The organism is Lelliottia sp. GFLA7 (assembly GCF_056490165.1).
This window is the reverse complement of sequence record NZ_JBWLAQ010000008.1, coordinates 57,672-110,213: the sequence shown is the minus strand read 5'-3', so window position 1 is coordinate 110,213 and position 52,542 is coordinate 57,672. Positions and strand designations below refer to the sequence as shown.

Below are 52,542 nucleotides of genomic sequence, written 5' to 3'. Positions count from 1 at the left end.
TTCTTCTTCCAGATCCCAGCGATTATCTTTGAACACCTCAAGCGGTACAGCACCACCAAAACGGCGGAGTAATACTTCGCTTTTGATCGCGCAGATCAACTGCACACCATTTACCAAAGCTGGAAAACAGACGGCCTGTTTATCTTCATTCCAGACCTCTCTATCGGGGAAGTGAATTGCCTGATTCACGCCAGCAATTCCTGTTTTAGTATTTCAATAACAGGTTCCACTGCGGGTAATACACCATGCCAAAGTAGCACCGCATGCGCGGCTTGACCCACCAGCATTCCCAGTCCGTCCGACATATGTTTTGCACCCTGATCTTCACACCAGCTCAGGAAAGGTGTACTTCCTTTTTGATAGAACATGTCATAGAAGTAAACATGAGCTTTCACCAGAGAGGCTGGAATGGCTGGTACATCACCGGCAATACCGCTGGATGTGGCATTAATAATCAGGTCAAACTCATGTCCTTCCAAATCTTCCATCGCCACGGCACTGATACTCCCTGTGTGAGCAAAGAGTGTTGCAAGGTCTTTCGCCCGGGAATATGTTCGATTGGTAATTGTCACAGCGCAATCCAACGATAGAAGCGGAAGCAAAACTCCTCGGGATGCCCCGCCCGCTCCAATCAACAAAACCCGAGACCCTGGTTTAATGAAAGAGAGTCTTTCCAGATCGCTCAATAAACCAATGCCGTCGGTGTTATCACCAAGCAGACGCCCATCGTCCAACCGTTTAAGTGTATTCACCGCACCCGCGAGCGATGCACGTTCGGTCAACTCATCCGCTCGCTCAAAAGCGTCTTCTTTAAAAGGCACGGTAACATTTGCTCCCCTCGCCCCTTCGCAGAAAAAAGCATTGAGCGTAGCGAGGAAATCATCAACCGGCGCCAGGACACGATCATACGAATAGTCAATGTGCAGTTGCTGAGCAAATTGCTGATGAATGAATGGCGATTTACTGTGTGCAATTGGGTTACCAAATACAGCGTACTTCTCCATCATGTTACCCCTGGCGAAAACGCTCGCCGGTCAAAGCATCTCGGATTTCAGACGGATTCAGGCGTCCACCGGTTTCACCGACGACCACTGGAAAACCGTCACCAAACTGGGCCAGCACTTCTTGCGACGTGCGACAAGGCGGCAACCCTGTGAGGTTGGCACTGGTTGAAACGAGCGGCTTCCCAAAAGTCTCGCACAGTTCAACAACCAACGGATGATCTGTTACGCGAACAGCAAGTGAGTCAAAGCGCCCTGTCAACCAGCTCGGCGTAGAAGGCAGCGCCGGGAAAACAAAGGTTACCGGACCGGGCCAGGCGGAAAAAATAGTATTGCGCTGCTGCTCGGACAACATCGAGTCATCGATATAAGGTTTGAGCTGCTCGAAGTTTGCAGCAATCAAAATTAAGCCTTTTTCGACCGGACGCTGTTTGAGTTCTAGTAAACGAGTCACTGCCGTTTCGCTATCCGGATCGCATCCGACCCCAAACACGGCCTCAGTGGGATAAGCGATGACTTCTTCATTTTTTAGTACGTCCACCGCCTGCGCGATAGAGCCTAATGGATAATTATTATTCACAGGTTTAATCCGCCGAATCCGGCTTTCCACATTGTTTACTGGCGCAAAAGCGTTTGATGCCTTGTGCAGTTTTCTTCTCTATCAGGAGCGGATAATCGCAATGAGAGCATGTACCCGCAACTGGCTTAAAATTGATAACGAATTGGCATTCAGGATAGCGATCGCAGGAATGAAAAGTTTTACCGAAACGGGAGCGACGTTGGACTAACTGCCCTTGTTGACACTGTGGACAGGCTATCGCTGTTTCATCTGGCTTATCGATCTGTTCTGTATGTTCACATTCAGGGTAATGGCTACATCCGATAAACATGCCAAAACGTCCCTGGCGCAACGCGAGATTCGCGCCACATAATGGGCACGTTTGCCCTTCCAGAATTTTCACGATATGCCCGTCCGCCTGATTTTTCAGGGGACGGACATAGTCACATTCCGGATAGTGTGAACAACCGAGAAACGGACCGTGTTTCCCGGACCGAATGACAAGTTCAGCCCCACATTGTGGGCAGGGCTCTTGATTACGCACCGTAAACAGTGCTGATTTGGCCATAACAACTCTTGGAGCAATGTAATGAATTAATGAAGCATACCTTCATTCACTTCAAAGAGTAATTCTTCCATTTGCTGATAGGCGTTTTCACAACCAGGGATGTTGAAAAGAACCATCAGAATGACCCATTTAAGGTCTTCCAGTTCGAATTCTGCAGTATCCAGCGCCATGACGCGCTCTATCACCATTTCTCGCGTTTCGAGGTTTAGCACCTGGATTTGCTCCAGGAATAAAACGAATCCCCGGCAGCTGGCATCCAGCCTTTCACATTCTTCAGCCGTGTAGATACGCACGGACAAAGGATCGGAAGCAAGCTGCATTGGTTCGACAAGCCCTTCCTGATAATCAGCCAGTTTCTCTAGCCACAACAATGCGTTATAAATATCTTCCCGCTCAAATCCTGCATCGGTAAGATCCCGCGTCAGTCGGTCCTGGTCCACGCGCATTTCTGCTTCGTTATGGATGTAAGTCTCAAACAAATACATCAGTACGTCGAACATGGCATGCCCTCCTTAATCGGACATAGCCGCCGGGTACAGCTGCGATCCATCCTGCTAACTCCAGTTCCAGTAGCTGTGCTACCGTTACTGGCACAGATTGGCCGGCACGTTCAGCGACAACGTCAACAGGTGTTACCTCATCTCCTACGTTAGCCAGGAGCTCAGGAAATGGCAATGCTACCTCCTCCTGATCTGATGAATAAAGTGCCATTTCCGGTTCATTGGGTATCCAATTCAATCCATATCGCAAATTTTCGAGAATTTCCTCGGCACTTGTTACAGGCGTTGCCCCCTGCTTAATCAGCCAATGAGGGCCTTCACATCCTGGGTTGCCTATCGGCCCTGGCAACGCAAAAACTTCTCGCCCTTGCTCAAGGGCACATTTGGCGGTCACAAGCGATCCACTTCGCAACGCCGCCTCGACGACGAATACGCCGTGGCTCAAACCGCTGATAATGCGGTTACGCCGAGGGAAATTGCCGGGCCAGGGTGGCGTCGCGAGGGGAAACTCAGAAATAACCGCCCCTCCGGTTTCGATAATTTTGTCCGCAAGGGAAGCATGTCGTTTAGGGTAAATACCGGACAGGCCGTTACCCAGCACCGCGATAGTCTTACCCTGTCCAGAAAGCGCAGCCCGATGAGCAACTCCATCAATGCCACACGCCAACCCACTGGTAATTGTGAACCCGTTGCGCGCCAGATGTTCGCAGAATATGTTCCCCCACCTTTCCCCGTACCAGGAAGGGGAGCGGCTGCCGACGACGGCGAGTTGAAAGCTACTTAACACGTCGATACTGCCATTCACAAACAACGCGCCGGGATAGTCGGATAGGCTTCGCAAACGTGGCGGATAAAGAGGGCTGTCAGCTGGAATCAGATAATGCCCCGCTCGTTCTAGCCAGTTAAAAGAACGTTCGAGTTCGGCTTCTTTTACACACAAAAAATTGCGGGCCTGCTTCATCGTTAGGCCAACATTTTTCAACGTTGTTTCGTCAATACTTTCGCGCGTCGCCAGATTTTGTGCAGCACCCAGCATCGTGTCACCACATAAATCCCCGACGTTCATCAGACGTAACCATATCTCTGTGGAAGTCATCCTTTTCCCTGCCATAAGCAGCCTCAGCAATCTTTGCGATTGGTTAGGGATGCTGTCAATCAGCAGGGGATTTGTCTAGAATAGAGGTAATAATCTTTTCAACTCCTGAACACGACTCTGGAAATTTATGGCAGTTTTGCAAGTGTTACATATCCCGGACGAGCGCCTTCGCATCGTTGCTGAACCGGTAAAAGAAGTGAATGCAGAAATTCAGCGTATCGTTGATGATATGTTCGATACGATGTACGCAGAAGAAGGCATTGGTCTCGCGGCAACGCAGGTTGATATTCATAAACGCATCATCGTTATCGACGTATCTGAAAACCGCGAAGAGCGCCTGGTATTGATCAATCCAGAGCTGCTTGAGCAGAGCGGCGAAACCGGAATTGAGGAAGGCTGCCTGTCTATTCCAGAACAGCGCGCTCTGGTTCCTCGTGCCGAGAAGGTCAAAATCCGTGCGCTGGATCGCGACGGTAAGTCATTTGAACTGGAAGCGGACGATTTGCTCGCGATCTGTATTCAGCATGAGATGGACCACTTAGTCGGTAAGCTGTTTATCGATTATCTCTCTCCCCTGAAACAGCAGCGTATTCGTCAGAAGGTCGAGAAACTGGATCGTATGCGCACACGCGCATAACGTGCCCCTTCGGATACAAGGAATAACGTGTCTAAAAAGCTACGCATAATTTTCGCGGGAACACCTGACTTCGCAGCGCGTCACCTTGATGCGCTGTTATCTTCCGGCCATCAGATTGTTGGTGTGTTTACCCAGCCGGACCGCCCTGCTGGTCGTGGCAAAAAACTGATGCCTGGCCCAGTTAAAGTCCTCGCTGAAAAACATAACTTACCGGTATTTCAGCCTGTATCCTTGCGCCCTCAAGAAAATCAGCAGCTTGTCTCTGAACTTAATGCTGATGTCATGGTTGTGGTGGCATACGGATTAATTTTGCCAAAAGCCGTACTTGATATGCCACGTATCGGCTGCATTAATGTGCACGGTTCCCTGCTTCCTCGCTGGCGCGGCGCGGCGCCAATCCAGCGTTCATTGTGGGCGGGTGATAGCGAAACGGGTGTCACCATTATGCGGATGGATGTCGGGCTGGATACGGGAGACATGCTTTACAAACTGGCGTGCCCGATTACGGCAGAAGATACCAGCGCAACGTTGTATGACAAACTTGCGGACCTCGGCCCGCAAGGCCTCATCGAAACGTTGCAGCAACTCGCCGACGGTAAAGCGCAGCCTGAAGTTCAGGACGAAGCCTTCGTGACCTACGCAGAGAAACTCAGTAAAGAAGAAGCGCAACTCGACTGGTCGCTTTCTGCAGCACAGTTGGAACGTTGCATCCGCGCATTTAATCCCTGGCCAATGAGCTGGATGACCATTGACGAGCAGCCTGTAAAAATCTGGAAAGCTTCCGTTATCAATCGAGAAGCTAAAGCGGAACCAGGCACCATTATTGAAGCAACCCGAGAAGGTATTCAGGTTGCAACCGCAGACGGCATTCTCAATCTGGAATCGCTACAACCTGCTGGTAAAAAAGCCATGAGCGCGCAAGATCTGCTGAATTCTCGTCGCGAGTGGTTTACACCAGGCACACGTCTTGCCTGATTATATTTAATCTAAGGCCCGGTTTTCCGGGCATTTTTATTTTTGCGGTTATGAAAAAACAAAATCTTCGCAGCATGGCGGCAAGTGCCATCGAGAAAGTGGTCGAACAGGGTCAATCTCTGAGTAATATCCTGCCACCGCTTCAACAAAAAGTGTCCGATAAAGATAAAGCCCTGCTCCAGGAGCTGTGCTTTGGTGTGCTACGCACGCTCCCACAACAGGAATGGCTCATCAGTAAGCTGATGTCCAGGCCAATGACAGGCAAGCAGCGCACCATCCATTATTTAATTATGGTGGGTTTCTACCAGTTGCTTCATACCCGAATTCCGCCTCATGCTGCATTGGCCGAAACCGTTGAAGGGGCTGTTGTGATCAAGCGCCCGCAACTGAAGGGCTTGATTAACGGCGTGTTACGTCAATTCCAGCGTCAACAGGAAGAGCTGCTGGCGGAGTTTGCAGATTCTGATAAGCGTTTTCTACATCCTGAGTGGCTACTGAAGCGCCTGCAGAAAGCTTACCCATGCAAGTGGGAGGCAATAGTTGAGGCGAATAATCAACGTCCTCCTATGTGGCTGCGCGTAAATCGTAATCATCATACTCGCGATGAATGGCTGGCTTTGCTGGAAACAGCCGAGATGAACGGCTTTACACATGATGCCTATCCCGATGCAATACGCCTTGCCTCCCCAGCCCCAGTGCAAGCCCTGCCGGGATTCGAGCAAGGATGGGTGACAGTCCAGGACGCTTCAGCACAAGGTTGTATGACCTATCTTGAGCCGCAAAACGGCGATCGTATTCTTGATCTCTGTGCAGCACCTGGCGGTAAAACGACACATATTCTTGAAGTCGCTCCTAAAGCCAGCGTCATGGCTGTCGATGTTGATGAGCAACGACTTTCTCGCGTATACGACAACTTAAAACGCCTGGGAATGAAAGCAGAAGTCAAACAGGGTGACGGACGGACGCCTGCACAGTGGTGCGGGGATGAACAGTTTGATCGTATTTTGGTCGATGCCCCCTGCTCTGCGACCGGCGTTATTCGCCGACACCCAGACATCAAATGGCTACGCCGGGATCGTGATATTAACGAACTGGCGCAACTTCAAAGCGAAATCCTTGACGCCGTTTGGCCGCATCTTAAACCTGGCGGTACATTGGTTTACGCAACCTGCTCAGTCCTTCCAGAAGAAAATAGCCAACAGATTGCTGCATTCCTGAAACGTACATCTAATGCCACTCTGCGGACTACCGGTACTCTCGATAAACCTGGCGTACAAAACCTTCCTGGAGCAGAAGACGGTGATGGCTTCTTTTACGCTAAGCTAATCAAAGAGTGATATTTAAAACAGGTCGCAATCTATGAAGATTATCATTCTGGGTGCTGGGCAGGTCGGCGGAACGCTGGCGGAAAACCTTGTGGGTGAGAATAACGACATCACCATCGTCGACGTCAATGGAGACCGTCTTCGTGAGCTGCAGGATAAATTCGATCTGCGTGTAGTTCAGGGTCATGGCTCCCATCCTCGAGTACTCCGTGAGGCAGGAGCGGATGACGCTGACATGCTGGTTGCAGTCACCAGTTCTGATGAAACGAACATGATTGCCTGCCAGGTCGCTTTTTCGTTGTTCAATACCCCAAATCGTATTGCCCGTATACGATCCCCAGATTACGTCCGTGATGCAGATAAACTGTTCAACTCAGATGCGGTTCCGATCGATCATCTCATCGCTCCGGAACAGCTGGTTATCGACAGTATTTATCGACTGATAGAATATCCGGGTGCGCTGCAGGTTGTTAACTTCGCTGAGGGCAAAGTTAGCCTGGCGGTCGTTAAAGCCTATTATGGCGGGCCTCTGATTGGTAACGCATTGTCTACTATGCGCGAACACATGCCGCATATTGATACTCGCGTGGTAGCAATATTTCGTCATGACAGACCCATTCGCCCGCAGGGTTCAACCATCGTTGAGGCGGGTGATGAAGTGTTCTTTATTGCAGCATCTCAGCATATTCGCGCCGTAATGAGTGAACTCCAACGACTGGAAAAACCTTACAAGCGTATCATGCTGGTTGGGGGCGGTAATATTGGCGCAGGTCTTGCCCACCGGCTCGAGAAAGATTACAGCGTAAAATTGATCGAGCGCGATCAACAACGTGCCGCTGAATTAGCAGAGAAACTGCAAAATACGATCGTTTTTTATGGCGATGCTTCGGATCAAGAGTTACTGGCCGAAGAACATATCGATCAAGTTGATCTGTTTATTGCCGTCACTAATGATGATGAAGCGAACATTATGTCAGCGATGCTGGCTAAACGTATGGGCGCTAAAAAGGTGATGGTGCTCATTCAGCGCCGTGCCTACGTCGATCTTGTGCAGGGCAGTGTTATTGATATCGCCATCTCTCCGCAGCAGGCAACCATTTCCGCTTTGTTAAGCCATGTCCGTAAAGCTGATATTGTGGGTGTTTCCTCTCTTCGCCGTGGTGTAGCAGAAGCGATAGAAGCGGTCGCGCATGGGGATGAAACGACGTCTCGCGTTGTAGGTCGTGCTATCGATGAAATCAAGTTGCCGCCAGGCACAATTATCGGAGCCGTCGTTCGGGGTAATGACGTCATGATCGCTAATGATAATCTTCGTATCGAACAGGGTGATCATGTCATTATGTTCCTGACAGACAAAAAATTTATTAGCGACGTAGAACGTTTATTCCAGCCCAGTCCTTTCTTCCTGTAGCGATAAGAGGTGCTTTTCGAGAGCACCTTTTACATTAACCTTTTATTTTATAATGATTAACTTTAGTAGCGATTATTTATCCCCAATGGAAATTGGCTAATCATTTGTTAGACTTAACTTTATCTGTTGGCTTAAGGAGAAAGAAAATGAGTATTGTTAAAGAGTTTCGCGAATTTGCGATGCGTGGGAATGTAGTGGACCTCGCAGTGGGTGTGATTATTGGTGCAGCATTCGGCAAGATTGTTTCATCTTTGGTTGCCGACATCATTATGCCGCCGTTGGGTCTTTTAATTGGCGGGATTGATTTCAAACAGTTCGCTGTCACTCTGAGGGATGCGCAAGGCGATATTCCTGCAGTGGTGATGCACTACGGCGTGTTTATCCAAAACGTGTTCGATTTTGTCATTGTTGCATTTGCAATCTTCATGGCGATTAAACTGATCAACAGATTGAATCGCAAAAAAGAAGAACCGGCAGCGGTGCCTCCGGTCCCTTCCAAGGAAGAGGTTTTGTTGACTCAAATTCGCGATCTGTTAAAAGAACAGAACAACCGTATTTAATCGGGCGCGTAAAGTCAGAAGGCCAGCGGTAAAAAAGCGATTCACTTTCTTACCGCTGGCCTCCCAGTTACCCTTCTTAGCATGTTTCCCTTTTCGTAAGAAACTCCCTTTCCCCTTTTTGTTCTTTTCAACGCGTTGTCTAAATAAAGGATCGTGAAGTAATGCCTCTATGGCGTTATCTTTGATTTGCCCTTTCTTGTGCTGATAATGGCTCATTACATCTCCAGATTGTGTATAAAATCGGCGTGAGTGTAGATCCTCAGTTTTAAGAAATCAACAACCACGGTGTATTCCGCTAGCGCCTTGCTCCAGCGTTTCGAGAATAGAGCAGTAAACGCTGCTGTGCGAACTTCCGCAACACGCATCATTAAGACGCTGCAACGAACGCTGCATCACTTGCAACTCCTCGATTCGTAACTCGACTTCATTCAACCTGGCCTGCACGATGCTTTTAGATTCCTGACAAGTATGGTGTGTAGGATCGATGCGGATCGAAAGTAACTCACGGATCGAATCCAGTGTAAAACCAAGCTGTCTTCCATAACGGATAAACTTGAGTCGTTGAAGATCGGTTTCGGTATAAAGCCGGAACCCGCCTTCCGTACGAACTTTGTGTTCCATCATCTGCTGCTTTTCGTAATATCGAATGGTGTCTGGCGTAACGTCAGCCAATTTTGCGAGTTCACCGATGCGGTACATAGTCTGCCCTCATTAATTTTTCAACGGCCTAGATTGTCATCATACAAGAAAACACAGTTATGTGGACCTATTGCTGGTTATCTCAATCAGCGTCATGAAAACTCAGCGCAGCATGATGCCTCACTACAACAGTTAAAACTGTTGTCAGATAACTACCAAGATTGCAGAGGCTGCGAGTCAGTTTCTGCGCTTGAATTGACCAGAATAAACGAGCAGTACTACATAAAAGGAATTAAGAACGAAGGAAGATAAATATGACTGGGGATAGGTGGGGAACCTTTAAGATATAAAAAAACCCGCCGAAGCGGGTTTTTCTACGTTACTACAGATTACTCTGCAGTAGCTTCTGCTTTAGATTCAGAACGATCAACCAGCTCGATGTAAGCCATCGGAGCGTTGTCGCCTGCACGGAAGCCACACTTCAGAATACGAGTGTAACCACCGGCACGGCTCGCGAAACGCGGGCCCAATTCGTTAAACAGTTTTGCCACGATCTCGTTATCACGAGTGCGGGCGAATGCCAGACGACGATTTGCAACGCTGTCAGTCTTGGCAAGAGTAATCAGTGGCTCAACTACACGACGCAGCTCTTTCGCTTTAGGCAGGGTCGTCTTGATGATCTCATGACGAACCAGTGAACCTGCCATGTTGCGGAACATAGCCTGGCGATGGCTGCTGTTACGGTTCAGTTGACGACCACTCTTACGATGGCGCATGACCTTATCCTTCTCAGTAAAACCTTAACCTGTGATCCGGTTACTCGTCAGCAATGCTTGCTGGTGGCCAGTTTTCCAGGCGCATGCCCAGAGACAGACCACGGGAAGCCAGCACGTCTTTAATCTCAGTAAGAGATTTTTTACCCAGGTTCGGCGTTTTCAGCAACTCAACCTCGGTACGCTGTACCAGATCACCGATATAGTGGATAGCTTCTGCCTTAAGGCAGTTAGCAGAGCGGACAGTCAATTCCAGATCGTCAACAGGGCGCAGCAAGATCGGATCGAACTCTGGTTTCTCTTCTTTAACTTCTGGCTGACGAACATCACGTAGGTCAACAAAAGCTTCAAGTTGTTCTGCCAGAATGGTTGCCGCACGACGAATCGCCTCTTCAGGATCGATTGTGCCGTTGGTTTCCATTTCGATGACCAGCTTGTCCAGGTCGGTACGCTGTTCGACACGAGCTGCTTCAACATTGTAGGCGATACGCTCTACAGGGCTGTAACATGCATCAACGAGCAGACGGCCAATTGGGCGCTCATCTTCTTCCGAATGAATTCGGGCAGAAGCCGGCACATAACCACGACCGCGCTGAACTTTGATACGCATGCTAATCGCTGCGTTCTCATCGGTCAGGTGGCAGATCACGTGCTGCGGCTTGACGATTTCAACATCACCATCATGGGTGATATCGGCTGCAGTCACAGGGCCAATGCCAGATTTATTCAGAGTAAGGATAACTTCATCTTTCCCCTGAACTCTCACCGCCAGCCCTTTCAGGTTGAGCAGGATTTCAAGGATATCTTCCTGAACGCCTTCTTTGGTGCTGTACTCATGGAGTACACCATCAATCTCAACTTCGGTTACCGCACAACCCGGCATCGACGAGAGCAGAATACGGCGCAGTGCGTTACCCAGAGTATGGCCAAAGCCACGCTCTAAAGGCTCAAGGGTCACCTTGGCGTGCGTCGAACTCACTTGCTCGATATCTACCAGGCGCGGTTTTAGAAACTCTGTCACAGAACCCTGCATTGTGTCCTCTCTTTGGTACTAAGCTTTACTTGGAGTAAAGCTCAACGATCAGGTGTTCGTTAATGTCCGCAGACAGATCAGAACGTTCCGGCTGACGCTTGAACGTACCTTCCATCTTGCTAGCATCAACTTCCAGCCAGGTTGGCTTTTCACGCTGCTCAGCCAGCTCGAGAGCTGCTTTCACGCGAGATTGCTTTTTCGCTTTCTCACGAATGCAAACAACGTCATTCGCTTTAACCTGATAAGAAGCGATGTTAACAACACGACCGTTTACCATGATTGCTTTATGGCTAACCAGCTGACGAGATTCAGCACGAGTAGCACCGAAGCCCATACGGTAAACAACGTTGTCCAGACGACCTTCCAGCAGAGCCAACAGGTTTTCACCGGTATTGCCTTTAAGACGCGCTGCTTCTTTATAGTAGTTACGGAACTGACGCTCCAGCACACCGTAGGTACGGCGAACTTTCTGCTTTTCACGCAACTGCACACCATAGTCAGACAGACGCGGTTTACGCGCACCGTGCTGGCCAGGAGCTTGTTCAATTTTACACTTGGTATCGATCGCGCGAACGCCAGACTTAAGGAATAAGTCGGTGCCCTCACGACGGCTCAGCTTGAGCTTAGGACCCAAATATCTTGCCATTTTCTATCTCCAACAATCCTAGAAAACGTAAGCGTTATACGCGACGTTTTTTCGGCGGACGACAACCGTTATGAGGGATCGGAGTCACATCAGTAATATTAGTGATGCGGAAACCAGCGGCGTTCAGAGCACGAACAGTTGATTCGCGACCCGGACCCGGACCTTTGACCATAACTTCCAGATTCTTGATACCGTATTCTTTTACGGCTTCTGCACAACGCTCTGCTGCAACCTGGGCTGCGAACGGAGTCGATTTGCGAGAACCACGGAAACCGGAACCACCGGCTGTTGCCCAACCCAATGCGTTACCCTGACGATCAGTAATAGTAACGATGGTGTTGTTAAAAGAAGCATGGATATGAGCCACGCCGTCAGAGACTTGTTTTCTTACACGCTTACGTGCACGAACTGGTGCCTTTGCCATTATTCAATCACCCCGATTATTTCTTGATCGGTTTGCGCGGACCCTTACGGGTACGTGCGTTGGTCTTGGTGCGCTGGCCGCGAACCGGGAGACCACGACGATGACGCAAACCGCGATAGCAACCAAGGTCCATAAGGCGCTTGATGCTCATGCTAACTTCACGGCGCAGATCACCTTCAACGACAAATTTGGCAACTTCGTCACGCAGCGTGTCGATTTGTTCTTCAGACAGCTCACTGATCTTAACATCTTCAGCGATACCCGCTGCAGCCAAAATGGCTTTGGAACGGGTCTTGCCGACGCCATAGATCGAAGTTAATGCGATCACAGCATGTTTTTGATCAGGAATGTTAATGCCTGCTATACGGGCCACTATGCACTCCTACTATTTAATATGTACGTACCATGCTGAAAAGCCCGTTTTCAGGATACTCAAATGGATACGCACAGACATACAAAAGATTGGCTGGCTAATCTAGCCAGCTCAACCCAACTTTGCAAGAAAAATATGCGAAATAATCAGCCTTGACGCTGTTTATGTTTCGGCTCGGCACTGCAAATCACGCGAATAACACCTTCACGCTTAACGATTTTGCAGTTACGGCATAATTTCTTGACGGAAGCACGAACTTTCATTTTTACTCTCCGTAACTTCTCGGGCGACCAATTAACGGCCGTAGCCTTTCAGGTTCGCCTTCTTCAAGGCAGACTCATACTGACTTGACATCATAAGAGTTTGCACTTGAGCCATAAAGTCCATAATCACGACGACAACGATAAGCAGTGAAGTCCCACCGAAGTAGAACGGTACTTTCATCGCATCACGCATGAACTCCGGGATCAGGCAGATAAAGGTAATGTACAGTGCACCAACCAAGGTCAGGCGCGTCATTACTTTATCAATATACTTCGCCGTTTGCTCTCCCGGACGAATTCCTGGTACAAATGCACCGGACTTCTTCAGGTTATCTGCTGTCTCACGCGGATTGAAAACCAACGCCGTGTAAAAGAAACAGAAGAATATGATTGCAGACGCATAGAGTAACACATAAAGCGGTTGCCCAGGCTGCAAATACAGCGAAATTGTTGTCAGCCAGTTCCAACCGGTTCCGCCCCCAAACCATGACGCGATGGTCGCCGGGAACAGAATAATACTGGAAGCAAAGATTGCCGGGATTACACCCGCCATATTTACTTTCAGCGGTAAATGTGTGCTCTGTGCAGCATAGACACGACGTCCTTGTTGACGTTTAGCATAGTTCACCACAATGCGGCGTTGACCACGTTCAACGAAGACAACAAAGAAGGTCACTGCGAATACTAATACTGCAACCAATAGCAACAGGAGGAAGTGCAGTTCGCCTTGACGCGCTTGCTCAATTGTATGGGCAATGGCTGGCGGGAGTCCCGCAACGATACCAGCGAAGATAATGATCGAGATACCGTTGCCGATACCTCGTTCAGTAATCTGTTCGCCGAGCCACATCAGGAACATTGTTCCTGTGACCAGACTAACAACAGCGGTGAAATAGAATGCAAAGCCAGGGTTAATGACCAAGCCTTGCATACCAGGCATATTCGGTAAACCGGTAGCAATACCGATTGACTGGAATATTGCCAGCACCAGAGTGCCGTAACGGGTGTACTGGCTGATCTTACGACGACCAGACTCCCCTTCTTTCTTCAGCTCTGCGAGGGCCGGATGAACGACCGTTAACAGCTGTATGATAATCGATGCCGAAATATACGGCATGATACCCAGTGCAAAGATAGAAGCACGGCTGAGAGCACCACCAGAGAACATGTTAAACATTTCAATGATGGTGCCTCGCTGTTGCTCAAGCAGTTTGGCAAGTACAGCGGCATCGATACCAGGGATCGGAATAAAAGAGCCAATACGGAAAACGATTAGCGCACCAACAACAAACAAAAGTCTGCGTTTCAGTTCGCCAAATCCACCCTTGGCACTTTGAAAATCTAATCCCGGTTGCTTAGCCATCTGCTACTTATTCCTCAATTGTACCGCCAGCAGCTTCGATAGCAGCACGAGCGCCTTTAGAAACACGCAGACCACGTACAGTTACCGGAGTAGAAACTTCACCAGCCAGGATCACTTTCGCGAACTCAATCTGGATACCGATAATGTTTGCAGCTTTCAGCGTATTCAGGTCTACAACGCCGCCTTCAACTTTCGCCAGGTCAGACAGACGAATTTCGGCTGTGATCGCTGATTTGCGAGAAGTGAAACCGAATTTCGGCAGACGACGGTACAGTGGCATCTGGCCACCCTCGAAACCGCGACGTACGCCACCGCCAGAACGAGAGTTCTGACCTTTGTGACCACGACCACCGGTTTTACCGAGGCCAGAACCGATACCACGACCAAGGCGTTTACCCGCCTTTTTAGAGCCTTCGGCTGGAGACAGAGTATTTAAACGCATCTCTTACTCCTCAACTTTAACCATGAAGTAAACCGCGTTGACCATACCACGAACAGCGGGAGTATCCTCACGCTCAACGGTATGACCAATACGACGCAGACCCAGGCCAAGCAGCGTTGCCTTGTGTTTCGGCAGACGACCGATTGCACTGCGGGTTTGAGTGATTTTAATAGTCTTTGCCATGGTCAATTACCCCAGAATTTCTTCAACGGATTTACCACGCTTGGCAGCGACCATTTCTGGAGAATTCATATTTTCCAGGCCATCAATAGTTGCACGAACCACGTTAATCGGGTTGGTGGAACCATATGCTTTGGCCAGAACGTTATGAACTCCAGCGACTTCCAGGACGGCGCGCATTGCACCACCGGCAATAATACCGGTACCTTCAGAAGCCGGCTGCATGAAGACACGAGAACCCGTGTGAACACCTTTTACAGGGTGTTGCAGGGTGCCGTGGTTCAGCGCGACGTTAATCATATTGCGACGGGCTTTTTCCATCGCTTTCTGGATCGCTGCTGGAACTTCACGCGCTTTACCGTAACCAAAACCAACGCGACCATTACCATCACCAACAACAGTCAGAGCTGTGAAGGAGAAAATACGACCACCTTTTACGGTTTTAGATACGCGGTTAACCGCGATCAGCTTTTCCTGCAGTTCGCCAGCCTGTTTTTCGATGTGAGCCATCTTACACCTCTACCTTAGAACTGAAGGCCAGCTTCACGGGCAGCATCTGCCAGTGCCTGGACACGACCATGATATTGGAACCCGGAACGGTCAAAGGACACAACTTTGATGCCTTTTTCCAGAGCGCGTTCAGCAACAGCTTTACCAACAGCTGCGGCAGCGTCTTTGTTACCGGTGTACTTCAATTGTTCTGTAATAGCTTTTTCTACTGTAGAAGCAGCTACCAGAACTTCAGAACCGTTCGGTGCAATTACCTGTGCGTAAATATGACGCGGGGTACGATGTACCACCAGGCGAGTTGCACCCAGCTCTTTGAGCTTGCGGCGTGCGCGGGTCGCACGACGGATACGAGCAGATTTCTTATCCATAGTGTTACCTTACTTCTTCTTAGCCTCTTTGGTACGCACGACTTCGTCGGCGTAACGAACACCCTTGCCTTTATAAGGCTCAGGACGACGGTAGGCGCGCAGATCTGCTGCAACCTGGCCGATCAGCTGTTTATCCGCGCCTTTCAGCACGATTTCAGTCTGGGTCGGACATTCTGCAGTGATACCGGCCGGCAGCGGATGCTCAACAGGGTGTGAGAAGCCCAGAGACAGGCCTACTGCATTCCCTTTGATCGCTGCACGATAACCTACACCAACTAGTTGAAGCTTTTTAGTGAAGCCTTCGGTAACACCAACTACCATTGAGTTCAGCAGTGCACGCGCGGTGCCAGCCTGAGCCCATCCGTCTACGAAACCATCTCGCGGACCGAAGGTCAGAGCATTATCTGCATGTTTAACTTCAACAGCATTGTTGAGGGTACGAGTCAGCTCGCCATTTTTACCTTTGATCGTAATAACCTGACCGTCGATTTTTACATCAACGCCGGCAGGAATAACGACCGGTGCTTTAGCAACACGAGACATTGTTATCCTCCGATTAGGCTACGTAGCAGATAATTTCGCCACCAAGACCAGCTTGGCGCGCTGCACGATCAGTCATAACACCTTTAGAGGTAGAAACAACTGCGATACCCAGACCAGCCATAACTTTAGGCAGCTCATCTTTTTTCTTATAGATGCGCAGGCCTGGGCGGCTGACACGCTGAATGCTTTCTACAACAGCTTTACCCTGGAAATACTTAAGAGTAAGTTCCAGTTCCGGCTTGGTGTCGCCTTCAACTTTAAAATCTTCGATAAAACCTTCTTCCTTCAGCACATTGGCAATTGCCACTTTCAGCTTGGCGGAAGGCATGGTGACCGCAACTTTGTTCGCGGCCTGACCGTTACGGATACGGGTCAGCATATCCGCGATCGGATCTTGCATGCTCATCTGTCTTTACTCCCGTGATTCAATTGGTGACAATTACCAGCTAGCCTTTTTCAGACCCGGGATTTCACCGCGCATAGCGGCTTCACGGACCTTAATACGGCTCAACCCGAACTTCCGCAGGAAAGCGTGCGGACGACCAGTTTGACGACAGCGGTTACGCTGACGAGACGGGCTGGAATCACGCGGCAGAGACTGCAGCTTCAGAACTGCATTCCAACGGTCTTCGTCGGAAGCGTTCACATCAGAGATGATCGCTTTCAGTTCAGCGCGTTTAGCGAAGAATTTATCAGCTAAAGCTACGCGCTTTACTTCGCGTGCTTTCATTGATTGCTTAGCCATTCAGTAACCCTACCTTACTTGCGGAACGGGAAGTCAAAGGCAGCCAGCAGAGCACGGCCTTCTTCATCAGAGTTCGCAGTAGTGGTAATGGTAATATCCAAACCACGCACGCGGTCGACTTTATCGTAGTCGATCTCTGGGAAGATGATCTGCTCACGGACACCCATGCTGTAGTTACCACGACCATCAAATGACTTAGCGGACAAGCCACGGAAGTCACGGATACGTGGTACAGCAATAGAGATCAGGCGCTCAAGGAACTCCCACATGCGTTCGCCACGCAGAGTTACTTTACAGCCGATCGGATAGCCCTGACGGATTTTGAAGCCTGCAACAGATTTGCGTGCTTTGGTGATCAACGGCTTTTGACCGGAGATTGCTGTCAAATCAGCTGCTGCGTTATCCAGCAGTTTCTTATCAGCGATCGCTTCACCAACACCCATGTTCAGGGTGATCTTCTCGACCCGAGGGACTTGCATGACAGAATTGTAGTTAAACTCAGTCATGAGTTTGCTAACTACTTCGTCTTTGTAGTAATCATGCAGTTTCGCCATCGTACTACTCCAAATTACTTGATAGTTTCGCTATTAGATTTGAAGAAACGGACTTTTTTACCGTCTTCGAATCTAAAGCCTACACGGTCAGCCTTGCCAGTTACCGTGTTGAAGAGCGCAACGTTAGAAACCTGAATTGCAGCTTCTTTTTCAACGATGCCACCTGGTTGGTTCAGGGCCGGAACCGGCTTCTGATGTTTCTTAACCAGATTGATACCTTCAACAATGATCTTGCCGGAAGACAGAACATTTTTTACTTTACCGCGTTTACCTTTATCTTTACCGGTTAACACGATAACTTCGTCATCACGACGGATTTTCGCTGCCATGATTCGCTCCTTAGAGTACTTCTGGTGCCAGAGAGATAATTTTCATGAACTTTTCAGTACGAAGTTCACGAGTTACCGGCCCAAAGATACGCGTGCCGATAGGCTGCTCGCTGTTATTGTTTAAAATAACGCATGCATTACCATCGAAGCGAATGACAGAACCGTCAGGGCGACGAACACCCTTCCTGGTGCGCACCACTACCGCTTTCAGCACATCACCTTTTTTGACCTTACCACGTGGAATTGCTTCCTTGATGGTGATCTTGATGATGTCGCCTACGCCTGCGTAGCGACGGTGCGAGCCACCCAGAACCTTGATACACATTACGCGACGTGCACCGGAGTTGTCGGCGACGGTCAGCATAGTCTGTTCTTGGATCATTTCAGTGCTCCGCTAATGTCAACTACTACCTGAGACCCATAAAATCAGAGTCGTCGAAAAGCCCCATATTGAGGGCGCGGCATTATAACACCGGTTCTACAATATGGGTAGAAAAAATAAACGGCTCATTGCTGAGCCGTTTATTCGTATTGAGAAGGCTAGTCTATTACAGAACTGCTTTCTCTACAACGCGAACCAGCGTCCAGGACTTAGTCTTGGACAGCGGACGGCATTCGTGGATTTCTACCACGTCACCGATACCGCATTCATTGTTCTCGTCATGTACGTGCAGTTTGGTCGTACGCTTGATGAATTTACCGTAGATCGGGTGTTTCACAATACGTTCGATAGCTACAACGATGGATTTCTCCATTTTGTCACTAACAACACGACCTTGCAGAGTACGGATTTTATCGGTCATTACGCACCCGCCTTCTGAGTCAGTAAAGTCTTAACGCGTGCAACATTGCGACGCACTTGCTTCAGCAGGTGAGTCTGTTGCAGCTGGCCACTTGCAGCCTGCATACGCAGGTTAAACTGCTCACGCAGCAGGTTCAGCAGCTCAGCGTTCAGCTCTTCAACGCTTTTTTCACGCAGCTCATTTGCTTTCATTACATCACCGTCTTAGTTACAAAGGTGGTTTTAATCGGCAGTTTCGCTGCTGCCAGTCCGAATGCTTCACGGGCCAGCTCTTCCGGTACACCGTCCATTTCATACAGGACTTTGCCCGGCTGAATCAAGGCAACCCAATACTCCACGTTACCTTTACCTTTACCCATACGAACTTCCAGCGGCTTCTCGGTAATTGGTTTGTCCGGGAATACACGGATCCAGATTTTACCTTGACGCTTAACTGCACGGGTCATTGCACGACGTGCTGCTTCGATCTGACGTGCAGTCAGACGACCACGGCCAACAGCTTTCAGACCGAAAGTGCCGAAGCTAACATCCGTACCCTGCGCCAGACCACGGTTGCGGCCTTTGTGCACTTTACGGAATTTTGTACGCTTTGGTTGTAACATCAGCGACGCTCCTTATTTACGGCCTTTACGCTGCTGCTTTTTAGGTTGAGCAGCCGGTTTTTCCGGTTGTTCAACAGCAGCCATGCCACCCAGGATCTCACCTTTGAAGATCCATACCTTAACACCGATTACACCGTAAGTGGTGTGCGCTTCAGAGGTGTTGTAGTCGATGTCAGCGCGCAGAGTATGCAACGGTACGCGACCTTCGCGGTACCATTCGGTACGTGCGATTTCCGCGCCGCCGAGACGGCCGCTAACTTCAACTTTAATGCCTTTAGCGCCCAGACGCATTGCGTTCTGTACTGCACGCTTCATAGCACGACGGAACATAACGCGACGTTCCAGCTGTGAAGTGATGCTGTCAGCAACCAATTTAGCGTCCAGTTCAGGCTTACGAACTTCAGCGATATTGATCTGTGCAGGAACGCCAGCGATATCCGCAACGACCTTGCGCAGTTTTTCTACGTCTTCGCCTTTCTTACCGATAACGATACCCGGGCGAGCAGTGTGAATAGTCACACGAATGCTTTTAGCCGGACGCTCGATAACGATACGAGATACAGACGCTTTAGCCAGTTCCTTAGTAAGGTACTGACGTACTTTAAAATCGCTGTCTAGGTTGTCAGCGAATTCTTTGGTGTTCGCAAACCAGGTTGAATTCCATGGTTTTACAATACCCAGGCGAATACCATTAGGATGTACTTTCTGACCCATTGCTAGTCTCCAGAGTCTCAGCGATCGGACACAACCACAGTAATGTGGCTGGTGCGCTTCAGGATGCGATCTGCACGACCTTTCGCACGCGGCATAATGCGCTTCATGCTTGGGCCTTCATCTACGAAAATTTTCGCAACTTTCAGATCGTCAATGTCAGCGCCATCGTTGTGTTCAGCGTTAGCAATGGCAGATTCCAGTACTTTCTTGACGAATACCGCAGCTTTCTTGTTGGTATAAGTCAGGATGTCCAGGGCCTGCGACACTTTCTTACCGCGAATCAGGTCAGCAACAAGGCGAACCTTCTGAGCAGAAGAACGAGCATGGCGATGTTGAGCTAAAGTTTCCATCTCTTCCTCCTACCTTATTTCTTCTTCGCTTTTTTATCAGCAGCATGGCCGCGATAAGTACGAGTCGGTGCGAATTCACCCAGTTTATGACCGACCATTTCGTCGGAAACAAAGACTGGAACGTGCTGACGACCATTATGGACAGCGATGGTCAAACCGATCATGTTAGGAAAGATCGTTGAACGACGGGACCAAGTGCGCAGGGGCTTCTTGTCTCCGCTTTCCACCGCTTTCTCTACCTTCTTCAGCAAGTGCAGGTCAATAAAAGGACCTTTCTTGAGAGAACGTGGCATGGCTTATCCTCTAAAATTATTTGCTACGGCGACGCACGATAAATTTATCAGTACGCTTGTTGCTGCGGGTCTTCTTACCTTTGGTCTGAACGCCCCATGGTGTTACAGGGTGCTTACCAAAGTTACGACCTTCACCACCACCATGTGGGTGGTCGACTGGGTTCATCGCAGTACCGCGAACGGTAGGGCGAATACCACGCCAGCGTGCAGCACCTGCTTTACCCAGAACGCGCAGCATATGCTCAGCATTGCCAACTTCGCCCAGAGTAGCGCGGCAGTCAGCTTCGACTTTACGCATTTCACCAGAACGCAGACGCAAGGTGACATAAGCACCATCACGAGCAACGATCTGAACGTAAGTACCAGCGGAACGTGCCAGCTGACCGCCTTTACCTGGTTTCATTTCTACGTTATGAACGGTAGAACCAACCGGGATATTGCGCATCGGCAAGGTGTTGCCTGCTTTGATTGCAGCATCAACGCCAGATTGAATCTGGTCGCCAGCTTTCAGGCCTTTAGGGGCCAGGATGTAACGGCGTTCGCCATCTTTGTACAGAACCAGCGCGATATTCGCGGAACGGTTCGGATCGTACTCAAGACGTTCAACAGTAGCTGGGATACCGTCTTTGTTGCGTTTGAAGTCAACAATACGATAAGCCTGCTTATGACCACCACCGATGTGACGAGTAGTGATGCGGCCATTGTTGTTACGACCACCGGATTTGCTGTTTTTTTCAACCAGCGGAGCAAAAGGTTTGCCCTTGTGCAGCTCAGGGTTGACCACTTTAACTACGTGGCGACGACCCGGAGATGTCGGTTTACATTTAACAACTGCCATTGTATTACTCCTCCGACTTACTCAGCGCCGCCAACGAAGTCCAGATTCTGGCCTTCCTTCAGGGTGACGTAAGCTTTTTTCCAGTCGCTACGACGACCGATACGCTGTCCGTGACGTTTAACTTTCCCTTTAACAACGAGGGTGTTAACGACTTCGACTTCGACTTCAAACAGTTTCTGCACAGCAGCTTTGATTTCTGCTTTGGTCGCGTCTTTAGCAACTTTGAGAACGATGGTATTGGTTTTTTCCATCGCAGCAGACGCTTTTTCAGAAACGTGCGGTGCACGAAGCACCTTCAGCAGACGTTCTTCACGAATCATGCCAGCATCTCCTCAACTTGCTTAACAGCATCAGCAGTCATTACGACTTTGTCGAAGGCGATCAGGCTAACCGGGTCGATACCAGTTGCATCGCGTACGTCAACCTTGTGCAGGTTGCGCGCAGCTAAGAACAGGTTCTCGTCCAGCTCACCGGTGATGATCAGCACATCTTCCAGAGCCATGTCTTTCAGTTTCTGTGCCAGCAGCTTAGTTTTAGGCGCTTCTACAGAGAACGTTTCGACAACGATCAGACGATCCTGACGTACCAGTTCGGACAGAATGCTTTTCAGCGCGCCGCGGTACATCTTTTTGTTTACTTTTTGACTGTGGTCCTGTGGGCGAGCAGCGAAGGTTACGCCACCGGAACGCCAGATCGGGCTCTTAATAGAACCTGAACGCGCACGGCCGGTACCTTTCTGGCGCCACGGCTTTTTACCGGAACCAGTTACTTCAGCACGAGTCTTCTGAGCACGAGTACCCTGACGAGCACCAGCTGCATAAGCAACAACAACCTGGTGAACCAGCGCTTCGTTGAAATCACGACCGAAGGTAGTTTCGGAAACAGTCAGCGCGCTCTGCGCGTCTTTCAATACTAATTCCATTGCTATCTCCTCACGCCTTCACAGCTGGTTTAACGATCAGGTTGCTACCGGTTGCACCCGGAACAGCACCCTTAACCAGCAGCAGGTTGCGCTCAGCGTCAACACGCACTACATCCAGGCTCTGGACAGTTACGCGTTCGTTGCCCATCTGACCTGCCATCTTCTTGCCTTTGAACACTTTGCCCGGAGTCTGGTTCTGACCGATAGAACCCGGAACGCGGTGAGACAAGGAGTTACCGTGCGTGGCATCCTGAGTACGGAAGTTCCAGCGCTTAACGGTACCAGCAAAACCTTTACCTTTAGAGGTACCGGTTACGTCAACTTTTTTAACTTCAGCAAACAGCTCAACGCTAATGTCCTGACCTACGGTGAACTCTTCGCCTTCAGCAAGACGGAATTCCCACAGACCACGGCCAGCTTCAACGCCAGCTTTAGCGAAGTGACCAGCTTCCGGCTTAGTTACACGACTTGCTTTTTTAGAGCCAGTGGTAACCTGAACTGCACGGTAGCCATCGTTAGCCAGGTCTTTAACCTGAGTAACGCGGTTTGCTTCAACTTCGATAACGGTTACTGGGATAGATACGCCATCTTCAGTGAAGATGCGGGTCATTCCCACTTTTTTACCGACTAAACCAATCATTGTTTCAACCTCTCAATCGCTCGATGACCTGATTAACCCAGGCTGATCTGCACGTCTACACCGGCAGCCAGGTCCAGACGCATCAGAGCATCAACGGTTTTTTCAGTTGGCTCAACGATGTCAACCAGACGCTTGTGAGTGCGAATTTCATACTGATCACGCGCGTCTTTGTTGACGTGCGGAGATATCAGAATGGTAAAGCGCTCTTTGCGGGTCGGCAGCGGGATCGGACCACGGACTTGCGCACCAGTGCGCTTAGCAGTCTCGACGATTTCCGCGGTTGATTGATCGATTAGACGATGATCAAACGCTTTAAGGCGGATACGGATTCTTTGGTTCTGCATGAGACCAGAGCTCCAATTATTTTATAAGCGAAAATGATTACTACCCATACCCATTACGATTGATGGGTGAGTGTAACCGTTCTTACGTAGCCCCCCAATTGGGGACATTGTTAGGCAACAAAAAACTGTTACCCAGGTTCATATTGAACCAGCTGTCAATTACGACAAGCCCGCGCATTATACGTAAAATACGACATAACGCAAGTGCAGTTTAGAAAACAACCTTACAGCCATAATTTGCGAGGCGGGTCGAAATCCCCAAGTACCGCTCAGATGTTTCACTGATTCGTTGGAATGCTCTACGCAACGGCTGGTTTTACTGTTTGTTCATAAGTACGCGAAGAAAGAGGATATCGCAGCGATTACTTTAGAGGTTTCAATCATGTTTGCTGCGTTTCCCTTTCTAGTTATCTATGCAACGTTGACCTACTTTCTCATTCGCGAGGACATACGTTTCGGTCTGTTACCGGACAAATACGTCTGCCCGCTACTCTGGTCAGGTCTTCTGTTTCATCTCATCAATGATCGTGTATTTCTGACCAGTGCTGTCGGGGGGGCCATAGTGGGTTACATTGGCTTTGCGTGTTTATATTGGGGTTTTTATCTGATGTATAAACGCGAGGGACTTGGATATGGGGATGTAAAGTATCTTGCTGCCTTAGGGGCGTGGCACGGCTGGTATGTTTTACCTGCTTTGACACTTGTTGCCGCGCTGCTTGGCGCGACCTATGTCGTGATCATGGTTCTTTTGAAACCTGGGATGCAGATACACAAAAACCCGCTACCGTTTGGACCTTTCATGGCGGCAGCAGGTTTATTAACGGGTTGGCAAAGTTTAATCACCCTTCCACTTTGATCTGTGATTGAAGGTAATTTTGCAAACCAATTTTTCCAATCAGATCCAGCTCGGTCTCCAACCAGTCAATATGGCCCTCTTCGTCTGCCAGGATCTTAATCATCATATCGCGGCTAACATAGTCATGGACGCTATCAGCATAAGCGATAGCTTCCCGGAGATCTTTTGCACCCTCAAGTTCAAGCGTTAGATCCGAACGAAGCATCTCTTCAACGTCTTCACCGATGCCAAGTTTGCCGAGATCCTGCAGGTTAGGAATGCCTTCAAGAAAGAGAATACGCTCGATGTATTGATCAGCGTGTTTCATTTCGTCGATGGATTCATGATATTCAACATCGTTGAGGCGCGTCAGTCCCCAGTTCTTGAACATTCTTGCATGAAGAAAATACTGGTTGATCGCGACAAGCTCATTTCCCAATAATTTATTGAGATAGCTTATGATTTTAACATCACCTTTCATTATATAGTCCCTCCGCTTCCACTTATTGAAGCGTAGATGGGGCTACAGGGATGTCAAAAAAAAGATAGAGCCTTAGGCGATCTCTTTGTATTCCGGGATCTGCGTCAATTCGTCCTGCATAATCTCACGCGCCGCGCGTACACACTTACCGCATTGATTTCCTACCGGAACAAATTTACGAAGCTGTTGGAAAGACTGAGGATGAAACTGTCGAACGGCTTGACGTATTTTTTTGTCACTCACGCCATTACACAAACAAACGTACATAGAAACTCCCGTTCAATTTATGCACAAAGTGTAAGTGAGAATAATTATGATTACAATAGCACATGCGTCAGGACAGGCGTTATGAGGAGGCAAAAAATGCGAAAAAATGTGACAAGCCATAAACGAAAGATAGCAAAAAGGGCATCTATTGATGCCCTTTAAATACGCATTGCTTAAATTTTATCAGCGATTAGCTGATAACTTTAGCTACAACGCCAGCGCCTACAGTACGGCCGCCTTCACGGATTGCGAAACGCAGACCGTCATCCATCGCGATTGGGTGGATCAGGGTAACAACCATCTGAATGTTGTCGCCAGGCATTACCATCTCTACGCCTTCTGGCAGTTCGATGGTGCCGGTCACGTCAGTTGTACGGAAGTAGAACTGTGGACGGTAGCCTTTGAAGAACGGAGTATGACGGCCGCCTTCATCTTTGGACAGAATATAAACTTCAGATTCGAATTTGGTGTGCGGCTTGATTGAGCCTGGCTTAGCCAGTACCTGACCACGTTCGATTTCTTCACGTTTGATACCACGCAGCAGAACACCAACGTTCTCACCAGCACGGCCTTCGTCCAGCAGTTTGCGGAACATTTCAACGCCAGTACAGGTAGACTTAGCAGTCTCTTTGATACCAACGATTTCAACTTCTTCGCCAACTTTGACGATACCGCGCTCTACACGACCGGTTACAACAGTACCACGGCCGGAGATGGAGAATACGTCTTCGATTGGCAGCAGGAATGGCTTGTCGATAGCACGTTCTGGTTCCGGGATGTAAGAATCCAGGTAGCCAGCCAGTTCAACGATTTTAGCTTCCCACTCTGCTTCGCCTTCCAGCGCTTTCAGAGCAGAACCACGGATGATTGGAGTATCATCACCTGGGAAATCGTACTGAGACAGAAGTTCACGCACTTCCATTTCGACCAGTTCCAGCAGCTCTTCGTCATCAACCATGTCGCATTTGTTCAGGAACACGATGATGTACGGAACGCCTACCTGACGACCCAGCAGGATGTGCTCACGCGTCTGTGGCATAGGGCCATCAGTTGCAGCAACAACCAGGATCGCGCCATCCATCTGAGCAGCACCGGTGATCATGTTTTTAACATAGTCGGCGTGGCCCGGGCAGTCTACGTGTGCGTAGTGGCGGGACGGGGTGTCATATTCAACGTGGGAAGTGTTGATGGTGATACCACGAGCTTTTTCTTCTGGTGCGTTATCGATCTGATCGAATGCACGAGCAGAACCACCGTAGGTTTTCGCCAGAACGGTAGTGATTGCAGCAGTCAGCGTTGTTTTACCATGGTCAACGTGGCCGATAGTACCGACGTTAACGTGCGGTTTTGTACGTTCAAATTTTTCTTTAGACACGGCTATATTCCTTACTATAGTGCCCCCTCACCGAGAGGGCACGGGATTTTGGTTTTTAACCTATGGCTTATTTGCCACGGGCTTCGATTACGGCCTGAGCAACGTTGTTCGGCGCGTCATCATACTTCAGGAACTCCATGGAGTAAGAAGCACGACCTTTAGTCAGTGAGCGCAGCTGAGTTGCGTATCCGAACATTTCAGACAACGGTACTTCAGCATGAATCTGAACGCCAGTAGCGTTAGATTCCTGACCTTTCAGCTGGCCACGACGACGGCTAAGGTCACCGATAACGTCACCAGTGTTCTCTTCTGGAGTTTCTACTTCAACCTTCATGATTGGTTCAAGCAGAACTGGTTTCGCTTTCTTAAAGCCATCTTTGAAGGCAATAGAAGCGGCCAGTTTAAACGCCAGCTCGGAGGAGTCAACGTCGTGGTAAGAACCGAAGTGCAGACGCACGCCGAGATCTACTACTGGGTAACCCGCCAGAGGACCAGACTTCAGCTGTTCCTGAATACCTTTATCAACGGCAGGGATGTATTCACCAGGAATCACACCACCTTTGATGTCGTTGATGAACTCATAACCTTTCGGATTAGAGCCCGGCTCCAGTGGGTACATGTCGATAACAACATGACCAAACTGACCACGACCACCAGACTGCTTAGCGTGTTTACCTTCAACATCGGTAACTTTCGCACGAATCGCTTCGCGGTAAGCAACCTGAGGTTTACCCACGTTAGCTTCAACGTTGAATTCACGCTTCATACGGTCAACGATGATGTCGAGGTGCAGTTCACCCATACCAGCGATGATAGTCTGGTTAGATTCTTCATCAGTCCATACGCGGAATGATGGATCTTCTTTAGCCAGACGACCCAGAGCCAGACCCATTTTTTCCTGGTCAGCTTTGGTTTTCGGTTCTACAGCGATAGAAATTACCGGTTCAGGGAATTCCATACGCTCCAGAATGATCACGTGGTCCGGATCACAGATGGTGTCACCCGTGGTCACGTCTTTCAGGCCGATTGCCGCAGCAATGTCACCTGCACGAACTTCTTTGATCTCTTCACGCTTGTTAGCATGCATCTGAACGATACGACCAAAGCGCTCACGTGCCGATTTCACTGGGTTGTATACGGTATCACCAGAGTTAACCACGCCAGAGTACACGCGGAAGAACGTCAGGTTACCCACGAATGGGTCGGTAGCGATTTTGAATGCCAGTGCAGCAAACGGCTCATCATCAGTAGCATGACGTTCAGCCGGAGTGTCTTTACCGTCGTCCAACATACCGTTAATTGCAGGTACGTCAGTTGGTGCTGGCAGGTAATCAATTACCGCATCCAGCATTGCCTGAACGCCTTTGTTCTTGAACGCAGAACCGCAAGTCACGAGAATGATCTCGTTGCTCAGTACGCGTGCACGCAGCGCAGTTTTGATCTCTTCTTCGGTCAGCTCTTCACCGCCCAAATATTTATCCATCAGCTCATCAGAAGCTTCTGCTGCTGATTCAACCAGGTTCTGGCGCCATTCGTTTGCCAGCTCAACCATGTCAGCAGGGATGTCTTCGTATTCGAAGGTCACGCCCTGATCGGCATCGTTCCAGTTGATGGCTTTCATTTTCACCAGGTCAACAACACCGGTGAAACCTTCTTCAGCACCAATTGCCAACTGAAGCGGAACAGCTGTCGCGCCCAGACGGGATTTGATCTGACCAACAACTTTCAGGAAGTTTGCACCCATGCGGTCCATTTTGTTAACGAACGCAATGCGTGGAACTTTGTATTTGTTTGCCTGACGCCATACGGTTTCAGACTGTGGCTGAACACCACCAACTGCGCAGTAAACCATTACCGCACCATCGAGAACACGCATAGAACGTTCAACTTCGATTGTGAAGTCAACGTGGCCTGGGGTGTCGATGATATTTACGCGATGCGGTTCGTACTGCTTAGCCATACCTGACCAGAATGCAGTAGTCGCTGCGGAGGTGATAGTAATACCACGCTCCTGCTCCTGTTCCATCCAGTCCATGGTAGCTGCGCCGTCATGAACTTCACCGATTTTATGGTTTACACCGGTGTAGAACAGAATACGTTCGGTAGTAGTGGTTTTACCGGCGTCGATGTGCGCACTGATACCGATGTTACGGTAGCGTGCGATGGGTGTTGTACGAGCCATTTGATTCCTCGTTTATTTCTTTAGGCGTTCAATTAAGTAACCCAGAGCGGACAGCTTCTGAGAAGAAGTGTCCGCCTGGTGACTATGACTCCGAAGGGATTACCAACGGTAGTGTGCGAACGCCTTGTTGGCTTCTGCCATACGGTGAACGTCTTCACGTTTCTTAACTGCAGTACCTTTGTTGTCTGCAGCGTCAGAAAGTTCGTTCGCCAGACGCAGAGCCATGGATTTATCACCGCGTTTACGAGCAGCTTCAACGATCCAACGCATTGCCAGAGCATTACGACGAACCGGACGAACTTCAACTGGAACCTGATAAGTAGAACCACCAACGCGGCGAGACTTAACTTCTACAGTCGGGCGCACGTTGTCGAGAGCGACTTCGAAAGCTTCCAGTGCATTTTTGTCAGAGCGTTGAGCCAGGGTCTCAAGCGCGCTGTATACGATTGCTTCTGCAGTAGATTTTTTACCATCTACCATCAGGATATTTACAAATTTTGCCAGCAGTTCTGATCCGAACTTAGGATCTGGAAGAATTTTACGCTGACCAATGACGCGACGACGTGGCATGGGAATACTCCGTTGTTAATTCAGGATTGTCCAAAACTCAAAGAGTTTATTTTGACATTAAGTTAAAACAGTTTGGCCTTACTTAACGGAGAACCATTAAGCCTTAGGACGTTTCACGCCATACTTGGAACGAGCCTGCTTACGGTCTTTAACGCCGGAACAGTCAAGTGCACCACGAACGGTGTGATAACGAACACCCGGAAGGTCTTTTACACGACCGCCACGGATCAGGATCACGGAGTGTTCCTGTAGGTTGTGACCTTCACCACCGATGTAGGAGGTCACTTCAAAACCGTTGGTCAAACGCACACGGCATACTTTACGCAGTGCGGAGTTTGGTTTCTTAGGAGTGGTGGTATATACACGGGTACATACACCACGTTTCTGCGGGCAGGCTTCCAGCGCAGGCACGTTGCTTTTTGCAACTTTGCGAGCGCGTGGTTTGCGTACCAGCTGGTTAACTGTTGCCATTAAATAGCTCCTGGTTTTAGCTTTTGCTTCGTAAACACGTAATAAATCGACCTCATACAATATGAGGACGCGAAATTCTAGGGCTACGCCGAAAAGGTGTCAAGAAATATACAGTGATCTCGGATCACCAACTCATTTGAGTCGAGTGCTTAATCGCTAGTTTGACGAAGTCAGTATAGCCAACAACGTCAATTTTGGTGGAAATTTGACCAGCAAGACCGCGGGCATCTATGTCATCTTTCAGCGCTATGACCTTAATGGGGGCATTATTGAGGATTTCAATGAAGCGCCCGCCGTCAATGGCGGCAAGAACGCCATCCTGGATCAGCAACAATTCATCGCCGTCGCCCAGCATTCTCAGCAACCCTTCGATATCAGCATGCCATGGTGAATGGCTCAGAGTGTGAAGCATGACGACCTCAGAATGTCAGAACGACATGATAATGGGAGAGTTTTTCACGTAGAGCGGCCGGTGAAAGCACTTCCGCATCCAGGACCAACGCGACATTGTCGTCAATCCCCCGCTCTTTTAGCGATGCAGCGCACACCCAAAAAGTGTCGATGTCATAAAGCGGCAGAACTTTAAACGTTGAAATATAATCTCGCGCCAGAATCCGTTGCGGCTGTTGTCCGGTCAAAATCTGAAAAACGCCGTCGCCGACGAAGAAAACGCCAATATCTTCTGTCAGGGCAGAGGTCGCCAGAAGCGCATCAAGCCCTTCCCTACCCGCTGAGCTGCCATGGGGAGCAGAGGTAAAAACAAACGCAACACGGTTCATCAGAATTGCACCATCCGATCGCACGTCAGCGCCGCCTGCGCCAATGCACCCAAGCCGCTGAGCGTAAACCCAGGCTGCAAATTGGCGCCCGAAAGCCCCAAACGCTTAGCCTCTATTTCATCCACTACACCACGACGCAGCGCCGCAGCCACACAGATATGCAGCTCGACGCCCTGTGCTTCGTTCAGCGCCTGCCAGCCACGCACCAGATCATATTCATCAGAAGCAGGAGACGTAAACTGGTTGGCGTTGTAGATGCCCTCACGATAGAAAAACACGCTACTCAGTTCATGCCCTTCAGCTAACACCGCCTGCGCAAACTGCAGCGCGCTGCTGGCCTGCTGCGTGCCGTAAGCCGGCCCCGTCACCATTAAGGCAAAACGCATTACTTCTCTTGCCCCAAAAAATCACCGCTTTTGAACTGGCGAATGTAGAGATAAACCGTGTGCTTGGAAATATTCAGTCGGTCGGCAACCTGGTTAATCGCATCTTTAATATCGAAAATGCCTTTCTCATAGAGGTTCAGCACGATTTGGCGATTCTTGGCGTTGTTCGATACGTTGCGATCGGCATTCACCTCTTCAATGGTGAATTCCAGAGTCTGTGTGACAAGGTCTTCCACAGAGGACGCAAAGTTAACGGATGAGTTCACTTCCGGTGTTTCAGGTGGAATAAACGTGCTCATGATTTGTGAGAACGGCACATCAAGGTTCATGTTGATGCACAGCAATCCAATCACCCGGTGATCGCGATTACGGATGGCGATGGTCTCTGACTTCATCAGTACGCCACTTTTGGCACGGGTGAAATAACATTTGGAGACGCTGCTATCGGCGCCGGTCATGTCGTGGAGCATACGCAGTGCAAGGTCGGTAATTGGCGATCCAATTTTGCGGCCAGTATGCTCACCATTGGCAATACGGATGGCGGAACATTTCAGATCTTGCAGGGAGTGCAATACGATTTCGCAGTGAGAGCCAATGAGCATCGCTAACCCGTCCACTACCGCTTCGTAGGATTTCAGAATATCGAAGTCAGTCTGATCGAAAGGACGTTGATCCAGCAAATCAAGTTCACTGGTTTCGTTGGTTAAAAGCGACCTGGACATGAAAAAAACACTCCTTTTCAGGAGCCTGTCGTTAGGTTGTCAGGGCAGGCTCATATTTACACGGACAACTAAATTAATACAGCGTAGGCAACGCTTTCCAGTGTTTATTATATCTGGCCTGCAATAAAAAAACCGCCGCCTTGAAGGCGGCGGTTTTCAGCGTTTTACTTCTTCGCTGCGTCTGCAGCTTTATCATCTTCTGCAGCGGCAGGTTTAGCCTCTGCCTTTGGCGCTGGTTTGATGTCCAGCAGCTCTACATCGAAGACCAGCGTGGAGTTAGCCGGGATACCCGGAACGCCGGTTTTGCCGTAAGCCAGATCCGGTGGAATAACCAGCTGGATTTTGCCGCCTTTCTTGATGTTTTTCAGGCCTTCAGTCCAGCCTGGGATAACACCGTCAAGGCGGAAGGACAGTGGCTCACCGCGAGTGTAGGAGTTATCAAACTCTTTACCGTCGATCAGTGTACCTTTGTAGTTCACTACAACGGTGTCGCTGTCTTTTGGTGCATCGCCCGTACCGGCTTTCTCGACTTTATAAAGCAGACCGGTAGAAGAGGTTTTCACACCTTTTTCTTTAGCAAAAGTATCGCGGTAGGCTTTGCCCTTCGCTTCGTTGTCTTTTGCGTCTTTTTCCATCTTGCCCTGAGCAGCACCCTTCACGCGAGCTTCGAAAGCTTGCAGAGTCTGTTCGATTTCCTGGTCAGACAGTTTACTCTTATCTGCAAATGCATCCTGAACACCGGCGATCAGCTGATCTTTATCCAGTTTGATGCCCAGTTTTTCCTGCTCTTTGAGAGAGTTTTCCATGTAACGACCCAGAGAAGCGCCCAGCGCATAGGCTGATTTCTGGTCGTCATTTTTGAACGCAGCTTTGCTGTCTGCGCTTGCAGCAGGTTTCGCAGCCGTATCAGCAGCGAAAGACAGCGGCGCATTCAGTGCGACAGCCATAGTGGTCGCCAGCAGCGTTACTTTAAACAGTGATTTCATCCATTTCTCCAGGACCAGGGCCTCTCACCCCAGCGTTAAACGTAAATGAGAAGCGTACTATAGAACGTTGCGGAGGAAATCTATAGACAGACTCCCCCTATTATCGTCTCTTTTAAGACTATTTTTGTTTAAATTAGTTTCGTGCCAAAGGGATGGATACTGCACATCGGGGCAAAGTGAGATAAAATTTATCGCCGCGAACGCCCGATGGCGTCTGAACATACAACGAGGTCAATCATGCAAGATACAACTCTGGAAGTGCGGCTGGCCGAGCTGGAAAGCCGTCTTGCTTTTCAGGAAGTCACCATCGACGAACTCAACCAGACCGTGACGGCTCATGAACTGGAAATGGCGAAACTTCGCGATCTGCTGCGTTTGCTGACGGAGAAAGTGAAAGCGACACAATCGTCACACATGGCTTCACCGTCCGAAGAGACCCCACCGCCGCATTATTAAGGCACAAAGTGGAGGCGTAAAAAAAGCGGGAATATTTCCCGCTTTTTTGTGCGTGCGATACAGCTAATACCAAGGTATTAGTGGCAGCCGCAACCGCCATTACCGCCACAACCGCCTTTACCGTGCTCATGACCGTGATCGTGGTCATGATCGTGGCCGTGACCACCGCAGCAACCGTCATGGTCGTGATCGTGGTCGTGACCGTTAGCACCGTGAACGTGGCCATGAGCCAGTTCTTCTTCGGTCGCTTCACGGATCGCAATCACTTCAACGTTGAATTTCAGGTTTTGGCCAGCCAGCATGTGGTTACCGTCAACCACAACGTGCTCGTCTTCAACTTCGGTGATTTCAACCGGTACTGGACCCTGGTCAGTTTCAGCTAGGAAACGCATGCCAACCTGCAGCTCGTCAACGCCCATGAACACGTCTTTAGGAACGCGCTGAACCAGGTTGTCATCATACTGACCGTAAGCGTCGTTCGCGCCTACAGCAACGTCAAATTTATCGCCAACATCGTGACCTTCCAGCGCGCTTTCCAGGCCGGAAATGAGGGAGCCGTGACCATGCAGGTAGTCCAGCGGCGCACTCACCGGAGACTCATCAACCAACACACCGTCTTCTGTACGTACCTGATAGGCCAGGCTGACCACCAGGTCTTTTGCTACTTTCATGATATCTCCTGAGCGTGGGAAAATTGCTGGCGCAGATTGTAACGGAAATCTGCACCCGTGTACCCTTTAGCTTAAAAAAACTGAGGGCATATCGCTAGTCCGGATGAAAAATACCGATCACTTGCTCTTCTTTGCGAACGTGCTCGCGCGCTTCTTTATCCGCCTCACGCATCTGGTGACCACACTTAACACACTCAACAATATCAATATTATTTTCACGCCACATCGCCAGCGAATCTTGCGCCTGACAGGACGGGCATTTTGCACCTGCAATAAAACGTTTACGAATTGCCATACTTTTGCCCCTATTCAAATTCATCCCAGCCGTCGAACTGCCGCCGCTCTTGCTGCATCTCCCGCTGGAAAATCTCTTCAAGTTCGCGCCGCGCTTCCCGTACGCGAGATATCTGCGCCGTGTCCGAATGCACGGGCATTAACTCGCGCAGCATACGCATATCGAGACGACGAAAATGCATTTGTGCCCGTTGCGCCTGATGTGGATGCATACCCAGCGAAACCAGCGCTTTGCGCCCTAACTCCAGCGCACTGGAGAACGTCTCGCGTGAAAAATTCGTCACGCCCGCCTGCAACAATTCATGGGCCTCAACGCGTCCCCGCGCTCGTGCCAGAATATGCAAATGCGGGAAATGCTGCTGGCAAAGCTCCACCAGCTTCATTGTATCTTCAGGCTCGTTACAGGTGATGATGATAGATTCCGCCGCCTCCGCGCCCGCAGAACGCAACAACTCAAGCTGCGTGGCATCGCCGTAATAGACTTTATAGCCATATTTGCGCATCAGATTCACCGCGCTGATATCACGCTCAAGCACCGTAATACGCATCTTGTTCGCCATCAGCAGACGACCAATAACCTGTCCAAAACGGCCAAAGCCCACCACGATCACCTGCGGTTTATCGTCCTCGACCCACGGCGCTTCGTCCTCATCGTCAGGTTGATTGAAGCGGCGCGATAGCATTTTATCGATAAGCTTCATGAGCAGCGGCGTGGTCATCATCGACAGCGTCACCGTGACAAGCAGCAGCGCCATTTGATCATCCTGAAATAAACGCTGGGACGCGGCGGTAGAGAAAAGCACAAAAGCAAACTCGCCGCCCTGGCTCAACACACCGGCAAACTGCATTCGCTCTGAACTGCGCAGGCCGTAGATTCGCGCCAACGTGTAAAGCACACCCGTTTTCACGGCCACCAGCACCGCAACGCTGACCACTACCCACAGCAAATGGGTATAAAGCACCCCCAGATTCAGCGCCATACCTACGGAGATAAAGAACAGCCCGAGCAGCAACCCTTTGAAAGGATCGATCGCAATCTCCAACTCGTGGCGGTATTCACTTTCGGCCAGAAGAATGCCGGCGATAAAGGTCCCAAGCGCCATCGACAGCCCCAGCGCATCCATAAATAACGCCGAACCTAACACCAGCAGCAGCGTCGCCGCGGTAAACACTTCGCGCACGCCGGAGGCGGCAATAAAGCGGAACACCGGGCGCAGCAGATAACGTCCGCCAATCAGCATTCCCACAAAAGCCAGCACCTTCATGCCGACTTTCATCCAGTCAAAATGATCGTCACCCGAACCGGCGAGCAACGGCACCAGGGCTAATGCCGGAATCACCGCGAGATCCTGGAACAGCAGCACAGAGAATCCCAGTTGTCCCGATTCGTTGCGATTCATCCCTTTATCGCGCATCAGCTGCAACGCCATTGCCGTCGACGACATGGCAAGGCCAATCCCGCCGATCACCGCCGCCTGCCATTTGAACTGAGTCAGCATCAGCAATCCACCGAGAATCACCGCGCTAAACAACACCTGCGCCGCGCCCACGCCGAAAATCGAACGCCGCAATTGCCACAGCTTCGCGGGATTCAGCTCCAGCCCGATGATGAACATCAGGAAAACCACGCCAAGTTCCGAGAAGTGCAGGATCTCGTCCACGTCGCTAATGAATCCAAGGCCCCACGGCCCGATAGCGATACCCGCGAGCAAATAGCCCAGCACCGCGCCTATGCCAAGCCGCGCGGCCAACGGCACCGCCACCACGGCGGCGAACAAAAACAGCACCCCGGCTAATAACAGATCGGTACCTTCCATCAGTGGCCTCCCGTCGGAATCGGGGAAGCCAGCCATTCACCGTAGGCTTTGGCGTTACTTGCCAGCGCCTGGGGTTGCTGGCGGCGCGCCCAATAAACAATCATCGGGCTCATCCATTGCATACGACACATCGCCGCCGTCAGCTCAAAAGGGCGCAAAATATCGCTCATGGGATAGCGGTTCAGGCTGTCGTGGCGGTAAGCACTTTCTGGTTCACCGGTCGTAATGACACTCCGCCAGTACTTTCCCGCCAGTTGGTTCCCCCCTGGCCCACTGGAAAATCCTCGGCTCAGCACCCGGTCCAGCCACTCTTTTAGCAACGCGGGGCAACTGTAGGTGTAAAGCGGATGCTGGAACACAATCACGTCATGCTGACGCAACAGTTCCTGCTCGCGCGGAATATCGATAAAAAAATCGGGATAGTGCGCGTAAAGGTCGTGCACCGTCACATTGCTCAGCTGTTGAGCCGGTTTAAGCAAAACCCGGTTTGCGACCGAGTCCTGGGATTCCGGATGGGCATACAACAGCAGCACTTTTGCTGTCTGAGACATCATTCCCCTCCCGGGTCGTCATCATTGCCATTTTCGGCTACCATGGCACACCCGCGCCATGCGCGGCATTATTCATTCAGTCTGGCCCCTCACGCGTCATTGTTGAATACACAGCCTGATGGGACAGATTTTTAACCTGATTATAATGACAACCTAACATAGTCGGAATACACGGCGCTCTATGATTGTTTTCTCCTCCTTACAAATTCGTCGCGGCGTACGCGTCCTGCTGGACAACGCTACTGCCACCATTAATCCTGGCCAAAAAGTCGGCCTGGTGGGCAAAAACGGCTGCGGCAAATCCACTCTGCTTTCGCTTCTGAAAAACGAAATGAGCGCCGATGCGGGCAGCTTCACCTATCCTGGCAACTGGCAACTGGCCTGGGTTAACCAGGAAACGCCTGCCCTGAGCGTCCCGGCGCTTGAGTACGTAATCGACGGCGACCGCGAATACCGCAAGCTGGAAGCCGAGCTGAACGCCGCCAACGAGCGTAACGATGGCCACGCCATCGCCACCGTTCACGGCAAGCTGGACGCCATCGACGCATGGACCATCCGCTCTCGCGCCTCCAGCCTGCTGCACGGCCTGGGTTTTAGCAACGAACAGCTCGAACGCCCCGTGAGTGACTTCTCCGGTGGCTGGCGTATGCGCCTGAACCTGGCGCAGGCGCTGGTGTGTCGCTCTGATTTACTGCTGCTCGATGAGCCGACTAACCACCTCGATCTCGATGCGGTTATCTGGCTGGAAAAATGGCTGAAAAGCTATCAGGGCACGCTGATTCTGATCTCCCACGACCGTGATTTTCTGGATCCGGTGGTGGATAAAATCATTCACATCGAACAAGAGTCGATGTTCGAATACACCGGCAACTACAGCTCTTTCGAGCGCCAGCGCGCCACTCGCCTGTCACAGCAACAGTCGATGTACGAAAGCCAGCAGCAGCGCGTGGCGCATCTGCAAAGCTTTGTTGACCGTTTCAAAGCCAAAGCCTCCAAAGCCAAGCAGGCTCAGAGCCGCATTAAAATGCTTGAGCGCATGGAGATGATCGCCCCTGCGCACGTCGACAACCCGTTCCACTTCAGCTTCCGCGCGCCCGAGAGCCTGCCGAATCCGCTGTTGAAAATGGAAAAGGTCAGCGCAGGTTACGGCGATCGCATTATTCTGGATTCCATCAAGCTCAACCTGGTGCCGGGTTCACGTATCGGTCTGCTGGGGCGTAACGGCGCGGGTAAATCCACGCTGATTAAACTGCTGGCGGGCGAACTCAATCCGGTGAGCGGCGATATCGGCCTGGCAAAAGGCATTAAGCTTGGCTACTTCGCCCAGCATCAGCTGGAATTTTTACGCGCAGATGAATCACCGATTCAGCACATGGCGCGCCTTGCCCCGCAGGAAATGGAACAAAAGCTGCGTGATTATCTCGGCGGCTTTGGCTTCCAGGGCGATAAAGTCACCGAAATCACCGAGCGTTTCTCCGGCGGCGAAAAAGCCCGTCTGGTGCTGGCGCTGATCGTCTGGCAACGCCCGAATCTGCTGCTGCTCGATGAGCCAACCAACCACCTGGATCTCGACATGCGTCAGGCGCTGACCGAAGCGCTCATCGAGTTTGAAGGCGCGCTGGTCGTCGTTTCGCACGATCGCCACCTGATCCGCTCCACCACTGACGATCTGTACCTGGTGCACGACGGCAAAGTCGAGCCGTTCGATGGCGATCTGGAAGATTATCAGCAGTGGCTGACCGACGTGCAGAAGCAAGAAAATCAGCCGTCTGACGATGCGAAAGACAACGCCAACAGCGCCCAGTCGCGCAAAGATCAGAAGCGTCGCGAAGCGGAGCTGCGCACCCAAACGCAGCCACTGCGTAAAGAGATCGCGCGTCTGGAAAAAGAGCTGGAAAAACTGCACGCAAAACTGGCGACCGTCGAAGAGAAACTGGGCGACAGCGGATTGTACGATCAGAGCCGCAAAGCGGAACTGACCGAATGTTTGCAAATTCAGGCAAAAGCCAAATCCGGTCTTGAGGATTGCGAAATGGCGTGGCTGGATGCGCAGGAACAGCTAGAAGCCATGCTGCAAAGCGACTAACGCACGACCCGGAGGGTTATGAGTATCGACATCACCAGCGAAATCACTTTTCGCAAGCTCAGCATATTCATGACCTTTATGGAAAAGGGCAACATCGCGCGCACCGCAGAAACGCTCGGCCTCAGCGGGGTCAGCGTTCACCGTGCGCTGCACACGCTGGAAGAGAACGTGCGCTGCCCGCTGTTCACGCATAAAGGGCGCAATCTGATTGCGCTGCCCTCCGCATGGACGCTGCTGGAGTATTGCCAGGAAGTGATGCAGGTAATGGATCGCGGCCTGGACGAAGCGCGTAAAATCGCCGGTATCGGCCAGGGACGTTTGCGCGTCGGCACGCTCTATTCGCTGACAATGGAAACCGTTCCGCGCCTGATTATGGGCATGAAGCTACGCCGTCCGGATCTGGAAATGGATCTGACGATGGGCTCTAACGAAATGCTGCTGCATCTGCTGGAAGAAGGCTCGCTGGACGCGATTCTGATCTCCCTCTCCGAAAGTGATATCGACCGCAACAGCCTCGAAGTTTTACCCTTGTTCCACGACGATATCTTCCTTGCCGCGCCCGCGTCAGCAAAGCTGATCGGCAACGGTCTGGCCGATTTGCGCGACTACAAAGATCAGAAGTTTGTCTCGCTGGCGGAAGGCTTTGCGACGTACGCAGGCTTTCAGGAGGCGTTCCACATCGCCGGTTTCGAGCCGGAGATCGTGACGCGGGTTAACGACATTTTCTCGATGTTAAGTCTGGTGCAGGCGGGTGTTGGCTTTACGCTGATGCCGGGCAGAATGAAAAAGGTGTACGAAAATTCCGTGCAACTGCTCAAGCTGGCGCAGCCGTATCAAATGCAGCAATTGATCGCCATTGTCTTCGCGCGTAACCGCGAGCAAGACCCGAGCCTGCGAGCGCTGGCCGCGGAAGGCCGAATGTACGCCCGCAGCCGGGAGCAAAACGCTACGCTCTAAGGCGTTGCGCCAGATGGACCGCCACATCAATGCCGCTGCGTTCCAGCGAAATCGACTCCCCTTCCCACGCGGCCTGGCGCGTCAGACAGGTCAATACGCCGCCGGGCGGCATCTCAATCGCCAGTCGTGCCTCGCGTTCGTTGGCGGAAATCACCGCCTCCTGCCAGCGCACCGTCCGCGCCATGTTCATCGCGAGATCGTCGGCAATCTTTTCCGGCGTCCACTGCACGCGTCCGGTACTGCCGCTGAGATACGCGCAGCGTGGACGAGAAAGCGTGACATGACTAAACGCCTCCACCAGCTTTTGCGCAGGGGTATCCAGCAGTTCGCAATGTGACGGCACACTCACGGCGAGCCGGTGCGCTTTACTCGCCCCTCTCTCCAGGGCGCGTTTCGCCACCTGCGCCATGGCGTCGTCAGAACCGGCAATCACAATCTGTGTTTCGGCATTGAGATTCGCGATATAGGTTCCGCTCCCCTCAATAAGATTTTCCACCTGCGTTAGCGTCAGCCCCATAATCGCCGTCAGGCCATAGCCGTGCGGATACGCCTGTTCCATCAGATCGCCGCGCAATGCCACCAGTTTGAGCGCATCGCTAAACGCCAGCGCGCCGGCAATCACCGCCGCCGGGTACGCGCCGATGGACAAACCGCTGACGATATCGGGTGAAACACCACGACGCTGTAATTCACGCGCCCACGCCACGCCGGCGATAAGCAGCGCGAGCTGAACCGCACGGGTGTGCTGCAAGGCGTCGGGTGAATCCAGTGAATCGACTTCTGCACCCAGCACTTCTCGTGCCTGCGCCATCTCCGTTCCCGGCAGGTTCTGCAACATGCCAGGATGCTGCGTCCCCTGCCCCGGAAAGGTAAACAGAATTTTCATCATTCCTCCCTGTGCCATGGGTCGGCAATCAGGCGCGGCCCACGACGTGTTTTCAGCAACGCTTTACCGTCGCGCAGCCATTCGTTCAGCGCAAAGCCACCAAGCGGCGTTTCTACCTGCGTATCGGCGCGACAAAGGGCGCTGCTGAGCTGAGACTGCCAGCGTTCGAAAGCCGCCGCTGACAAGGGCTGCGGCGCACGGATCAGCAGATCGAGATCGCTGTCGGCGTGGATAACCGGAATGCCGGTCGCCAGCGCATAACCCGTGCTTCCGGTGATGCCCCACGTCCACGGCCACGCCTGCTGAGCCAGTTGAAGCGCTACCTGAACCGGCGGCTGAGTAATAAAAGGTGAGCGCAGCAGATCGCCCTGAGCGCTGAGATCTTCCGGAGATACCACGCGTGACACGCACGCAGCGTTCACCCATCCCGCCGCGCGCTGGTCGCGTTTTAAACCACGCACGCCGACAGGAATTCGTCCTGCATCATCAACATCACGCCGCACCACCACAGGCAAACCGGTATGCCACACGCTATCCACCCAGGATTCGGTGATACCTTCCAGCGCGTCACGCGCGGTAAGCCAGATAAGATCGTGCGGGCGTAATGTTGCGGTCATGATTACATTCCTGAAGTCAGTGAGATAAACAGCGGCAACGACAGGATACACAGGACCGAGCTTAACAGCAGCACCGCTTCTGCATCAGGGGACTGCACGCCAAAGCGGTTGCCGAAGACCACGCCAAAGAAACCGGCAGACAGCGCAATCATCAGGATTGCGGTGATCGCCACGGAACCGTGCAGACCGAAAATCAGCACGATACCCCACGCAATCGCTGGCTGAATCAGCAGCTTGGTGATGGTGGCGCTAATCACCATGGTGTTGATCTGCAATTTACGCGCAGACAGGATAACGCCCGTCAGGAACAGCGCGGCAGCCGTTGCCGCCAGGCCCAGCGGTTTAATCGCGGCCAGCACCAGCTCCGGCATTTTGATGCCAATCGCAGACAAAATCACACCCAGCAGCGGCCCCATCACAATCGGTTTTTTGATTGAACGCCACATCAGCACGGGCAGCATCGACAGCGTTGAACCGGTATTCGCGCCTTCGGCACGCGCTTTTTCACGCTCCAGAATCAGCAGGCAGAACGGCGTCATCAGCACGGATCCGCAGGCGATGGAGACCGCCACGGAGAGCGATGTCGCAGACCCTTCGCCCAGCACGCTGCCCAGAATCGGCAGGCCCAGCGCAGCGTAGTTTGGCAACGCAACGGTCAGCGTCAGCACCGCGGCATCCTGCGGCGATTTTTTAAAGACTTTGGTGGCGAGGAAATAGATGCCCACATAGGTCACCCACATCGCCAGCGTCAGCACCAGAATCAGCGGCGACTGCGCCACAATACCGGTCCACGGCGTTTGTACCGTCGCACTGAACAGCGCGGCGGGCAGAGCAAAATCCATGACGAAAATATTGAGCAGGGAAACATTTTTGTTATCAACCATCTTTGCCTTACCGGCCCAGAATCCCAGCAGCATGATGATGAAAATCGGTGCAAGAGCATGAACAATTACGTAAGTCATAAATCACCTGTAGTAAAAAAGTTTTAGCACTGGCGCGATGATTATTATTTTCAGAATGCACGCTCCCGCACGGGCGCAATCGCTACGCCCGCGGGGAAATGCCTCTGGCAGGTCTCTTTTTTCTACTTACCAGCTTGCTCGCATGCGTTCACGAACGAGAGCAGAGCTGCGGCGATTGTCAGCACCCAAACGGCTTTTTAGCGTGGTGTCCTGACGTGCGTCGTTGATGGCCTGTTGCAGGGTGGATGTCACCTGTGCCACATCGTTTTCCGATGGCGCATCGGGGTTGCTGATATCCAGTAAGTTTTCGAGCAGCCCCAACGTGGCGTAATTACTGATGTCGTACGCCATTGGCGGAATGGTGGCCGCCAGTTTTTCCAGCGCCTCGACGGTACGCAGGGTGATCCGCGCGGCGGACTCTTTGCCCATCGCATGAATCAGCACGCCTTTGTCGTTGAAGGCAATCAGACGGTTAGCCTGATAGCCGTGCGCCAGAAACGCGCCCGACATCGCTTTGCCGACGATCAGCCCAATCACCGGATGACCGGCCAGACGCGCGTTGGCATACGCCGCAGCCGCACCGGCCAGCGCCTGGTGAATCCCGAACGCCTCTTCACGACGGCCATACGCCTGGCTTGGCACATCAATCACCGCCACAATCGGGCGCTTCACGGCTTTATCCGCATCGGCGGCCACGGTTTCACTCACCACTTTCGCCAGCGTCCAGCCTTCCATCAGGCCCACTTCGCCCAGCGCAGCGCGCGGAAAGTGGTTATTGGCATCCGGTACTACGGCAATAAAACGTACCGCTTCGCCGTTTATTTCACAGTCTGCCGCCTGCACGGACGGGCACAGGCCTTCAAGACGTTTTGCCTCGGGGGCCAGGGTTTGCAGCCATAATTCGCCACGGCTTGTTGAATGAGTCATCATTTCACCTCCCGGGCAAAAAGCGCGGTGATCTGTTCGGTATCCGCCTGTTTGCGGGTGTCAAAATTCGACAGACGCGCCAGATAGTCGTCGTAGTTATCGGTGCGATGTTTCGCCGGAACGCCTTTCGCAATCGCGTCGTTCATCGCCTGTTTCACCGCGTTCACGCCGTCGCCCACCAGCGCATCCACCAGACCACTCTGGTAGCGAATTTCGCCGCCGGTCATGCTCCAGATAAACGGACGATCGCGAGAGTCGTACTCTTCAATCCCCGCTTCCTGCTCGATAACCTGCGGGCCATTCAGGCCGAGACGCGCTTCACGGGTCACGATCAGGTAGCTGCACAGCGCCGCCGCGATAGACATCCCACCGAAGCAGCCGACGGTCCCGGCGACAATGCCCACAACCGGCGTGTAGCGACGCAAATCGACGATCGCGGCGTGGATATCAGCAATCGCCGCCAGACCGAGATTGGCTTCCTGCAAACGCACGCCACCGGTTTCGAGGCTTAATACCGCCTGCGTCGGAATGCCGTTGCGGTTATCTTCCGCCGCCAGCTCCAGCGCCGCCGCCATTTTGGCACCGGACACTTCGCCCATGCTGCCGCCCTGGAACGCGCCCTCAATCGCCACAACCACGGCCGGTTTGCCGTTGATAGTGCCTTTCGCCACCACCATGCCGTCATCCGCCTGCGGGACGATGCCCTGCGCGGCCAGCCACGGAGAGGTGATGCCTTCAAACGGGTCCAACAGTTCGCGGTAGCTGCCGTCGTCCAGCAGGGCATGCGCACGCTGACGCGCTTTTAATTCGATAAAACTGCGATCGTCACGCATAGCTCACCTCCTCAAAAACCTGTTCGATACGGATGCGCGCCACGCCAGGTGTGGCACCAAAATCGTGGATCGTCAGCGTCCCGGCAGGCAAGCTGCTCACAGTTTGCAGACGGTTGAACAGCGCTTCCCAGCGGCTACGGCTGTTATCGACAGACGTGGTGATTTCGATGGTTAACGTCTGGCTCGGGTCGGCGGTGAATAACACCTCCATGTCACCGGAGCCGACAACCCCTGCCAGCGCCCTGCCGCTCACTACGCGGCTGGCTGGCACGGTCAATGTGATTTTTTCCATAACATCCTCTTAATGCTGTGAATAAGGCGACTCTATGCGATCAAGAAACAGCGTCGCGGCAAGCAGATCGGCCGCACCTCCGGGCGATGCGTTGAGCGCCAGCATGTGGCGATCTAACGCTGCCAGCGCGCGCTGTCCGTCAGGTTGCGCCGTACCGCCTGCGCTCAGCACCGCACGCGCACCGTCTTGCATGGCGTCCAGCCCTTCCATTCCGGCACGAGACAACACGCAGGTATCGGTGAGGGTGGTCATGATCGCCATCAGCGCATCAAGCCGGCTGTGCGTTTCGCTGCTGCCGTTGAGTCGGCTGAGCCGAAGCTGCGGCAATGCCCGCTGAATAATGTGCGGAAACGCCTGCTGCGCCTCTTCGCGCGCGCCCGGAACACGGTAACGATGCGTGGCGCGAAGACCTTTGCTGAAGACTTTCGGTGCGGCGTCATCAGGCAGTTTCGCCAGTTCAGCGGCGGTTGCTGCGACGGTCTGCGGTTTGGCATCGCCGCCAAGCATGGCGACCGCACTGACCAGCAGACCCAGCGCCCAAATCGCCCCGCGATGGGTGTTGACGCCGTTTGTCGCCGCCATCATCTGCTGTTCGCCTTCGCGTCCCAGCCGCCCTATAGTTTGTCGAAGCGAAATATCTGCCGGGCGCTGCCAGCTTTGCAGCGCCAGCGCCTGGAACGTCGGCGTTAAACTTTGCGCAGAGCGCTCCATCAGAGCGAGCGTGAGATCGTGGTGCGCGCCGTTCCCCCGACTGTCCACCAGACCGGGTTTCGGGCTTAATCGTGCTTCGTCAATCAGACACTGCGTGGCGGTTCGCGCCAGCCATTCGGCACCGCCTTCAACCTGAATCTGGGGCAGAAGTTTCATTACCAGCTCCGGAATTTCGCAGGTGGGTTGTAAAGACCGCCGGACCATTCGACCAGATCCGACACGCTACCGGCCGCCAGCAGGGAACGCGTGGCGTCAGTGCGGCGAATGCCCATGTCTTCCGGGTATACCACTTTGCCGCTTTGACGCAGCGCCGCGACGCGTTTGGCGTCAACGCCCAGGCCGATATCAGTGATCCCGGCGACCGCCGCAACCATTGCCCGACGTTCTTCCAGACTTTCGGCGCGATACAGGTAAGCGATCCCCTCTTCCGTCAGGACGTGGGTGACGTCATCGCCATAAATCATCACCGGCGCGAGCGGCATTCCGGAGGATTTCGCCACTTCGATGGCATCGAGTTTTTCGACGAAGGTCGGTTTTACACCCGCCTGGAATGTTTCGACCATCTGCACCACCAGCTTTTTACCGCGCTGCATTGGGTCAGGTTCGGTTTTCATGTTCAGCCAGGCAGGCGTCGCATGACGACGACCGTGCGGATCGTGGCCCATGTTTGGCGCACCGCCAAAGCCAGAGAGACGACCGCGCGTCACCGTTGAGGAGTTGGCATCGCCATCCACCTGCAACGTGGAGCCGATAAACATATCGACCGCGTACTGGCCTGCCAGCTGGCAGAACGCGCGGTTAGATCGCATCGAGCCGTCGGCCCCTGTAAAGAACACGTCAGGGCGCGCGCGGATGTACTCTTCCATGCCCAGCTCGCCGCCGAAGCAGTGCACGCTTTCGACCCAGCCACTCTCAATCGCCGGGATCAGCGTCGGATGCGGGTTCAGTGTCCAGTGCTTACAGATTTTGCCTTTCAGACCGAGCTGTTCGCCGTAGGTGGGCAGCAGGAGTTCAATCGCGGCGGTGTTAAACCCGATCCCGTGGTTCAGGGACTGGACCTGATGTTCTGCGTAGATGCCTTTAATCGCCATCATCGCCATCAGAATATGTTCTTGCTTGATCAGGCGCGGGTCGCGGGTGAACAGCGGTTCGATAAAGAACGGTCTGTCCGCCACCACCACGTAGTCAATCCAGGAACCGGGGATATCCACACGCGGCAGGTCACATTCGTCGTCGACCAGCTCGTTGACCTGCGCAATGACGATACCGTCATGGAACGCAGCGGCTTCAACCAGCGCGGGCGTGTCTTCGGTGCTTGCGCCGGTGTACAGATTGCCTTTTCGGTCGGCTTTGAAACCGGCAATCAGCGCCACGTTTGGCGAGAGATCCACGTAAAGACGGGAGTAAAGTTCGATGTAGGTGTGGATAGCGCCGATTTCGAGAAGACCGTCTTCCAGCAGCTGCGAAATGCGCAGACTTTGCGTACCGGAGAAGGAGAAATCAAGCTTGTGGGCGATGCCCTTTTCAAAGATATCGAGATGCTCGCTGCGCCCGACGCTCGGCATAATCATATGCAGGTCATGGACGATTTGCGGGTTCACTTCAGCAAGTGAGCGGGACAGAAAATCTGCCTGCTTCTGGTTGTTGCCTTCCAGCACGACTTTGTCGCCTGGGGCGATCAGTTTTTCCAGCATGGCGACGAAATCGTCGGTTGGCAGTACTTTGCCCTGCACCGGAATGGAAGCCAGACGGCGCGCTTTCTCTGTGCGGCGTGAGTTCCAGACCCGGGGTGGAGTTTGCCCAGATAACATTATTAACCTCCTGATTCAGCACATCATTTTGATTTGCTTAACGCTGAGTAAAGTGTGCGCTCTGGTGAGAAAGGCATCAATTAAGCGTAGAGGTGAATCATTAGCCTGAGAGTAATAATCAGAATGAATATATATGATCAAGATCAGATAATGTTTCGGAAAAAAACGCTAGCTCAGGCAGGAATTAGCTGAATCGGAGGTCAACACCGCCTCATTTTCGTAAACAGGATCCGCTTCGGCAGGTATAGTTAAGGCTGACAAGAGTGAACATCGCATCGTTATGACCCAAATTATTCCATCAGACTTTGATATCGCGTGTGAAGAGAGCGCCGAATTCGTACCAATGCGCGGCGTCGCTAACCCGCATCTGCAAACCATGCTGCCACGGCTCCTGCGCCGTAAACTGCAATTTGACCCGCACTGGCAGCGCCTCGACCTGCCGGACGGCGATTTCGTCGATTTAGCGTGGAGCGAAGATCCCGACCAGGCCAGGCATAAACCCCGGCTGGTGGTGTTCCACGGGCTGGAAGGCAGCCTGCACAGCCCGTATGCGCACGGCCTGATCCACGCGGCAAAAGCGCGCGGCTGGCTCGGTGTGGTGATGCATTTTCGCGGATGCAGTGGTGAGCCAAACCGTCGCGAGCGGATTTATCATTCCGGCGAAACAGAAGACGGCACCTGGTTTTTATACTGGTTGGCGAAGACTTACGGCGCGGCCCCTACCGCAGCGGTAGGCTATTCGCTGGGTGGCAATATGCTGGCCTGCCTGCTGGCAAAAGAGAGTAACGCCGTGCCGCTGGACGCGGCGGTGATCGTCTCCGCGCCGTTTATGCTGGAGCAGTGCAGCTATCATATGGAAAAGGGCTTTTCGCGCGTGTATCAGCGCTATCTGCTGAATTTGCTGAAAGCCAACGCGGCACGCAAATTGAAAGCCTATCCCGACACGCTGCCAATCAACCTGCAACAGCTCAAGCGCATGCGCCGTTTGCGGGAGTTTGACGATCTGATCACCTCGAAGATCCACGGTTTTGCTGACGCACTAGACTATTATCGTCAGTGTAGCGCCATGCCGTTGCTGAATCAGATAACCAAACCGACGCTGATCATCCATGCGAAAGACGATCCCTTTATGGATCACCATTCGATTCCGGCACCGGGATATTTGCCCGCAAACGTGCAGTATCAGCTGACCGAACATGGCGGCCACGTTGGTTTTATCGGCGGTACGTTACGGCGTCCGAAAATGTGGCTGGAAACGCGTATCCCCGACTGGTTAACCCCCTGGCTGGAAAAAACACGATGATGATTCCCTGGCAAGATCTGGCTCCCGAAACGCTGGACAGCCTGATTGAAAGCTTTGTATTACGCGAAGGCACCGATTATGGTGAACATGAACGCTCGCTTGAACAAAAGGTCGCCGATGTGAAACGGCAGCTACAAAATGGCGAGATATTGCTGGTGTGGTCTGAACTGCACGAAACCGTCAACATCATGCCGCGCAATCAGTTTCGCGGCTGATCGCTTCATCATTCCAGTCAGGGAGTTGCTATGTCAGCCAGACATCCGGTTATTGCCGTTACGGGTTCAAGTGGTGCGGGAACCACGACCACCAGCCTCGCGTTTCGTAAGATTTTCGCGCAGCTCAACCTGCGTGCCGCCGAGGTAGAAGGCGACAGTTTTCATCGCTATACCCGCCCTGAAATGGACATGGCGATCCGCAAGGCGCGCGATCTCGGCAAACACATCAGCTACTTCGGGCCAGACGCCAACGACTTCGGTTTGCTGGAACAAACCTTTGCCGAGTACGGCCATACGGGCACAGGGCAATCGCGTAAATATCTGCATACCTATGACGAAGCCGTGCCGTGGAACCAGGTGCCGGGCACATTTACGCCGTGGCAGCCGCTTCCGGAACCAACCGATGTGCTGTTTTACGAAGGATTGCATGGCGGCGTGGTAACGCCGCAACAGGATGTGGCGCGGCATGTCGATCTGTTGGTCGGCGTGGTGCCTATCGTCAACCTGGAGTGGATCCAGAAACTCACCCGCGACACCAGCGAGCGCGGCCACTCGCGTGAGGCAGTCATGGATTCAGTGGTACGCTCAATGGAAGATTATATTAACTTCCTGACGCCGCAGTTTTCGCGCACGCACATCAACTTCCAGCGCGTGCCTACAGTGGACACGTCAAATCCCTTCGCCGCCAAAACGATTCCGTCGCTCGACGAAAGCTTTGTGGTGATTCACTTCCGTAATCTGGAAGATATTGATTATCCGTGGCTGCTGGCAATGCTGCAGGGGTCGTTTATTTCGCACATAAATACGCTGGTCGTGCCGGGCGGGAAAATGGGACTGGCGATGGAGCTGATCATGATGCCGCTGGTGCAACGGCTGATGGAAGGCAAAAAGATCGAATGATCTTATTCCCTCTCCTCATGGGAGAGGGCTAAATCTCGTCAACGCTTACGCTTCAATCACTTCATACGAATGCGTGATTTTCACCGCTTTTTCCAGCATCAACGCGACCGAGCAGTACTTCTCCGCAGAAAGATCCACCGCACGGGAAACCGCGGCATCTTTCAGCGCTTTGCCGGTCACAATGAAGTGCAGATTGATGTGCGTAAACAGACGCGGCGCTTCTTCGCGACGCTCTGATGTCAGCTTCACTTCGCAATCGGTGACGTCATGACGCCCTTTTTGCAGAATCGAGACCACGTCGATGGCACTGCATCCACCCGCCGCGATCAGCACCACTTCCATCGGACTTGGCGCTTTATCGCCGGAGTTGCCATCCATCAAAATCTGGTGTCCTGAAGCGGATTCGCCGAGGAACGTTAAACCTTCAACCCATTTCACACGCGCTTGCATTTTATTCACTCCGACGTTGCATTTTTCCGGACAGATTACCCGTGCGTTACAATTCTCGCAACGGAAGTCGACCTGCGTCATGCTGAAGCGAGACACCAGGAGACACGCGGCAAAAGCTATGCTAAAACACTCTGGATGCTACAGTAATACATTGACGTTACACATGTATGCAGAGGACATCAAACATTACAGGCTGCAAACATTTATGACAGCCTAATTCCCAGGTACGGGGAAGAATTCGATTGCAACCCCAGAGTCAGGATGCGATTTATGACTCTGGTGACAGCTTATAACAGAGGATAACAGCGCATGGTGCTTGGCAAACCGCAAACAGACCCGACTCTCGAATGGTTCTTGTCTCATTGCCATATTCATAAGTACCCATCGAAGAGCACGCTGATTCACCAGGGTGAAAAAGCGGAAACGTTGTATTACATCGTCAAAGGCTCGGTGGCAGTGCTTATTAAAGATGAAGAAGGAAAAGAGATGATCCTTTCTTATCTGAACCAGGGCGATTTCATCGGCGAACTGGGCCTGTTTGAAGAAGGCCAGGAACGTAGCGCCTGGGTACGTGCAAAATCGGCCTGTGAAGTGGCTGAGATCTCCTACAAAAAATTCCGTCAGTTGATTCAGGTTAACCCGGATATTCTGTTGCGCCTGTCTTCGCAGATGGCTCGCCGCCTGCAAATCACCTCCGAGAAAGTGGGTAACCTCGCCTTCCTGGATGTGACCGGCCGCATCGCGCAAACGCTGTTGAACCTGGCGAAACAGCCTGACGCTATGACTCACCCTGACGGCATGCAAATTAAAATTACCCGTCAGGAAATTGGTCAGATCGTCGGTTGCTCCCGTGAAACCGTTGGCCGTATCCTGAAAATGCTGGAAGATCAGAACCTGATCTCCGCCCACGGTAAAACTATCGTGGTTTACGGAACGCGTTAATTCCGGTCGAACGGCGTGCCATCGCAAGGTGTCACGCCGTTTTTGTCTCTGGCATCTATGTGGCGCAGGCTGATCTATCACCCGGAAGTTAACTACGCACTTCGGCAAACGCTGGTGTTATGTCTCCCCGTGGCCGTCGGTTTGATTCTGGGTCACCTGCAACACGGTCTGCTTTTTTCCCTCGTCCCTGCCTGCTGTAACATTGCCGGTCTCGATACGCCGCATAAACGCTTTTTCAAACGCCTGATTATTGGCGGATCGCTGTTTGCCGGATGTAGCCTGGCAGTACAGCTTTTGCTGGCGCGCGATATCCCCTTGCCGCTGATTTTAACCGTGCTGGCACTCACGCTCGGCGTGACGGCGGAAATCAGTTCTCTGCATGCCCGATTGCTCCCCGCTTCGCTAATTGCCTCGATTTTCACCCTCAGCCTCGCCGGGAATATGCCCGTCTGGGAACCGCTGCTGATCTACGCGTTTGGCACGCTATGGTACGGATTATTCAACTGGTTCTGGTTTTGGATGTGGCGCGAGCAGCCTTTGCGCGAATCCTTAAGCCTGCTCTACGTTCAGCTCGCTGATTACTGCGAAGCAAAATACACCCTGCTGACGCAGCATACCGACCCGGAAAAGGCGCTGCCGCCGCTGCTGACGCGTCAGCAAAAAGTGGTCGATTTAATCAGCCAGTGTTATCAACAGTTGCACATGCTGGCGGCCAATAAAAATCATGAATACAAACGGCTGCTGCGCACGTTTCAGGTAGGGCTGGATCTCCAGGAACATATCTCCGTCAGCCTGCATCATCCGCAGGAAGTGCAAAAACTGGTGGAGCGTAGCCATGCCGAAGCGGTGATCCGCTGGAATGCCCAGACGGTCGCGGCGCGTCTGCGCGTGCTGGCTGACGATATTCTTTATCACCGCTATCCCACGCGCTTTACCATGGATAAGCCATTAGGCGCGCTGGAGAAAATCGCCCGTCAGCATCCGGATAACCCGGTCGGGCAGTTCTGCGCATGGCATTTCAGCCGCATCGCACGCGTGCTGCGCACCCAACGTCCGCTCTATTCCCGTGACCTGATGGCGGATAAGCAGAAACGGCTGCCGCTACTGCCAGCGCTGAAAAGCTATCTGTCTTTTAAATCCTCTGCCCTGAGAAATGCGGCGCGCATTAGCGTGATGCTGAGTATCGCCAGCCTGATGGGCGTGGCGCTGCATTTACCCAAGCCCTACTGGATTTTAATGACTGTGCTGTTCGTGACGCAGAACGGCTATGGCGCGACGCGCGTGCGGATCCTGCACCGGGCGGGCGGGACTATTGCCGGCCTGGTGATTGCGGGCGTCACGCTGCACTTCCACGTTCCGGACGGTTATACCCTGGCGGGCATGCTGCTTATCACGCTGGTCAGCTATCTGTTTATCCGTAAAAACTATGGCTGGGCAATGGTCGGCTTTACGGTCACCGCGGTGTATACCCTGCAACTGCTTACCCTGAATGGCGAACAGTTTATTGTCGCCCGACTGGTGGATACGCTGATTGGCTGTCTGATTGCGTTTGGCGGCATGGTCTGGCTGTGGCCGCAGTGGCAAAGCGGGCTGTTGCGCCAGAATGCTCACGATGCGCTCGAGGCCGACCAGCAGGCTATTCGCCTGATCCTCAGCGCCGATCCGCAGCCGTCGCCGCTGGCGTACCAGCGCATGAAGGTCAATCAGGCTCATAACGCGCTGTTTAACTCGCTGAACCAAGCCATGCAAGAGCCGGGCTTTAATTCGCACTATCTGGCCGATATGAAACTCTGGGTCACCCACAGCCAGTTCATCGTTGAACATATCAACGCGATGACCACGCTGGCGCGCGAGCATACGATGCTGACGCCGGATCTGGCGCAGCGCTATTTGCAGTCGTGTGAAATTGCGTTGCAGCGGTGTCAGCAGCGCCTGGAATATGACGCGCCGGGGGAATCGGGGGATATTAATATTCTTGAAGGGCCCGAAACGCTCACCTACGGTCCGATGAGCACGCTGGAACAGCACTTACAGCGTATACTCGGGCATCTGAGCACCATGCACACCATTTCGTCGGTGGCATGGCGACAACGCCCACATCACGGTATTTGGTTAACGCGCCTGTTGCGGCGTGAATCCAATTAACCCTTAACGATTTTCCCAACGGCTGCGGCAAAGCGCGCCATACCGTCGTCAATATCCTGTGCTTCAATCACCAGCGACGGCGCAAAGCGCATGACGTCCGGTCCGGCATTCAGCACCATCACCCCTTCGTGCGCAGCGGCATGGAGGAAATCACGCGCGCGGCCTTGATATTGTGGCTTCAGTTCCGCGCCAACCAGCAGCCCCATTCCACGAATATCACTGAACACATCGTACTGCGCATCGATCTGCTGAAGATGTTTCACAAACTGTTCGCGTTTCGCGCTCACGCCGTTCAGCACGTCTGGCGTGTTGATAATATCAAACGCCGCGCCAGCGATAG

The 52,542-nt window shown here is 52.2% G+C and carries 75 protein-coding genes (2 of these 75 running past the window's edge); 14 read left to right on the top strand and 61 right to left on the bottom strand.

All coding sequences use genetic code 11. The annotated features are described in order from the left end of the window. The 6 genes in view from AC07RN_RS18335 to dprA are tightly spaced (at most 26 nt apart) and all read right to left on the bottom strand, a layout consistent with a single transcriptional unit that may run on beyond the window. Positions 1-189, bottom strand: partial view of a DUF1488 family protein gene (locus tag AC07RN_RS18335; RefSeq protein WP_478336996.1) — the 5' portion only. Its footprint begins 60 nt before the window's first position; the window shows 189 of its 249 coding nt (coding positions 1-189); its start codon is at positions 187-189; its stop codon lies off the left edge, out of view. Then, positions 186-1,007: a shikimate dehydrogenase gene (gene aroE, locus AC07RN_RS18330; protein ID WP_478336995.1), complete on the bottom strand. Its 822-nt coding sequence runs from the start codon at positions 1,005-1,007 to the stop codon at positions 186-188. Before aroE ends, AC07RN_RS18335 begins: the two co-directional genes overlap by 4 nt. Before the next feature lies 1 nt (position 1,008). Continuing rightward, entirely contained in the window at positions 1,009-1,581 is a 573-nt protein-coding gene (gene tsaC, locus AC07RN_RS18325) for an L-threonylcarbamoyladenylate synthase type 1 TsaC (RefSeq protein ID WP_449553350.1), read from the bottom strand. A 4-nt stretch (positions 1,582-1,585) separates the two neighbouring features. Continuing rightward, positions 1,586-2,128 (bottom strand): DNA topoisomerase family protein, encoded by a 543-nt coding sequence (locus tag AC07RN_RS18320; RefSeq protein ID WP_478336994.1) that lies wholly within the window; start codon positions 2,126-2,128, stop codon positions 1,586-1,588. A gap of 26 nt (positions 2,129-2,154) precedes the next feature. Beyond that, complete coding sequence (gene smg / locus AC07RN_RS18315; RefSeq protein ID WP_015960694.1) at positions 2,155-2,628, bottom strand: DUF494 family protein Smg; 474 nt, start codon at positions 2,626-2,628, stop codon at positions 2,155-2,157. Continuing rightward, complete coding sequence (gene dprA, locus AC07RN_RS18310; protein ID WP_478336993.1) at positions 2,600-3,724, bottom strand: DNA-protecting protein DprA; 1,125 nt, start codon at positions 3,722-3,724, stop codon at positions 2,600-2,602. Before dprA ends, smg begins: the two co-directional genes overlap by 29 nt. A gap of 127 nt (positions 3,725-3,851) precedes the next feature. On the opposite strand from dprA, the gene def reads away from it, so the two are divergent. The 5 genes from def (at position 3,852) to mscL (ending at position 8,632) form a co-directional block, all read left to right on the top strand. Next, the gene (def, locus tag AC07RN_RS18305) at positions 3,852-4,361 is read left to right on the top strand and encodes a peptide deformylase (protein ID WP_015960696.1); all 510 of its coding nucleotides are present in this window, start codon (positions 3,852-3,854) and stop codon (positions 4,359-4,361) included. 27 nt (positions 4,362-4,388) lie between these two features. Further along, the gene (fmt, locus tag AC07RN_RS18300) at positions 4,389-5,336 is read left to right on the top strand and encodes a methionyl-tRNA formyltransferase (protein ID WP_478336992.1); all 948 of its coding nucleotides are present in this window, start codon (positions 4,389-4,391) and stop codon (positions 5,334-5,336) included. 50 nt (positions 5,337-5,386) lie between these two features. After that, on the top strand, positions 5,387-6,673 hold the full coding sequence (gene rsmB / locus AC07RN_RS18295) for a 16S rRNA (cytosine(967)-C(5))-methyltransferase RsmB (protein WP_478336991.1): 1,287 nt from the start codon (positions 5,387-5,389) through the stop codon (positions 6,671-6,673). 22 nt (positions 6,674-6,695) lie between these two features. Next, on the top strand, positions 6,696-8,072 hold the full coding sequence (gene trkA / locus AC07RN_RS18290) for a Trk system potassium transporter TrkA (RefSeq protein ID WP_015960699.1): 1,377 nt from the start codon (positions 6,696-6,698) through the stop codon (positions 8,070-8,072). Between the two features lie 146 nt (positions 8,073-8,218). Further along, positions 8,219-8,632 carry a large-conductance mechanosensitive channel protein MscL gene (gene mscL, locus AC07RN_RS18285; RefSeq protein ID WP_478336990.1) on the top strand — a complete coding sequence of 138 codons (414 nt, stop codon included), beginning with the start codon at positions 8,219-8,221 and terminating at the stop codon, positions 8,630-8,632. Here the strand turns inward: mscL and AC07RN_RS18280 are convergent. The 30 genes from AC07RN_RS18280 to rpsJ all read right to left on the bottom strand — a co-directional run bounded on the left by AC07RN_RS18280 (position 8,606) and on the right by rpsJ (position 23,322). After that, positions 8,606-8,848, bottom strand: coding sequence for an alternative ribosome-rescue factor A (locus tag AC07RN_RS18280; protein WP_015960701.1), 243 nt, complete (start codon positions 8,846-8,848; stop codon positions 8,606-8,608). The genes mscL and AC07RN_RS18280 overlap by 27 nt on opposite strands. 57 nt (positions 8,849-8,905) lie before the next feature. After that, positions 8,906-9,331, bottom strand: coding sequence for a Zn(2+)-responsive transcriptional regulator (gene zntR, locus AC07RN_RS18275; RefSeq protein ID WP_478336989.1), 426 nt, complete (start codon positions 9,329-9,331; stop codon positions 8,906-8,908). Positions 9,332-9,660: 329 nt separating this feature from the next. Next, a complete protein-coding gene (gene rplQ / locus AC07RN_RS18270) occupies positions 9,661-10,047 on the bottom strand; it encodes a 50S ribosomal protein L17 (RefSeq protein ID WP_015960703.1) in 387 nt (128 codons plus the stop codon). Positions 10,048-10,087: 40 nt separating this feature from the next. Beyond that, positions 10,088-11,077: a DNA-directed RNA polymerase subunit alpha gene (locus AC07RN_RS18265; protein ID WP_002919219.1), complete on the bottom strand. Its 990-nt coding sequence runs from the start codon at positions 11,075-11,077 to the stop codon at positions 10,088-10,090. A 25-nt stretch (positions 11,078-11,102) separates the two neighbouring features. Next, positions 11,103-11,723: a 30S ribosomal protein S4 gene (gene rpsD / locus AC07RN_RS18260; protein ID WP_015960704.1), complete on the bottom strand. Its 621-nt coding sequence runs from the start codon at positions 11,721-11,723 to the stop codon at positions 11,103-11,105. Between the two features lie 34 nt (positions 11,724-11,757). Next, the gene (rpsK, locus tag AC07RN_RS18255; protein WP_003863312.1) at positions 11,758-12,147 is read right to left on the bottom strand and encodes a 30S ribosomal protein S11; all 390 of its coding nucleotides are present in this window, start codon (positions 12,145-12,147) and stop codon (positions 11,758-11,760) included. A 16-nt stretch (positions 12,148-12,163) separates the two neighbouring features. Continuing rightward, a complete protein-coding gene (gene rpsM / locus AC07RN_RS18250; RefSeq protein WP_003031135.1) occupies positions 12,164-12,520 on the bottom strand; it encodes a 30S ribosomal protein S13 in 357 nt (118 codons plus the stop codon). Between the two features lie 146 nt (positions 12,521-12,666). After that, on the bottom strand, positions 12,667-12,783 hold the full coding sequence (gene rpmJ, locus AC07RN_RS18245; protein WP_015960705.1) for a 50S ribosomal protein L36: 117 nt from the start codon (positions 12,781-12,783) through the stop codon (positions 12,667-12,669). Positions 12,784-12,814: 31 nt separating this feature from the next. After that, positions 12,815-14,146, bottom strand: coding sequence for a preprotein translocase subunit SecY (secY, locus tag AC07RN_RS18240; RefSeq protein WP_015960706.1), 1,332 nt, complete (start codon positions 14,144-14,146; stop codon positions 12,815-12,817). A gap of 7 nt (positions 14,147-14,153) precedes the next feature. Next, positions 14,154-14,588: a 50S ribosomal protein L15 gene (rplO, locus tag AC07RN_RS18235; RefSeq protein ID WP_015960707.1), complete on the bottom strand. Its 435-nt coding sequence runs from the start codon at positions 14,586-14,588 to the stop codon at positions 14,154-14,156. Positions 14,589-14,591: 3 nt separating this feature from the next. After that, the gene (gene rpmD, locus AC07RN_RS18230; protein ID WP_003863301.1) at positions 14,592-14,771 is read right to left on the bottom strand and encodes a 50S ribosomal protein L30; all 180 of its coding nucleotides are present in this window, start codon (positions 14,769-14,771) and stop codon (positions 14,592-14,594) included. 6 nt (positions 14,772-14,777) lie between these two features. Next, positions 14,778-15,278, bottom strand: coding sequence for a 30S ribosomal protein S5 (rpsE, locus tag AC07RN_RS18225; RefSeq protein ID WP_002438697.1), 501 nt, complete (start codon positions 15,276-15,278; stop codon positions 14,778-14,780). A gap of 14 nt (positions 15,279-15,292) precedes the next feature. Further along, the gene (gene rplR, locus AC07RN_RS18220) at positions 15,293-15,646 is read right to left on the bottom strand and encodes a 50S ribosomal protein L18 (protein ID WP_015960708.1); all 354 of its coding nucleotides are present in this window, start codon (positions 15,644-15,646) and stop codon (positions 15,293-15,295) included. Between the two features lie 9 nt (positions 15,647-15,655). Next, a complete protein-coding gene (gene rplF, locus AC07RN_RS18215; RefSeq protein ID WP_006178917.1) occupies positions 15,656-16,189 on the bottom strand; it encodes a 50S ribosomal protein L6 in 534 nt (177 codons plus the stop codon). Positions 16,190-16,202: 13 nt separating this feature from the next. Continuing rightward, on the bottom strand, positions 16,203-16,595 hold the full coding sequence (gene rpsH / locus AC07RN_RS18210; RefSeq protein WP_006178918.1) for a 30S ribosomal protein S8: 393 nt from the start codon (positions 16,593-16,595) through the stop codon (positions 16,203-16,205). Positions 16,596-16,628: 33 nt separating this feature from the next. Beyond that, positions 16,629-16,934, bottom strand: a complete 306-nt coding sequence (gene rpsN, locus AC07RN_RS18205; RefSeq protein WP_015960709.1) for a 30S ribosomal protein S14 — start codon at positions 16,932-16,934, stop codon at positions 16,629-16,631. A 14-nt stretch (positions 16,935-16,948) separates the two neighbouring features. After that, entirely contained in the window at positions 16,949-17,488 is a 540-nt protein-coding gene (gene rplE, locus AC07RN_RS18200; protein ID WP_015960710.1) for a 50S ribosomal protein L5, read from the bottom strand. Positions 17,489-17,502: 14 nt separating this feature from the next. Then, the gene (gene rplX / locus AC07RN_RS18195) at positions 17,503-17,817 is read right to left on the bottom strand and encodes a 50S ribosomal protein L24 (protein WP_015960711.1); all 315 of its coding nucleotides are present in this window, start codon (positions 17,815-17,817) and stop codon (positions 17,503-17,505) included. A 10-nt stretch (positions 17,818-17,827) separates the two neighbouring features. Continuing rightward, complete coding sequence (gene rplN, locus AC07RN_RS18190; RefSeq protein ID WP_015960712.1) at positions 17,828-18,199, bottom strand: 50S ribosomal protein L14; 372 nt, start codon at positions 18,197-18,199, stop codon at positions 17,828-17,830. 166 nt (positions 18,200-18,365) lie between these two features. Further along, complete coding sequence (rpsQ, locus tag AC07RN_RS18185) at positions 18,366-18,620, bottom strand: 30S ribosomal protein S17 (protein WP_015960713.1); 255 nt, start codon at positions 18,618-18,620, stop codon at positions 18,366-18,368. After that, positions 18,620-18,811, bottom strand: a complete 192-nt coding sequence (rpmC, locus tag AC07RN_RS18180; RefSeq protein WP_006817276.1) for a 50S ribosomal protein L29 — start codon at positions 18,809-18,811, stop codon at positions 18,620-18,622. The genes rpsQ and rpmC overlap by 1 nt, the downstream gene beginning before the upstream one ends. Next, the gene (rplP, locus tag AC07RN_RS18175; RefSeq protein ID WP_002919759.1) at positions 18,811-19,221 is read right to left on the bottom strand and encodes a 50S ribosomal protein L16; all 411 of its coding nucleotides are present in this window, start codon (positions 19,219-19,221) and stop codon (positions 18,811-18,813) included. The genes rpmC and rplP overlap by 1 nt, the downstream gene beginning before the upstream one ends. Positions 19,222-19,233: 12 nt before the next feature. Then, positions 19,234-19,935: a 30S ribosomal protein S3 gene (gene rpsC, locus AC07RN_RS18170; protein ID WP_000529945.1), complete on the bottom strand. Its 702-nt coding sequence runs from the start codon at positions 19,933-19,935 to the stop codon at positions 19,234-19,236. Positions 19,936-19,952: 17 nt separating this feature from the next. Further along, positions 19,953-20,285, bottom strand: coding sequence for a 50S ribosomal protein L22 (rplV, locus tag AC07RN_RS18165; protein ID WP_015960714.1), 333 nt, complete (start codon positions 20,283-20,285; stop codon positions 19,953-19,955). Between the two features lie 14 nt (positions 20,286-20,299). Then, complete coding sequence (gene rpsS, locus AC07RN_RS18160; protein ID WP_001138115.1) at positions 20,300-20,578, bottom strand: 30S ribosomal protein S19; 279 nt, start codon at positions 20,576-20,578, stop codon at positions 20,300-20,302. Between the two features lie 16 nt (positions 20,579-20,594). Further along, a complete protein-coding gene (gene rplB, locus AC07RN_RS18155; RefSeq protein WP_015960715.1) occupies positions 20,595-21,416 on the bottom strand; it encodes a 50S ribosomal protein L2 in 822 nt (273 codons plus the stop codon). A 17-nt stretch (positions 21,417-21,433) separates the two neighbouring features. Continuing rightward, on the bottom strand, positions 21,434-21,736 hold the full coding sequence (rplW, locus tag AC07RN_RS18150) for a 50S ribosomal protein L23 (RefSeq protein ID WP_004868363.1): 303 nt from the start codon (positions 21,734-21,736) through the stop codon (positions 21,434-21,436). After that, positions 21,733-22,338, bottom strand: coding sequence for a 50S ribosomal protein L4 (gene rplD / locus AC07RN_RS18145; RefSeq protein ID WP_015960716.1), 606 nt, complete (start codon positions 22,336-22,338; stop codon positions 21,733-21,735). Before rplD ends, rplW begins: the two co-directional genes overlap by 4 nt. A gap of 10 nt (positions 22,339-22,348) precedes the next feature. Beyond that, positions 22,349-22,978 carry a 50S ribosomal protein L3 gene (gene rplC, locus AC07RN_RS18140; RefSeq protein WP_015960717.1) on the bottom strand — a complete coding sequence of 210 codons (630 nt, stop codon included), beginning with the start codon at positions 22,976-22,978 and terminating at the stop codon, positions 22,349-22,351. A 32-nt stretch (positions 22,979-23,010) separates the two neighbouring features. Next, positions 23,011-23,322 (bottom strand): 30S ribosomal protein S10, encoded by a 312-nt coding sequence (gene rpsJ / locus AC07RN_RS18135; RefSeq protein WP_009639175.1) that lies wholly within the window; start codon positions 23,320-23,322, stop codon positions 23,011-23,013. Between the two features lie 382 nt (positions 23,323-23,704). Here rpsJ and AC07RN_RS18130 point away from each other — a divergent pair, with 382 nt between their 5' ends. Continuing rightward, the gene (locus tag AC07RN_RS18130) at positions 23,705-24,178 is read left to right on the top strand and encodes a prepilin peptidase (protein ID WP_478336988.1); all 474 of its coding nucleotides are present in this window, start codon (positions 23,705-23,707) and stop codon (positions 24,176-24,178) included. Here the strand turns inward: AC07RN_RS18130 and bfr are convergent. The 11 genes from bfr to fkpA all read right to left on the bottom strand — a co-directional run bounded on the left by bfr (position 24,162) and on the right by fkpA (position 32,376). Beyond that, positions 24,162-24,638, bottom strand: coding sequence for a bacterioferritin (bfr, locus tag AC07RN_RS18125; protein ID WP_015960718.1), 477 nt, complete (start codon positions 24,636-24,638; stop codon positions 24,162-24,164). The genes AC07RN_RS18130 and bfr overlap by 17 nt on opposite strands. A gap of 72 nt (positions 24,639-24,710) precedes the next feature. After that, entirely contained in the window at positions 24,711-24,905 is a 195-nt protein-coding gene (gene bfd / locus AC07RN_RS18120) for a bacterioferritin-associated ferredoxin (protein WP_015960719.1), read from the bottom strand. Between the two features lie 190 nt (positions 24,906-25,095). After that, positions 25,096-26,280: an elongation factor Tu gene (tuf, locus tag AC07RN_RS18115; RefSeq protein WP_478336987.1), complete on the bottom strand. Its 1,185-nt coding sequence runs from the start codon at positions 26,278-26,280 to the stop codon at positions 25,096-25,098. Positions 26,281-26,347: 67 nt separating this feature from the next. Continuing rightward, on the bottom strand, positions 26,348-28,462 hold the full coding sequence (fusA, locus tag AC07RN_RS18110) for an elongation factor G (protein WP_015960720.1): 2,115 nt from the start codon (positions 28,460-28,462) through the stop codon (positions 26,348-26,350). A 99-nt stretch (positions 28,463-28,561) separates the two neighbouring features. Beyond that, positions 28,562-29,032, bottom strand: a complete 471-nt coding sequence (rpsG, locus tag AC07RN_RS18105; protein WP_015960721.1) for a 30S ribosomal protein S7 — start codon at positions 29,030-29,032, stop codon at positions 28,562-28,564. A gap of 96 nt (positions 29,033-29,128) precedes the next feature. Continuing rightward, positions 29,129-29,503, bottom strand: coding sequence for a 30S ribosomal protein S12 (rpsL, locus tag AC07RN_RS18100; protein ID WP_000246815.1), 375 nt, complete (start codon positions 29,501-29,503; stop codon positions 29,129-29,131). A 124-nt stretch (positions 29,504-29,627) separates the two neighbouring features. After that, positions 29,628-29,915, bottom strand: a complete 288-nt coding sequence (gene tusB / locus AC07RN_RS18095) for a sulfurtransferase complex subunit TusB (RefSeq protein WP_449555015.1) — start codon at positions 29,913-29,915, stop codon at positions 29,628-29,630. Positions 29,916-29,922: 7 nt separating this feature from the next. Further along, positions 29,923-30,282 (bottom strand): sulfurtransferase complex subunit TusC, encoded by a 360-nt coding sequence (gene tusC, locus AC07RN_RS18090; protein WP_478336986.1) that lies wholly within the window; start codon positions 30,280-30,282, stop codon positions 29,923-29,925. Beyond that, positions 30,282-30,668, bottom strand: a complete 387-nt coding sequence (gene tusD / locus AC07RN_RS18085) for a sulfurtransferase complex subunit TusD (protein ID WP_235134180.1) — start codon at positions 30,666-30,668, stop codon at positions 30,282-30,284. Before tusD ends, tusC begins: the two co-directional genes overlap by 1 nt. Beyond that, positions 30,668-31,390 (bottom strand): helix-turn-helix transcriptional regulator, encoded by a 723-nt coding sequence (locus AC07RN_RS18080; protein WP_015960725.1) that lies wholly within the window; start codon positions 31,388-31,390, stop codon positions 30,668-30,670. Before AC07RN_RS18080 ends, tusD begins: the two co-directional genes overlap by 1 nt. Before the next feature lie 164 nt (positions 31,391-31,554). Continuing rightward, positions 31,555-32,376 carry an FKBP-type peptidyl-prolyl cis-trans isomerase gene (gene fkpA / locus AC07RN_RS18075; protein ID WP_478336985.1) on the bottom strand — a complete coding sequence of 274 codons (822 nt, stop codon included), beginning with the start codon at positions 32,374-32,376 and terminating at the stop codon, positions 31,555-31,557. A gap of 237 nt (positions 32,377-32,613) precedes the next feature. Between fkpA and AC07RN_RS18070 the strand changes: the two genes are divergently transcribed. Continuing rightward, positions 32,614-32,832 (top strand): protein SlyX, encoded by a 219-nt coding sequence (locus tag AC07RN_RS18070; RefSeq protein ID WP_015960727.1) that lies wholly within the window; start codon positions 32,614-32,616, stop codon positions 32,830-32,832. 77 nt (positions 32,833-32,909) lie between these two features. On the opposite strand, the gene slyD is transcribed toward AC07RN_RS18070, so the two are convergent. From slyD to kefG, 4 genes are all read right to left on the bottom strand, one after another. After that, on the bottom strand, positions 32,910-33,503 hold the full coding sequence (gene slyD / locus AC07RN_RS18065; protein WP_015960728.1) for a peptidylprolyl isomerase: 594 nt from the start codon (positions 33,501-33,503) through the stop codon (positions 32,910-32,912). A gap of 94 nt (positions 33,504-33,597) precedes the next feature. Then, on the bottom strand, positions 33,598-33,798 hold the full coding sequence (locus tag AC07RN_RS18060; RefSeq protein WP_005121675.1) for a YheV family putative zinc ribbon protein: 201 nt from the start codon (positions 33,796-33,798) through the stop codon (positions 33,598-33,600). Between the two features lie 10 nt (positions 33,799-33,808). Continuing rightward, positions 33,809-35,614: a glutathione-regulated potassium-efflux system protein KefB gene (kefB, locus tag AC07RN_RS18055; protein WP_235134181.1), complete on the bottom strand. Its 1,806-nt coding sequence runs from the start codon at positions 35,612-35,614 to the stop codon at positions 33,809-33,811. After that, complete coding sequence (gene kefG, locus AC07RN_RS18050; protein ID WP_478336984.1) at positions 35,614-36,168, bottom strand: glutathione-regulated potassium-efflux system ancillary protein KefG; 555 nt, start codon at positions 36,166-36,168, stop codon at positions 35,614-35,616. Before kefG ends, kefB begins: the two co-directional genes overlap by 1 nt. Positions 36,169-36,346: 178 nt before the next feature. Between kefG and AC07RN_RS18045 the strand changes: the two genes are divergently transcribed. Then, on the top strand, positions 36,347-38,251 hold the full coding sequence (locus AC07RN_RS18045; RefSeq protein ID WP_015960732.1) for an ABC transporter ATP-binding protein: 1,905 nt from the start codon (positions 36,347-36,349) through the stop codon (positions 38,249-38,251). An 18-nt stretch (positions 38,252-38,269) separates the two neighbouring features. Then, positions 38,270-39,208, top strand: a complete 939-nt coding sequence (locus AC07RN_RS18040) for a LysR substrate-binding domain-containing protein (protein ID WP_133632418.1) — start codon at positions 38,270-38,272, stop codon at positions 39,206-39,208. Here AC07RN_RS18040 and mdcH read toward each other — a convergent pair. From mdcH to mdcA, 8 genes are all read right to left on the bottom strand, one after another. Continuing rightward, positions 39,198-40,094, bottom strand: coding sequence for a malonate decarboxylase subunit epsilon (gene mdcH, locus AC07RN_RS18035; RefSeq protein WP_478336999.1), 897 nt, complete (start codon positions 40,092-40,094; stop codon positions 39,198-39,200). The two genes, AC07RN_RS18040 and mdcH, sit on opposite strands and share 11 nt — an antisense overlap. Next, positions 40,094-40,711: a malonate decarboxylase holo-ACP synthase gene (locus tag AC07RN_RS18030; RefSeq protein ID WP_478336983.1), complete on the bottom strand. Its 618-nt coding sequence runs from the start codon at positions 40,709-40,711 to the stop codon at positions 40,094-40,096. Before AC07RN_RS18030 ends, mdcH begins: the two co-directional genes overlap by 1 nt. A 2-nt stretch (positions 40,712-40,713) precedes the next feature. Then, positions 40,714-41,673 carry an AEC family transporter gene (locus AC07RN_RS18025; RefSeq protein ID WP_478336982.1) on the bottom strand — a complete coding sequence of 320 codons (960 nt, stop codon included), beginning with the start codon at positions 41,671-41,673 and terminating at the stop codon, positions 40,714-40,716. Between the two features lie 126 nt (positions 41,674-41,799). After that, positions 41,800-42,600, bottom strand: a complete 801-nt coding sequence (mdcE, locus tag AC07RN_RS18020; protein WP_478336998.1) for a biotin-independent malonate decarboxylase subunit gamma — start codon at positions 42,598-42,600, stop codon at positions 41,800-41,802. Continuing rightward, a complete protein-coding gene (locus AC07RN_RS18015; protein WP_133632421.1) occupies positions 42,600-43,433 on the bottom strand; it encodes a biotin-independent malonate decarboxylase subunit beta in 834 nt (277 codons plus the stop codon). The genes mdcE and AC07RN_RS18015 overlap by 1 nt, the downstream gene beginning before the upstream one ends. Continuing rightward, entirely contained in the window at positions 43,426-43,725 is a 300-nt protein-coding gene (gene mdcC, locus AC07RN_RS18010; protein WP_015960739.1) for a malonate decarboxylase acyl carrier protein, read from the bottom strand. The genes AC07RN_RS18015 and mdcC overlap by 8 nt, the downstream gene beginning before the upstream one ends. A 9-nt stretch (positions 43,726-43,734) precedes the next feature. Next, positions 43,735-44,592 carry a triphosphoribosyl-dephospho-CoA synthase gene (locus tag AC07RN_RS18005; RefSeq protein WP_041689546.1) on the bottom strand — a complete coding sequence of 286 codons (858 nt, stop codon included), beginning with the start codon at positions 44,590-44,592 and terminating at the stop codon, positions 43,735-43,737. Continuing rightward, the gene (gene mdcA / locus AC07RN_RS18000) at positions 44,592-46,247 is read right to left on the bottom strand and encodes a malonate decarboxylase subunit alpha (protein WP_478336981.1); all 1,656 of its coding nucleotides are present in this window, start codon (positions 46,245-46,247) and stop codon (positions 44,592-44,594) included. The genes AC07RN_RS18005 and mdcA overlap by 1 nt, the downstream gene beginning before the upstream one ends. A gap of 280 nt (positions 46,248-46,527) precedes the next feature. Here mdcA and AC07RN_RS17995 point away from each other — a divergent pair, with 280 nt between their 5' ends. Genes AC07RN_RS17995 through AC07RN_RS17985 form a run of 3 tightly spaced genes read left to right on the top strand, consistent with a single transcriptional unit; the run spans position 46,528 to position 48,665 of the window. Beyond that, the gene (locus AC07RN_RS17995) at positions 46,528-47,550 is read left to right on the top strand and encodes a hydrolase (protein WP_478336980.1); all 1,023 of its coding nucleotides are present in this window, start codon (positions 46,528-46,530) and stop codon (positions 47,548-47,550) included. After that, positions 47,547-47,765: a YheU family protein gene (locus AC07RN_RS17990; RefSeq protein ID WP_015960743.1), complete on the top strand. Its 219-nt coding sequence runs from the start codon at positions 47,547-47,549 to the stop codon at positions 47,763-47,765. Before AC07RN_RS17995 ends, AC07RN_RS17990 begins: the two co-directional genes overlap by 4 nt. Positions 47,766-47,795: 30 nt before the next feature. Further along, the gene (locus tag AC07RN_RS17985) at positions 47,796-48,665 is read left to right on the top strand and encodes a phosphoribulokinase (protein ID WP_235134186.1); all 870 of its coding nucleotides are present in this window, start codon (positions 47,796-47,798) and stop codon (positions 48,663-48,665) included. A gap of 45 nt (positions 48,666-48,710) precedes the next feature. Here AC07RN_RS17985 and AC07RN_RS17980 read toward each other — a convergent pair whose 3' ends face one another. Next, positions 48,711-49,115 carry an OsmC family protein gene (locus AC07RN_RS17980; protein ID WP_478336979.1) on the bottom strand — a complete coding sequence of 135 codons (405 nt, stop codon included), beginning with the start codon at positions 49,113-49,115 and terminating at the stop codon, positions 48,711-48,713. A 309-nt stretch (positions 49,116-49,424) separates the two neighbouring features. Between AC07RN_RS17980 and crp the strand changes: the two genes are divergently transcribed. After that, positions 49,425-50,057, top strand: a complete 633-nt coding sequence (crp, locus tag AC07RN_RS17975; RefSeq protein WP_015960746.1) for a cAMP-activated global transcriptional regulator CRP — start codon at positions 49,425-49,427, stop codon at positions 50,055-50,057. Positions 50,058-50,114: 57 nt separating this feature from the next. Then, positions 50,115-52,202: a YccS/YhfK family putative transporter gene (locus tag AC07RN_RS17970; RefSeq protein ID WP_235135790.1), complete on the top strand. Its 2,088-nt coding sequence runs from the start codon at positions 50,115-50,117 to the stop codon at positions 52,200-52,202. Here the strand turns inward: AC07RN_RS17970 and argD are convergent. Further along, positions 52,199-52,542 carry the 3' portion of a bifunctional acetylornithine/succinyldiaminopimelate transaminase gene (gene argD, locus AC07RN_RS17965; protein WP_478336978.1) on the bottom strand. 877 nt of this gene lie beyond the right edge of the window, so only the last 344 of its 1,221 coding nucleotides appear in the window; its start codon lies off the right edge, out of view; it ends in the stop codon at positions 52,199-52,201. The two genes, AC07RN_RS17970 and argD, sit on opposite strands and share 4 nt — an antisense overlap.

Excerpts from the sequence above, each read along its gene's own strand:
- aroE (WP_478336995.1), bottom strand. The coding sequence starts at position 1,007 with ATGATGGAGAAGTACGCTGTATTTGGTAACCCAATTGCACACAGTAAA.
- AC07RN_RS18320 (WP_478336994.1), bottom strand. The coding sequence starts at position 2,128 with ATGGCCAAATCAGCACTGTTTACGGTGCGTAATCAAGAGCCCTGCCCA.
- smg (WP_015960694.1), bottom strand. The coding sequence starts at position 2,628 with ATGTTCGACGTACTGATGTATTTGTTTGAGACTTACATCCATAACGAA.
- dprA (WP_478336993.1), bottom strand. The coding sequence starts at position 3,724 with ATGACTTCCACAGAGATATGGTTACGTCTGATGAACGTCGGGGATTTA.
- def (WP_015960696.1), top strand. The coding sequence starts at position 3,852 with ATGGCAGTTTTGCAAGTGTTACATATCCCGGACGAGCGCCTTCGCATC.
- rsmB (WP_478336991.1), top strand. The coding sequence starts at position 5,387 with ATGAAAAAACAAAATCTTCGCAGCATGGCGGCAAGTGCCATCGAGAAA.
- trkA (WP_015960699.1), top strand. The coding sequence starts at position 6,696 with ATGAAGATTATCATTCTGGGTGCTGGGCAGGTCGGCGGAACGCTGGCG.
- mscL (WP_478336990.1), top strand. The coding sequence starts at position 8,219 with ATGAGTATTGTTAAAGAGTTTCGCGAATTTGCGATGCGTGGGAATGTA.
- AC07RN_RS18280 (WP_015960701.1), bottom strand. The coding sequence starts at position 8,848 with ATGAGCCATTATCAGCACAAGAAAGGGCAAATCAAAGATAACGCCATA.
- zntR (WP_478336989.1), bottom strand. The coding sequence starts at position 9,331 with ATGTACCGCATCGGTGAACTCGCAAAATTGGCTGACGTTACGCCAGAC.
- rplQ (WP_015960703.1), bottom strand. The coding sequence starts at position 10,047 with ATGCGCCATCGTAAGAGTGGTCGTCAACTGAACCGTAACAGCAGCCAT.
- AC07RN_RS18265 (WP_002919219.1), bottom strand. The coding sequence starts at position 11,077 with ATGCAGGGTTCTGTGACAGAGTTTCTAAAACCGCGCCTGGTAGATATC.
- rpsD (WP_015960704.1), bottom strand. The coding sequence starts at position 11,723 with ATGGCAAGATATTTGGGTCCTAAGCTCAAGCTGAGCCGTCGTGAGGGC.
- rpsK (WP_003863312.1), bottom strand. The coding sequence starts at position 12,147 with ATGGCAAAGGCACCAGTTCGTGCACGTAAGCGTGTAAGAAAACAAGTC.
- rpmJ (WP_015960705.1), bottom strand. The coding sequence starts at position 12,783 with ATGAAAGTTCGTGCTTCCGTCAAGAAATTATGCCGTAACTGCAAAATC.
- secY (WP_015960706.1), bottom strand. The coding sequence starts at position 14,146 with ATGGCTAAGCAACCGGGATTAGATTTTCAAAGTGCCAAGGGTGGATTT.
- rplO (WP_015960707.1), bottom strand. The coding sequence starts at position 14,588 with ATGCGTTTAAATACTCTGTCTCCAGCCGAAGGCTCTAAAAAGGCGGGT.
- rpmD (WP_003863301.1), bottom strand. The coding sequence starts at position 14,771 with ATGGCAAAGACTATTAAAATCACTCAAACCCGCAGTGCAATCGGTCGT.
- rpsE (WP_002438697.1), bottom strand. The coding sequence starts at position 15,278 with ATGGCTCACATCGAAAAACAGGCTGGCGAACTGCAGGAAAAGCTGATC.
- rplR (WP_015960708.1), bottom strand. The coding sequence starts at position 15,646 with ATGGATAAGAAATCTGCTCGTATCCGTCGTGCGACCCGCGCACGCCGC.
- rplF (WP_006178917.1), bottom strand. The coding sequence starts at position 16,189 with ATGTCTCGTGTTGCTAAAGCACCGGTCGTTATTCCTGCCGGCGTTGAT.
- rpsH (WP_006178918.1), bottom strand. The coding sequence starts at position 16,595 with ATGAGCATGCAAGATCCGATCGCGGATATGCTGACCCGTATCCGTAAC.
- rpsN (WP_015960709.1), bottom strand. The coding sequence starts at position 16,934 with ATGGCTAAGCAATCAATGAAAGCACGCGAAGTAAAGCGCGTAGCTTTA.
- rplE (WP_015960710.1), bottom strand. The coding sequence starts at position 17,488 with ATGGCGAAACTGCATGATTACTACAAAGACGAAGTAGTTAGCAAACTC.
- rplX (WP_015960711.1), bottom strand. The coding sequence starts at position 17,817 with ATGGCAGCGAAAATCCGTCGTGATGACGAAGTTATCGTGTTAACCGGT.
- rplN (WP_015960712.1), bottom strand. The coding sequence starts at position 18,199 with ATGATCCAAGAACAGACTATGCTGACCGTCGCCGACAACTCCGGTGCA.
- rpsQ (WP_015960713.1), bottom strand. The coding sequence starts at position 18,620 with ATGACCGATAAAATCCGTACTCTGCAAGGTCGTGTTGTTAGTGACAAA.
- rpmC (WP_006817276.1), bottom strand. The coding sequence starts at position 18,811 with ATGAAAGCAAATGAGCTGCGTGAAAAAAGCGTTGAAGAGCTGAACGCT.
- rplP (WP_002919759.1), bottom strand. The coding sequence starts at position 19,221 with ATGTTACAACCAAAGCGTACAAAATTCCGTAAAGTGCACAAAGGCCGC.
- rpsC (WP_000529945.1), bottom strand. The coding sequence starts at position 19,935 with ATGGGTCAGAAAGTACATCCTAATGGTATTCGCCTGGGTATTGTAAAA.
- rplV (WP_015960714.1), bottom strand. The coding sequence starts at position 20,285 with ATGGAAACTTTAGCTCAACATCGCCATGCTCGTTCTTCTGCTCAGAAG.
- rpsS (WP_001138115.1), bottom strand. The coding sequence starts at position 20,578 with ATGCCACGTTCTCTCAAGAAAGGTCCTTTTATTGACCTGCACTTGCTG.
- rplB (WP_015960715.1), bottom strand. The coding sequence starts at position 21,416 with ATGGCAGTTGTTAAATGTAAACCGACATCTCCGGGTCGTCGCCACGTA.
- rplW (WP_004868363.1), bottom strand. The coding sequence starts at position 21,736 with ATGATTCGTGAAGAACGTCTGCTGAAGGTGCTTCGTGCACCGCACGTT.
- rplD (WP_015960716.1), bottom strand. The coding sequence starts at position 22,338 with ATGGAATTAGTATTGAAAGACGCGCAGAGCGCGCTGACTGTTTCCGAA.
- rplC (WP_015960717.1), bottom strand. The coding sequence starts at position 22,978 with ATGATTGGTTTAGTCGGTAAAAAAGTGGGAATGACCCGCATCTTCACT.
- rpsJ (WP_009639175.1), bottom strand. The coding sequence starts at position 23,322 with ATGCAGAACCAAAGAATCCGTATCCGCCTTAAAGCGTTTGATCATCGT.
- AC07RN_RS18130 (WP_478336988.1), top strand. The coding sequence starts at position 23,705 with ATGTTTGCTGCGTTTCCCTTTCTAGTTATCTATGCAACGTTGACCTAC.
- bfr (WP_015960718.1), bottom strand. The coding sequence starts at position 24,638 with ATGAAAGGTGATGTTAAAATCATAAGCTATCTCAATAAATTATTGGGA.
- bfd (WP_015960719.1), bottom strand. The coding sequence starts at position 24,905 with ATGTACGTTTGTTTGTGTAATGGCGTGAGTGACAAAAAAATACGTCAA.
- fusA (WP_015960720.1), bottom strand. The coding sequence starts at position 28,462 with ATGGCTCGTACAACACCCATCGCACGCTACCGTAACATCGGTATCAGT.
- rpsG (WP_015960721.1), bottom strand. The coding sequence starts at position 29,032 with ATGCCACGTCGTCGCGTCATTGGTCAGCGTAAAATTCTTCCAGATCCT.
- rpsL (WP_000246815.1), bottom strand. The coding sequence starts at position 29,503 with ATGGCAACAGTTAACCAGCTGGTACGCAAACCACGCGCTCGCAAAGTT.
- tusB (WP_449555015.1), bottom strand. The coding sequence starts at position 29,915 with ATGCTTCACACTCTGAGCCATTCACCATGGCATGCTGATATCGAAGGG.
- tusC (WP_478336986.1), bottom strand. The coding sequence starts at position 30,282 with ATGAACCGTGTTGCGTTTGTTTTTACCTCTGCTCCCCATGGCAGCTCA.
- tusD (WP_235134180.1), bottom strand. The coding sequence starts at position 30,668 with ATGCGTTTTGCCTTAATGGTGACGGGGCCGGCTTACGGCACGCAGCAG.
- AC07RN_RS18080 (WP_015960725.1), bottom strand. The coding sequence starts at position 31,390 with ATGTCCAGGTCGCTTTTAACCAACGAAACCAGTGAACTTGATTTGCTG.
- fkpA (WP_478336985.1), bottom strand. The coding sequence starts at position 32,376 with ATGAAATCACTGTTTAAAGTAACGCTGCTGGCGACCACTATGGCTGTC.
- AC07RN_RS18070 (WP_015960727.1), top strand. The coding sequence starts at position 32,614 with ATGCAAGATACAACTCTGGAAGTGCGGCTGGCCGAGCTGGAAAGCCGT.
- slyD (WP_015960728.1), bottom strand. The coding sequence starts at position 33,503 with ATGAAAGTAGCAAAAGACCTGGTGGTCAGCCTGGCCTATCAGGTACGT.
- AC07RN_RS18060 (WP_005121675.1), bottom strand. The coding sequence starts at position 33,798 with ATGGCAATTCGTAAACGTTTTATTGCAGGTGCAAAATGCCCGTCCTGT.
- kefB (WP_235134181.1), bottom strand. The coding sequence starts at position 35,614 with ATGGAAGGTACCGATCTGTTATTAGCCGGGGTGCTGTTTTTGTTCGCC.
- kefG (WP_478336984.1), bottom strand. The coding sequence starts at position 36,168 with ATGATGTCTCAGACAGCAAAAGTGCTGCTGTTGTATGCCCATCCGGAA.
- AC07RN_RS18045 (WP_015960732.1), top strand. The coding sequence starts at position 36,347 with ATGATTGTTTTCTCCTCCTTACAAATTCGTCGCGGCGTACGCGTCCTG.
- AC07RN_RS18040 (WP_133632418.1), top strand. The coding sequence starts at position 38,270 with ATGAGTATCGACATCACCAGCGAAATCACTTTTCGCAAGCTCAGCATA.
- mdcH (WP_478336999.1), bottom strand. The coding sequence starts at position 40,094 with ATGAAAATTCTGTTTACCTTTCCGGGGCAGGGGACGCAGCATCCTGGC.
- AC07RN_RS18030 (WP_478336983.1), bottom strand. The coding sequence starts at position 40,711 with ATGACCGCAACATTACGCCCGCACGATCTTATCTGGCTTACCGCGCGT.
- AC07RN_RS18025 (WP_478336982.1), bottom strand. The coding sequence starts at position 41,673 with ATGACTTACGTAATTGTTCATGCTCTTGCACCGATTTTCATCATCATG.
- mdcE (WP_478336998.1), bottom strand. The coding sequence starts at position 42,600 with ATGACTCATTCAACAAGCCGTGGCGAATTATGGCTGCAAACCCTGGCC.
- AC07RN_RS18015 (WP_133632421.1), bottom strand. The coding sequence starts at position 43,433 with ATGCGTGACGATCGCAGTTTTATCGAATTAAAAGCGCGTCAGCGTGCG.
- mdcC (WP_015960739.1), bottom strand. The coding sequence starts at position 43,725 with ATGGAAAAAATCACATTGACCGTGCCAGCCAGCCGCGTAGTGAGCGGC.
- AC07RN_RS18005 (WP_041689546.1), bottom strand. The coding sequence starts at position 44,592 with ATGAAACTTCTGCCCCAGATTCAGGTTGAAGGCGGTGCCGAATGGCTG.
- mdcA (WP_478336981.1), bottom strand. The coding sequence starts at position 46,247 with ATGTTATCTGGGCAAACTCCACCCCGGGTCTGGAACTCACGCCGCACA.
- AC07RN_RS17995 (WP_478336980.1), top strand. The coding sequence starts at position 46,528 with ATGACCCAAATTATTCCATCAGACTTTGATATCGCGTGTGAAGAGAGC.
- AC07RN_RS17990 (WP_015960743.1), top strand. The coding sequence starts at position 47,547 with ATGATGATTCCCTGGCAAGATCTGGCTCCCGAAACGCTGGACAGCCTG.
- AC07RN_RS17985 (WP_235134186.1), top strand. The coding sequence starts at position 47,796 with ATGTCAGCCAGACATCCGGTTATTGCCGTTACGGGTTCAAGTGGTGCG.
- AC07RN_RS17980 (WP_478336979.1), bottom strand. The coding sequence starts at position 49,115 with ATGCAAGCGCGTGTGAAATGGGTTGAAGGTTTAACGTTCCTCGGCGAA.
- crp (WP_015960746.1), top strand. The coding sequence starts at position 49,425 with ATGGTGCTTGGCAAACCGCAAACAGACCCGACTCTCGAATGGTTCTTG.
- AC07RN_RS17970 (WP_235135790.1), top strand. The coding sequence starts at position 50,115 with ATGTGGCGCAGGCTGATCTATCACCCGGAAGTTAACTACGCACTTCGG.